General features: G+C 60.2%; 46 protein-coding genes and 2 tRNA genes (1 of these 48 running past the window's edge). 41 read left to right on the top strand and 7 right to left on the bottom strand.

The genetic code is table 11. From position 1 onward, the window contains the following. Both ABF757_RS05290 and ABF757_RS05295 read right to left on the bottom strand, forming a co-directional pair. Positions 1-1,180: SMP-30/gluconolactonase/LRE family protein (locus ABF757_RS05290; protein ID WP_415481240.1), on the bottom strand; the 1,180-nt coding region annotated here is incomplete at its 3' end. Next, a complete protein-coding gene (locus ABF757_RS05295) occupies positions 1,173-2,702 on the bottom strand; it encodes a carboxypeptidase M32 (RefSeq protein WP_415481241.1) in 1,530 nt (509 codons plus the stop codon). The genes ABF757_RS05295 and ABF757_RS05290, both read right to left, overlap by 8 nt. Positions 2,703-2,904: 202 nt before the next feature. Here ABF757_RS05295 and mutS point away from each other — a divergent pair, with 202 nt between their 5' ends. Both mutS and ABF757_RS05305 read left to right on the top strand, forming a co-directional pair. Further along, a complete protein-coding gene (gene mutS / locus ABF757_RS05300) occupies positions 2,905-5,511 on the top strand; it encodes a DNA mismatch repair protein MutS (RefSeq protein WP_415481242.1) in 2,607 nt (868 codons plus the stop codon). An 84-nt stretch (positions 5,512-5,595) separates the two neighbouring features. Further along, positions 5,596-8,562: a [protein-PII] uridylyltransferase gene (locus tag ABF757_RS05305; RefSeq protein WP_415481243.1), complete on the top strand. Its 2,967-nt coding sequence runs from the start codon at positions 5,596-5,598 to the stop codon at positions 8,560-8,562. Positions 8,563-8,565: 3 nt separating this feature from the next. On the opposite strand, the gene ABF757_RS05310 is transcribed toward ABF757_RS05305, so the two are convergent. Further along, the gene (locus ABF757_RS05310) at positions 8,566-9,441 is read right to left on the bottom strand and encodes an NUDIX hydrolase (protein ID WP_415481244.1); all 876 of its coding nucleotides are present in this window, start codon (positions 9,439-9,441) and stop codon (positions 8,566-8,568) included. A gap of 164 nt (positions 9,442-9,605) precedes the next feature. On the opposite strand from ABF757_RS05310, the gene ABF757_RS05315 reads away from it, so the two are divergent. The 4 genes from ABF757_RS05315 (at position 9,606) to fusA (ending at position 14,510) form a co-directional block, all read left to right on the top strand. Next, positions 9,606-11,423 (top strand): ABCB family ABC transporter ATP-binding protein/permease, encoded by a 1,818-nt coding sequence (locus ABF757_RS05315; protein ID WP_415481245.1) that lies wholly within the window; start codon positions 9,606-9,608, stop codon positions 11,421-11,423. A 49-nt stretch (positions 11,424-11,472) separates the two neighbouring features. Next, positions 11,473-11,769, top strand: a complete 297-nt coding sequence (locus ABF757_RS05320) for a hypothetical protein (RefSeq protein WP_415481246.1) — start codon at positions 11,473-11,475, stop codon at positions 11,767-11,769. Between the two features lie 119 nt (positions 11,770-11,888). Next, a complete protein-coding gene (rpmB, locus tag ABF757_RS05325) occupies positions 11,889-12,194 on the top strand; it encodes a 50S ribosomal protein L28 (RefSeq protein WP_025860040.1) in 306 nt (101 codons plus the stop codon). Between the two features lie 228 nt (positions 12,195-12,422). Further along, complete coding sequence (gene fusA, locus ABF757_RS05330) at positions 12,423-14,510, top strand: elongation factor G (protein WP_025860041.1); 2,088 nt, start codon at positions 12,423-12,425, stop codon at positions 14,508-14,510. 192 nt (positions 14,511-14,702) lie between these two features. On the opposite strand, the gene ABF757_RS05335 is transcribed toward fusA, so the two are convergent. Further along, positions 14,703-17,510 carry a phosphoenolpyruvate carboxylase gene (locus ABF757_RS05335; RefSeq protein WP_025860042.1) on the bottom strand — a complete coding sequence of 936 codons (2,808 nt, stop codon included), beginning with the start codon at positions 17,508-17,510 and terminating at the stop codon, positions 14,703-14,705. 236 nt (positions 17,511-17,746) lie between these two features. Between ABF757_RS05335 and ABF757_RS05340 the strand changes: the two genes are divergently transcribed. The 9 genes from ABF757_RS05340 to ABF757_RS05380 all read left to right on the top strand — a co-directional run bounded on the left by ABF757_RS05340 (position 17,747) and on the right by ABF757_RS05380 (position 25,910). Further along, the gene (locus ABF757_RS05340; protein WP_415481247.1) at positions 17,747-19,045 is read left to right on the top strand and encodes a DUF445 domain-containing protein; all 1,299 of its coding nucleotides are present in this window, start codon (positions 17,747-17,749) and stop codon (positions 19,043-19,045) included. Between the two features lie 231 nt (positions 19,046-19,276). Next, complete coding sequence (locus ABF757_RS05345; RefSeq protein ID WP_415481248.1) at positions 19,277-19,768, top strand: SUF system Fe-S cluster assembly regulator; 492 nt, start codon at positions 19,277-19,279, stop codon at positions 19,766-19,768. Positions 19,769-19,771: 3 nt separating this feature from the next. Then, the gene (gene sufB / locus ABF757_RS05350) at positions 19,772-21,256 is read left to right on the top strand and encodes a Fe-S cluster assembly protein SufB (RefSeq protein WP_415481249.1); all 1,485 of its coding nucleotides are present in this window, start codon (positions 19,772-19,774) and stop codon (positions 21,254-21,256) included. Positions 21,257-21,269: 13 nt separating this feature from the next. Further along, positions 21,270-22,040: a Fe-S cluster assembly ATPase SufC gene (gene sufC, locus ABF757_RS05355; protein WP_415481250.1), complete on the top strand. Its 771-nt coding sequence runs from the start codon at positions 21,270-21,272 to the stop codon at positions 22,038-22,040. A gap of 2 nt (positions 22,041-22,042) precedes the next feature. Next, positions 22,043-23,317 (top strand): Fe-S cluster assembly protein SufD, encoded by a 1,275-nt coding sequence (sufD, locus tag ABF757_RS05360; protein ID WP_415481288.1) that lies wholly within the window; start codon positions 22,043-22,045, stop codon positions 23,315-23,317. Further along, a complete protein-coding gene (locus tag ABF757_RS05365) occupies positions 23,314-24,570 on the top strand; it encodes an aminotransferase class V-fold PLP-dependent enzyme (RefSeq protein ID WP_415481251.1) in 1,257 nt (418 codons plus the stop codon). Before sufD ends, ABF757_RS05365 begins: the two co-directional genes overlap by 4 nt. Beyond that, positions 24,567-25,052, top strand: a complete 486-nt coding sequence (locus ABF757_RS05370; RefSeq protein WP_051542837.1) for an iron-sulfur cluster assembly scaffold protein — start codon at positions 24,567-24,569, stop codon at positions 25,050-25,052. The genes ABF757_RS05365 and ABF757_RS05370 overlap by 4 nt, the downstream gene beginning before the upstream one ends. Beyond that, positions 25,039-25,515 carry an SUF system Fe-S cluster assembly protein gene (locus tag ABF757_RS05375; RefSeq protein WP_415481252.1) on the top strand — a complete coding sequence of 159 codons (477 nt, stop codon included), beginning with the start codon at positions 25,039-25,041 and terminating at the stop codon, positions 25,513-25,515. Before ABF757_RS05370 ends, ABF757_RS05375 begins: the two co-directional genes overlap by 14 nt. A gap of 26 nt (positions 25,516-25,541) precedes the next feature. Beyond that, positions 25,542-25,910: a HesB/IscA family protein gene (locus ABF757_RS05380; protein ID WP_025860047.1), complete on the top strand. Its 369-nt coding sequence runs from the start codon at positions 25,542-25,544 to the stop codon at positions 25,908-25,910. On the opposite strand, the gene ABF757_RS05385 is transcribed toward ABF757_RS05380, so the two are convergent. From ABF757_RS05385 to ABF757_RS05395, 3 genes are all read right to left on the bottom strand, one after another. Next, the gene (locus ABF757_RS05385; protein WP_415481253.1) at positions 25,864-27,192 is read right to left on the bottom strand and encodes a class I SAM-dependent RNA methyltransferase; all 1,329 of its coding nucleotides are present in this window, start codon (positions 27,190-27,192) and stop codon (positions 25,864-25,866) included. The genes ABF757_RS05380 and ABF757_RS05385 overlap by 47 nt on opposite strands. A gap of 41 nt (positions 27,193-27,233) precedes the next feature. Then, on the bottom strand, positions 27,234-29,285 hold the full coding sequence (locus tag ABF757_RS05390) for a DEAD/DEAH box helicase (protein ID WP_415481254.1): 2,052 nt from the start codon (positions 29,283-29,285) through the stop codon (positions 27,234-27,236). A 259-nt stretch (positions 29,286-29,544) separates the two neighbouring features. Beyond that, positions 29,545-30,000 carry a hypothetical protein gene (locus ABF757_RS05395; RefSeq protein ID WP_415481255.1) on the bottom strand — a complete coding sequence of 152 codons (456 nt, stop codon included), beginning with the start codon at positions 29,998-30,000 and terminating at the stop codon, positions 29,545-29,547. Positions 30,001-30,183: 183 nt separating this feature from the next. Between ABF757_RS05395 and ABF757_RS05400 the strand changes: the two genes are divergently transcribed. The 26 genes from ABF757_RS05400 to ABF757_RS05525 all read left to right on the top strand — a co-directional run. After that, positions 30,184-31,641, top strand: coding sequence for an NAD(P)H-hydrate dehydratase (locus tag ABF757_RS05400; protein ID WP_415481256.1), 1,458 nt, complete (start codon positions 30,184-30,186; stop codon positions 31,639-31,641). A 90-nt stretch (positions 31,642-31,731) separates the two neighbouring features. Then, positions 31,732-31,816, top strand: a tRNA-Leu gene (locus tag ABF757_RS05405). A gap of 94 nt (positions 31,817-31,910) precedes the next feature. After that, positions 31,911-33,245 carry a trigger factor gene (gene tig, locus ABF757_RS05410; protein WP_415481257.1) on the top strand — a complete coding sequence of 445 codons (1,335 nt, stop codon included), beginning with the start codon at positions 31,911-31,913 and terminating at the stop codon, positions 33,243-33,245. A gap of 172 nt (positions 33,246-33,417) precedes the next feature. Continuing rightward, positions 33,418-34,080 (top strand): ATP-dependent Clp protease proteolytic subunit, encoded by a 663-nt coding sequence (locus tag ABF757_RS05415; RefSeq protein ID WP_025860054.1) that lies wholly within the window; start codon positions 33,418-33,420, stop codon positions 34,078-34,080. Positions 34,081-34,200: 120 nt separating this feature from the next. Continuing rightward, positions 34,201-35,466, top strand: a complete 1,266-nt coding sequence (gene clpX, locus ABF757_RS05420; protein WP_025860055.1) for an ATP-dependent Clp protease ATP-binding subunit ClpX — start codon at positions 34,201-34,203, stop codon at positions 35,464-35,466. A 199-nt stretch (positions 35,467-35,665) separates the two neighbouring features. Next, entirely contained in the window at positions 35,666-38,167 is a 2,502-nt protein-coding gene (lon, locus tag ABF757_RS05425; protein ID WP_415481258.1) for an endopeptidase La, read from the top strand. 138 nt (positions 38,168-38,305) lie between these two features. After that, the gene (locus ABF757_RS05430) at positions 38,306-38,593 is read left to right on the top strand and encodes an HU family DNA-binding protein (protein ID WP_025860057.1); all 288 of its coding nucleotides are present in this window, start codon (positions 38,306-38,308) and stop codon (positions 38,591-38,593) included. Positions 38,594-38,677: 84 nt separating this feature from the next. Further along, a tRNA-Val gene (locus ABF757_RS05435) sits at positions 38,678-38,752 on the top strand. Positions 38,753-38,976: 224 nt separating this feature from the next. Then, on the top strand, positions 38,977-39,342 hold the full coding sequence (locus ABF757_RS05440) for an NADH-quinone oxidoreductase subunit A (protein WP_025860058.1): 366 nt from the start codon (positions 38,977-38,979) through the stop codon (positions 39,340-39,342). 8 nt (positions 39,343-39,350) lie between these two features. Next, entirely contained in the window at positions 39,351-39,920 is a 570-nt protein-coding gene (locus tag ABF757_RS05445) for a NuoB/complex I 20 kDa subunit family protein (protein WP_035370429.1), read from the top strand. Beyond that, positions 39,913-40,572 carry an NADH-quinone oxidoreductase subunit C gene (locus ABF757_RS05450; protein WP_415481259.1) on the top strand — a complete coding sequence of 220 codons (660 nt, stop codon included), beginning with the start codon at positions 39,913-39,915 and terminating at the stop codon, positions 40,570-40,572. The genes ABF757_RS05445 and ABF757_RS05450 overlap by 8 nt, the downstream gene beginning before the upstream one ends. Then, on the top strand, positions 40,572-41,855 hold the full coding sequence (locus ABF757_RS05455) for an NADH-quinone oxidoreductase subunit D (protein ID WP_415481260.1): 1,284 nt from the start codon (positions 40,572-40,574) through the stop codon (positions 41,853-41,855). The genes ABF757_RS05450 and ABF757_RS05455 overlap by 1 nt, the downstream gene beginning before the upstream one ends. Continuing rightward, positions 41,852-42,490, top strand: coding sequence for a complex I 24 kDa subunit family protein (locus tag ABF757_RS05460; RefSeq protein WP_415481261.1), 639 nt, complete (start codon positions 41,852-41,854; stop codon positions 42,488-42,490). Before ABF757_RS05455 ends, ABF757_RS05460 begins: the two co-directional genes overlap by 4 nt. Before the next feature lie 12 nt (positions 42,491-42,502). Continuing rightward, entirely contained in the window at positions 42,503-43,828 is a 1,326-nt protein-coding gene (nuoF, locus tag ABF757_RS05465; RefSeq protein WP_415481262.1) for an NADH-quinone oxidoreductase subunit NuoF, read from the top strand. 6 nt (positions 43,829-43,834) lie between these two features. After that, on the top strand, positions 43,835-45,898 hold the full coding sequence (gene nuoG, locus ABF757_RS05470; protein ID WP_415481263.1) for an NADH-quinone oxidoreductase subunit NuoG: 2,064 nt from the start codon (positions 43,835-43,837) through the stop codon (positions 45,896-45,898). A gap of 5 nt (positions 45,899-45,903) precedes the next feature. After that, entirely contained in the window at positions 45,904-46,932 is a 1,029-nt protein-coding gene (gene nuoH, locus ABF757_RS05475; RefSeq protein ID WP_025860063.1) for an NADH-quinone oxidoreductase subunit NuoH, read from the top strand. After that, positions 46,932-47,420, top strand: a complete 489-nt coding sequence (gene nuoI, locus ABF757_RS05480) for an NADH-quinone oxidoreductase subunit NuoI (protein ID WP_025860064.1) — start codon at positions 46,932-46,934, stop codon at positions 47,418-47,420. The genes nuoH and nuoI overlap by 1 nt, the downstream gene beginning before the upstream one ends. A gap of 36 nt (positions 47,421-47,456) precedes the next feature. Continuing rightward, on the top strand, positions 47,457-48,176 hold the full coding sequence (locus ABF757_RS05485; protein WP_415481264.1) for an NADH-quinone oxidoreductase subunit J: 720 nt from the start codon (positions 47,457-47,459) through the stop codon (positions 48,174-48,176). After that, positions 48,173-48,496 (top strand): NADH-quinone oxidoreductase subunit NuoK, encoded by a 324-nt coding sequence (gene nuoK, locus ABF757_RS05490; protein ID WP_415481265.1) that lies wholly within the window; start codon positions 48,173-48,175, stop codon positions 48,494-48,496. Before ABF757_RS05485 ends, nuoK begins: the two co-directional genes overlap by 4 nt. A gap of 6 nt (positions 48,497-48,502) precedes the next feature. Continuing rightward, entirely contained in the window at positions 48,503-50,443 is a 1,941-nt protein-coding gene (gene nuoL / locus ABF757_RS05495; RefSeq protein ID WP_415481266.1) for an NADH-quinone oxidoreductase subunit L, read from the top strand. 61 nt (positions 50,444-50,504) lie between these two features. After that, entirely contained in the window at positions 50,505-51,947 is a 1,443-nt protein-coding gene (gene nuoN / locus ABF757_RS05500) for an NADH-quinone oxidoreductase subunit NuoN (RefSeq protein WP_415481267.1), read from the top strand. Next, entirely contained in the window at positions 51,944-52,690 is a 747-nt protein-coding gene (locus ABF757_RS05505) for a biotin--[acetyl-CoA-carboxylase] ligase (protein WP_415481268.1), read from the top strand. The genes nuoN and ABF757_RS05505 overlap by 4 nt, the downstream gene beginning before the upstream one ends. Positions 52,691-52,692: 2 nt before the next feature. After that, the gene (locus ABF757_RS05510) at positions 52,693-53,502 is read left to right on the top strand and encodes a type III pantothenate kinase (RefSeq protein WP_415481269.1); all 810 of its coding nucleotides are present in this window, start codon (positions 52,693-52,695) and stop codon (positions 53,500-53,502) included. Between the two features lie 9 nt (positions 53,503-53,511). Further along, complete coding sequence (locus tag ABF757_RS05515) at positions 53,512-55,155, top strand: ribonuclease J (RefSeq protein ID WP_415481271.1); 1,644 nt, start codon at positions 53,512-53,514, stop codon at positions 55,153-55,155. Between the two features lie 145 nt (positions 55,156-55,300). Further along, positions 55,301-56,617, top strand: a complete 1,317-nt coding sequence (gene proS, locus ABF757_RS05520) for a proline--tRNA ligase (protein ID WP_415481272.1) — start codon at positions 55,301-55,303, stop codon at positions 56,615-56,617. A 5-nt stretch (positions 56,618-56,622) separates the two neighbouring features. Then, positions 56,623-57,671 carry the 5' portion of a lipoprotein-releasing ABC transporter permease subunit gene (locus ABF757_RS05525; RefSeq protein WP_415481273.1) on the top strand. It continues 199 nt past the right edge of the window, so only the first 1,049 of its 1,248 coding nucleotides appear in the window; the start codon lies at positions 56,623-56,625; its stop codon lies off the right edge, out of view.

Genomic DNA, 57,671 nt, shown 5'->3' on the forward strand with positions numbered 1-57,671 from the left:
GGGTGGGGGGCGTTGTGGGCAGGGTGAGCTGGTAGAGCGTAACGGGCCAGTTCATGGAAGGGGCTCCGCCAAACGCGCCGCTATGGTCAACCTGACTGGCCGTGACATACAGATGTCCCTTGCCGTCCAGCCCCGGTGTTGTGGGCCAGCGCAGGCGGTCATCGGTTATCAGCCTGCGCGGAATACGCCCGGTGGTGTAGCTCTGTATGCTGCCGGTTGTGATGTCGGACCAGTAGAGCGTGCCATCCGAATCAATAACCAGCCCGCCGAGGCTGGGTGTTTTGAACCACTGGGTCACACTTTCCTCAAACGCGGCGGGGGTAATGTGCGGGTCGTTGAAAATGCCGGTATCAATGCGCGAGAGGTAGCCACCCGGCGGCTGCACCACAATCCAGCTTCCATCCGGGCTGACCGCGATCATGCTGGCATCCATAGCCACAAGTCCGCCATTCGGATGGTGCAGCGGGCCTTGCGGGGTCATGATGGGGCGGGTGGCTGTCAGCGCTGGGTGACGGTCGAGAAAGCGGCGGCTTATGCCTGTGTCCAGATCAACAACCAGAATGGCGCCTACGCCGGAATCCGGCACATAGGCGGTGTGATCATGCACCGCTACGCCCGAGAGAATGCTACCGGGTTGCAGGGCGTCGGCCTGAATGGGCACGCTACGCACCACTGCGTTGCTGGTGGGGTCTATTTCCAGCAGTCTGGGCGCGGCTTTGGGGGGCTGTTCACGCTGGGGCACGCCACTATCGAGCACCCATAGTGTGCCCTGTGCGGTGCGTGTCAGACCGGCTGCGGCAATAATGGGCTTAGCGGCTGTGTCCTGTGTGGGGGCATCCGGTGCGCTGCTGCTTTGTGCCGTATTCCACATCGCGGCGGGCCAGGGAGCTGTTGCGCCATCGGGCGTGCGAATGAAAAGCTGCGGCCCGCTATTGCCCAGCCATGCCGGAGCTTCCAGCACCATGCGGCCATCGGGCAGGGGCAGCACGGCATCCCAGATATGGTCGGAAGATTGCATGAAGGGCGTTAAGGCCTGAGGCCCCAGTTCGGATTCCTTGGGCATGTGCAGCGCCCATGCCTGCGGGCCGGTGGCAAGGCAGGCGAGTGCCGCAGCAAGAACACCCAGCCGCCGTGTTGCAGGGCGGCGGGAAAAGCGACGGCGGGAGGCTGTATCAGGCATTGGGCGCGCGATCCACGTAACGATTGCGAAGATGGGCAAGATAGGCATCAGCACCCAGAGGCGCGCCGGTGGCATCCTGCACGATCTGCCTGAGGGCAACACTGCTGCCGCGCCCATGCACATGAGTGCGGAGCCAGCCCAGCAGGGGGGCGAAATCGCCCTGCTCAATGGCAGGCAGGATAGCAGGCACCTGTGCACAGGCTGCCTGACGGAGCTGGGCCGCCGTCATGGCCCCCAGTGCATAGCAGGGGAAGTAGCCGAACAGTCCGGCAGGCCAGTGAATATCCTGCAGGCAGCCCTGCCGGTCATCCGGCACGCGCAGGCCGAGCAGGCTGTGTATGCGCTCATTGAACGCCTGAGGAAGCTCGGCCAGCGGCAGATCGCCGGAGACCAGCGCTTTTTCCAGCTCGTATCGTGCGAGAATATGGGCCGGGTAGGTCACTTCATCAGCATCCACACGGATAAAGCCCGGCTCTACATGGATAAGCTGGCGGTGCAGGGACTGTGCATCCCATCCCGCTGCGTTTTCCGCTACGTCGAATGCCTGACGCAGGCGCGGTGCCAGCCAGCGTGTGAACGGGGCAGAGCGGCAGAACTGCATTTCCATGATAAGCGACTGGCTTTCATGCAGCGTCATGCCGCCGGACTGGCCCACGGGCTGGGAAATCCACGCATCGGGCAGCCCCATTTCATACAGGGCGTGGCCGGTTTCATGCATGACACCCATCATGGCGGGAATGAAATCATCCTCGCGGTAGCGGGTGGTCAGGCGCACGTCATGCGTTGCGCCGCCGCAGAAGGGGTGCAGGCTCACATCAAGTCGCCCGCGTGTGGTGTCAAATCCCATGCGCTGCATCAGCTCGCGGCCCAGTGCTTCCTGCCGGGGTAGGGAAAACGGGCGTTGCGGGGCAGGGGATGGAGGTAGGGCTGCCTGTGCTTCCAGTGCGGCGGCGGTCAGGGCGGGCAGCTCGGCGCGCAGGCGGGCGAAGAGCGGGTCAATATCGGTCTGCCGCGTGCCGGGGTCGAAGGAATCGAGCAGCGCATCATAGGGGCTCAGGCCGCAGGCCTCGCCCGTGGCGCTGGCTATGGCGCGGGTCAGGTTCAGCACTTCAGTCAGTGCGGGAAGCAGAGCCTTGAAGTCGCTGTTCTGGCGGGCATCACGCCAGGCGATTTCGCATAGTGTGGTGGCCTGTGCGTGGGCTTCCACCAGATCCTGCGGCAGGGCCGTGGCGCGGGTGTGCTGGCGGCGCATGGCGGCAAGGTTGGCGCGCTGCCAGTCCGTCTCGCCTGCTGGTGCGCTGGCGGGTTGATCAGCCTCGGCCTGATCCAGAAGGTCCGCCATGATGGGGGCCGTCAGGATTTCGTGACGCAGCCCTTCGAGCATGGCCAGATTTTCCGACCGGCGCTCAGCCGCGCCCGAAGGCATCATGACTTCCTTGTCCCACCCCAGCAGTCCAATGGCGTCCTGCAGGGAGGCAATACGGGCGAAATGGCGCTCAAGCGCGAGATAGGCCGTGTTCATGCGATACAATGTACAGCATCCGCCGCCCGGACGGAATGGACCGTAGGGCGGAATTTTCCCCTTCCGATCGCGTTACGGCAATGACCGGGCGGTATGGGTCGCCTACCGCTCGGGCAAAAAAGCGGTGGGGTATGGCTGAATAATGCGGGGCAGGGAGCGCAAAGCCGGTTGCCCCGTGCGGCGGCTCTTCTATGATACGGGTATGACACGACTTTCCCCCGAAGGAGCCACGCCCGCTATGGCGCAGTGGTTCATGCTCAAGGCTGAAAACCCAGAGGCCCTGCTGTTTTTTCGCATGGGCGATTTTTACGAACTGTTTTTTGATGACGCCGTTACGGCGGCTTCAGCCCTTGATATCGCGCTGACAGCCCGTGGCACCCATGGGGGGGAGCCTATCTCCATGTGCGGCGTGCCTGTGGCCGCTGCTCCGGCCTATCTCGCACGGCTGATCCGGCGCGGTTTTCGTGTGGCCGTGGCCGAGCAGACCGAAACGCCCGTCAAGGGGCGTCCCTCCAAAGGTCCGCTGGCGCGTGCTGTGGTGCGGCTGGTAACGCCCGGCACCCTGACAGAGGACGAACTGCTTGAACCCGGCCGCTCGAATCTGCTGCTGGTGCTGGCCGGAGGGGCCGGGCGCGGGCGCAAGGCCAAGGAGGGCGAAAATCTGGGGGCGGCGTGGATCGATGTCTCCACCGGTGTGTTTGAAACCGCCAGCCTGAGCGCCAATGCGCTGCCTGCCCTGCTGGGGCGGCTGGATGCGGCGGAAATTCTCGCACCCGCAACGCTTGATCTGGCGGATTTTACCAGCCGCCGTGCACCGGATATGGCACCGCCCTCAGTGGAGACAGCGCGCGAGCGTCTGGCAGCGGCGTTTGGTGTTGCCAGCATGGATGCATTCGGCACGTTTTCGGATGAGGAAAGCATCGCCGCCGCTATGGCGGTTGAGTATGTGCGCCGCACGCAGGCGGGGCGTCTGCCGCGTCTGGCACGGCCAGTCACGCAGAATGAGAGCGGTATTCTGGGCATAGACCCGGCAACCCGTGCGAGTCTCGACCTGCTGCGCGCGCGTGATGGCGGTACGGATCATACGCTGTTTGCGGCTATTAACCGCACCGCCAGTGCGGCGGGCGCGCGCCTGCTGGCGGAGTGGCTGGCCGCACCCTTAACCCAGCCTGCCCGTATTGCCGCGCGGCAGGAGGCATGGGGCTGGCTGCGCGAGCAGACTGTCAGCCGGGAAGGGTTGCGTGCAGCCCTGCGCAAAGCCCCCGATATTGCCCGCGCACTGGGCCGCCTGTCTGTCGGGCGGGGGCAGCCGCGTGATCTGGCGGCAATGCGTGATGGCATTCAGGCCGCGCGCGAGGCGGGGAATGCCCTGCGTGATGCGGGAGTGTTGCCGCACGAGCTTACGCGTGTCGGCGCTTTTCTGGGTGTGGCCACCGGGCTGGAACAGCAGTTGGGCCACGCGCTGGTGGAAAATCTGCCCGCCAGACTGGATGATGGCGGGGTGATTGCGCCGGGCTACGATGCTGAACTGGATGAGCATCGTGCCCTGCGTGATGATTCGCGCCGCCTGATTGCCGCCATGCAGGCCGAATACGCCGCCCGGTATGGTGTTACGACTCTCAAGATACGCCATCACGCGCAGCTTGGTTACGTCATGGAAGTGCCGGTGGCCGCCAGCGCACGCCTAAAGGACCGGGCCGAACTGGTGCTGCGGCAGGGCACGGCCAGCAATGCGCGTTTTGTGACGGAGGAACTGGCTAGCCTCAATACACGGATAACCGAGGCGGCGGAGCAGGCTGCCCGCCGGGAGCGCGCCGTGTTTGGCGCTCTGGTAGAAGCTGTTCTGGCGGAGGCGGACCTGCCGCCTCTGGCTCAGGCGCTGGCGGAGCTGGATGTGTTCCAGTCCTGCGCAACTCTGGCGGCGGGCGGCGCCTGGTGCACCCCGCATGTAACGGAAGATACGGCTTTTGTTCTCGAAGGTTGCCGCCACCCGGTGGTGGAGGCAGCCCTGTCTGCGGGCACGCGGTTTACACCTAATGACTGTCGCCTACCGCCCGAACAGCGCGTGATGCTGCTGACAGGCCCCAATATGGCGGGTAAATCCACCTTTCTGCGGCAGACGGCTCTGGCGGTCATTCTGGCGCAGGCGGGTTTTCCGGTTGCAGCGGAGCGGGCCAACCTCGGGGTGGTAGATCAGCTTTTCTCGCGCGTCGGGGCATCGGATGATCTGGCGCGGGGCCGTTCGACCTTTATGGTGGAAATGACCGAAACAGCCGCCATTCTCAATCAGGCTGGGCCGCGCTCCCTGGTGGTGGTGGATGAAATCGGCCGGGGCACAGCAACGCTGGACGGGCTGGCCATTGCATGGGGCGTGCTGGAGGCGCTGCATTCGAGCGTGCGGTGCCGGACCATTTTTGCAACGCATTTCCATGAACTGGCGCGACTGGTCGACACCCTGCCACGCCTGAGCTTGCACACCATGGGCGTGCGCGAATGGCGTGGGCAGATCGTGTTCCTGCATGAAGTGCTGGCAGGCACCGCCAAAAAAAGCTGGGGTGTGCATGTAGCGCGGCTGGCCGGGGTGCCTGTGCCGGTTGTGGAGCGGGCTGCGCGGTTGCTCAAGGAGTTGGAGCGTGCTGAAAATACAATACCTGAGCCGCTTCCCCTTTTCGACACGCAGAAGACATTACCCCCTCCGCCGGAAAATACGTTAAGAAAACGATTAATGGAAACCGACCCTGATAGCCTGACCCCGCGCGATGCTCTGGAGCTTGTGTATGCCCTGCGCAAGGAAGCCGAGCGGACGTAAGTTTCAGGCCATGGTCGGCCATGGACAGCCCAGCCCCGAAACAGACAGTTTCTAGCCCCCTACAGGATCCGAACCCGAAGCCCGATGTCCACTTCTTCCGCACACGCTGCCTCTGGGCAGCAGCCTGACATGGCCGTACTGGCGGCCTTGACGCCAGAAGCCCTTGCCGCGTGCCTGACCCGTGAGCTCAGAGACGCCGCACGTGAAGAAGCGGTCATTCCCGAGCGGGAAGAGGCCGTGGCGATCTTTCGCCGTTATCTGGGCCGCTATCAGGCCGACATCCGCAACCGTTTCGAGCGCTATGAGCTCAAAGGTGCGGCAGCCGCCAAAATGATCGCGTCCTTCACGGATGTGATGCTGCGCGCCATCGTGGACCTTGCCATGCGCGCGACCGAGATGGTGGGGCCGGATAATATGGCCATGCCCGTGGGCGGGCTTACGGGCTTTTCCATGGCGGCCACCGGTGGCTACGGGCGTGGCCTGCTGGCGCCGTTCAGCGATATTGATCTGCTGTTCCTGATTGCGGACGATGCCGGTGAGCGGGTGCACCCGCTGATCGAATACGTCCTGTATTTCCTGTGGGATCTCGGGGTGAAAGTCGGGCACGCTACCCGCACGGTCAATGAGTGTATTACCGAGGCCGCCGCCGATACCACCGTGCGCACAGCCCTGTTGGATGCCCGCCTGCTGGCGGGTGATACAGCGCTGTTTGCCATGTTCGAGGCCCGCTACATCCTTGCCTGTGTGGAAGCCGGCGTGGGTGGTTTCATTCAGGACAAGCGGCGCGAGCGGCTGGAGCGGCACCGCCGTTTTGGCGACAGCCCGTATCTGGTCGAGCCCAATATCAAGGAAGGGCGCGGTGGCCTGAGGGATCTGCAGACCCTGTACTGGATGTGCCGCAACACGTTTGGCACGCGCCACGTCAAGGACCTGCTAGCCCCCGAATTTATCTGGATGGGCCTGTTGACGGAGCAGGAAGCAGCGCGCGCACGCCGTTCATGGGATTTCCTGTGGACCGTGCGGCTGCATCTGCACTACGTGGCGGGCCGGGCGGAAGAGCGCCTGACCTTTGATACCCAGCCCGTTATTGGCGCGCGCATGGGTTATACACGCCACGGCCGCCAGAATGGTGTCGAGCGCTTCATGCGCCACTACTTCCTGACCGCGCGTGAAGTCATGCGCCTGACGCATGTGCTGGAGCCTGCCGTGCTGCGGCAGGCACAGGGGCCGGTGGCGCATGCCGCCAAGCCTGACGAGGCCATGCGTGAGGCCGGGTTTACGCTGCTGGATGGGCAGATTCTGCCTGATCGGGGCGTGTCGTTCGACCGCGAACCCATCAAGATGATGCAGATTCTGGACTGGGCGCGCCTGCGCCGCCGGGCCCTGCACCCTCTGGCCCGGCATGAACTGATCCGCTGGGAGCGCCGGGCCACAACCCTGCGTGACGACCCCGAGGCCGCGCGGATCTTTCTCGACCTCCTGTGTGGTGACATTCCGACAGAAGAGCCGCCGCGGCCCCGCCGCCGCCTGCTGGGTTCTATCCTGCCTGCGTCAGCCCCAGCAGAAGAGCCGGGTTATGCCGTCTCCTATGGCAATCATCCGCCTTCGGGTCATTCGCACTGGCTGCATATTCTCAATGAAACCGGCATTTTCGGGCGTCTGATCCCTGACTGGGCGCGTATTGTCGGGCAGATGCAGTTTGATACCTACCATGTCTTTACGGTGGATGAGCACACGATCGAAGCTGTGCGCATCATGGATGAAGTCGTGGCCGGGCGCATGGCGGATGAAATTCCCATCGCCTATGAACTGGTCAAGGGTCTGCATTCACGCCGGGCGCTTTACATGTCGGTGCTGCTGCATGACGTAGCCAAGGGGCGCGGTGGCGACCATTCGGAAATCGGGGCGGAAATCGCGGCTGATCTCTGCCCGCGTCTGGGTATGTCGGGCGAGGAAACCGAGACGGTTTCATGGCTGGTTCTGCACCACCTGCTGCTCAGCCATACAGCGTTCCAGCGCGATATAGATGACCCCAAGACCATTCTGGACGTAGCCGATATCGTGCAGTCACCCGAGCGCCTGCGCCTGCTGCTGCTGCTGACAATCGTGGATATGCGCGCGGTCAGCAGCAAGGTGTGGAACGCATGGAAAGCCACCCTGCTGCGTGAGCTTTATGTGCGTGTGGCCGAAGTGCTGGCGGGCGGTCTGTCCACCACCGAGCGCGATGTGCGCGTGCGCCACGCCAAGGATATTGCGTCGGAAGTGCTGACCGAAGACGGTCTTTCCCGTCAGGAGATCGACCGCTTTCTGGGGCTGGGTTACGCGGGGTACTGGCTGTCGTTCGATTATGAGACGCACCGCCGTCATGCCCGTCTTGTGCGTGAGGCCGATGCCGCCGATGCCCCGCTGACGGTGGACGTGCTGCCCTTGCCCGCACGCGGCGTGACGGAAGTGACTGTCTATACCGTGGACGTGCCGGGCCTGTTTTCCAAAATTGCCGGAGCACTGGCGCTTGCCGGGGCATCGATTGTCGATGCGCGTATCCATACCATGACGCATGGCATGGCGCTTGATACGTTCTGGATTCAGGATACCTCCGGGCAGGCCTATGAGGAGGCGCATCGTCTGGCGCGCCTGTCCGCACTGATCCATCAGGGCCTGAGCGGGGAGTTGGATATCGAGGCGGAAATTTCCCGTGCGGGCTTTGGTCACATGCCATTACGCATGCGCGCTATTCATGTGCCACCGCGTGTGGTGGTGGATAATGGTGCGTCCAACACCTACACGGTTATCGAGGTGAACGGACGCGACCGGCCCGGCCTGCTGCATGATGTGACAGAGGCCATGAACAAGGAAAACCTGCAGATTGCCTCAGCTCATATTACCACCTACGGTGTGCGGGCTGTGGACGTGTTTTACGTCAAGGATCTGTTTGGCCTCAAGATCACGGACAAGAAGCGGCTTGAGGAAATCCGCGAGCGTCTGCTCGCCGGGTTGAAAGAAGCCGAGGCCGAAGCCTCGGCGCAGGCGGCGGCGCGCTACTCCGCCTGATTGTCACGCCTCAGTTCGGGCCTTGTGGCCCGGGCTGGCGCTGGATAGGCCATGGTTCAGCCCCGCACGTAGCTGTTTGCCCTCGCTGCTGGCGGGGTCAATCAGCCCGTGGCGCAGGAACAGGTCGATCAGCACCAGATTGACGTTGAACTTGAATTCATCCGTATCCCGCACGATGCGCAGGGCTTCCTCGATCGGCATCAGGGTGAAGGATTCCACCTCGCCATCAGCAGCGACAGGGGTGAAATCGGTCGGCAGATACAGGTCGTAGCAATAGAGCACGTCACGCCGCAGGCCTTCGGGCCTGTCCAGTGCGTAAACGATCCGTCCTGTCCCTTGCGCGCTTGCAATTAGCGCGGGGGTTATGCTGGCCTCCTCGGCGGCTTCCTTGATCAGGGCTTCATCCGGTGTGTGTCCGGCGGGAATGCCCCCAGCAACCAGATGATCCAGCTTGGCCGGGTCCAGCCGCTTGTTGGCGGCGCGCCGCCCTGTCCACAGATGCAGGCCTGAGTCCGTGCGCACCAGACCGTTCATATGCACACCAGCGGCCACCAGGCCGAAAAGCGGCAGGGCACCACGGTCTATGCGGGCAATGGCGGGGCAGTCCACATCGGTTGCGACATCGAACAGCTCATGATGCGAGGTATAAAAACCCTCGGCGGCAAGCTGCTCGCCCAATTGTTCGAGATCTGCCGGGTCGGGCAGGTTGAACCCATCGGCCGCGGAGCCAAGGCCCGCCTGTGTCAGGCGGCTGAACAGGGCAGGGGTGATCCACCCGGCAGCAACCCCCGCAAGGCGGAATGGGGCGCGTGTGGCCGCAGGGTTGGCCGTGTTGCACTGCTGCAGATGTCTTAAAAAGGGAGAGGGATTGGAAAGCATGAAAAATCCTGTTGTCCCGCATGGTAGCCGGGTGTGGCGGATAGGCAGGGTGGTGCGCCGGAGCAGCGTACAGGGTGCTGAAAAAATCTGTTATCCGGTGTGATTGCCGATGTGGCAAGGCTTTGGGGGCTTGCAAAAAAGCGCTGGCGTGTCACATCCACAGAATGTCTCGTTCGCGTCGCGCGGTGTCCGGGCCGCTTCAGAAACCCGTTTCCCTTACATATGCCCGTCTTCTGCCCTATCTGTGGCCCAGAGGTGATCTGGCGCTGCGCGGGCGGGTGGTGCTTGTGCTGCTGGTCATGCTGACGGGTGAGCTTGTCACGTTATGCGTGCCGCTGGTTTACAGTCGGGTGGTTGACCGCTTCGTGCATCCATCCAGTCTGGCCATGGCGCCGGCTGCGCTGATAATTGGCTACGGCCTTGTCAGGCTCATATCTGCGGCCCTGACCAATCTGCGCGATGCCTTGTTCGCACCTGTGCGCTTTCGGGTGGCGCGGCAGGCGGCGTATCGCAGCTTCCAGCACATGCACGACCTGTCACTGCGGTTCCATCTGGACCGGCGGACAGGTGTCGTTACCCGCGCCATAGAGCGGGGCACGGAGGCGGTGGAGACATTGCTGCGCATGCTCATGTCCATCTCCCCCACCATCTTGCAGTCCGTTCTGGTGCTGGCGGTTATCGGGCATCTGTTTAGCGGGTGGTACGTGGTGCTGGTGGCGGGCATGATTGTTGCCTACATCCTGTTTACGGTGCGCTTTACAACGTGGCGTCTGGGTGTGCGGCGCAAGATGAACGAAACCAATAGCGAAGCCACCGGCAAGGCGATGGACAGCCTGCTCAATTACGAGACTGTCAAATATTTCGGCAATGAGCTGCATGAAGCCAAGCGCTATGACAGCGCACAGGCGCGCTATGAGAAAGCCGCGCTGACAACGCAGTATTCGCTCGGCCTGCTCAACTTCGGGCAGGCGGCTATCGTGGCTATTTCTCTGGCCGCCATCATGCTGCTGGGCGGGCGGGATGTGCAGAGCGGGCACATTACGGTGGGCGAGTTTGTCATGCTCAACACCTACCTGCTCCAGCTTTATGGACCGCTGAATTTTCTTGGGTCGGTCTATTCAGGTATCCGCACGGCGCTGGTCGATCTGGAGCACATGATGGGGCTGGTGGACGAAAGCATAGAGGTGGCGGACCCCGCGCAGCCATGCTCCATGGCCACGCGCCTGTCAGAGGCAGGCCCGGCGGAGGTCGAGTTCCGAGATGTGCGCTTTGGCTACCGGCCTGAGCGTGAAATCCTGCACGGGGTCAGTTTTGTAGCGGCGCCCGGTAGCAAGGTGGCGATTGTAGGCACAACGGGGGCGGGTAAATCCACCATCAGTCGTCTGCTGTTCCGCTTTTACGATGTGGCTGCAGGCAGTGTGCGGGTTGATGGGCACGATGTGCGCGATTACCGTCAGGCCGACCTGAGAGCCGCCATAGGTGTGGTGCCGCAGGATACGGTGCTGTTCAACGACACCATAGGCTACAACATTGCCTATGGCCGTCTGGGCGCCACACAGGATGAGGTTGAGCAGGCGGCGCGGCTCGCGCAGATTCATGATTTCATTCTCTCCCTGCCAGAAGGCTATGCCACGCAGGTGGGAGAGCGCGGGCTCAAGCTGTCCGGTGGGGAAAAGCAGCGCGTCGCTATTGCCCGGACGATTTTGAAAGACCCACGCGTTCTTGTGCTTGACGAGGCCACAAGCGCGTTGGACACACATACCGAGCAGGAAATTCAGGCTGCCCTGAAAACCGTTTCGGCCCGCCGCACCACGCTTGTTATTGCCCACCGACTATCCACAATTGTGGATGCGGATGAAATTCTGGTTATGGAGCATGGGCTTGTGGTTGAGCGGGGCACGCATGAGGCGCTGCTGGCCGCTCAGGGGCGCTACGCAGGCATGTGGGTTGCCCAGGCAGGCGAAGCCGCCGCGGAAGGCTGAAAGAAGAACCCCGCCCCGAATCCGGGTGGGGGTAGAGGAGTGAAAGAACATGGCGGATACTTCATCTCAGGATACGGCAGCGCCTGCGCATCAGGCGGATGTTCCTGAAGATCTGGCGCGTTGCGCCATGGTGATCGAGCATGCCATCGACCATCTGCGGCAGGAAAAATACCCGCCGCTGGCCGTGGCCTCGGCTCTGCTGGGTGGCGCGCTGGGGGTTCTGGCCCGCAGCGCGGACAAGGACACTATCCTGCGTATCCTCGACTCTGCGGCCAGCAGCGTGCGCTCGGGTGATGTCCATGCTTCCGTAAAGGCGGAAGATGGCCATGAAAGCGAGAAAGCCTGAGGTAAACCCTTGACTGGAAGCGTTGGCTAAGTCATAAGCCGCGCCAATCCCGAATGTGGTTGCCGGGTTCTGTCTCGGCCCTCTGTTCCTACTATTTTTGTTAAGACAAGGATGAGACAATGTCCCGTCGTTGCCAGATCACCGGCAAGGGCGTGCTGACCGGAAACAACGTCAGTCATGCCAACAACAAGACCCGCCGCCGCTTTCTGCCCAACCTGCAGGAAGCCTCCCTCATGTCCGAAACGCTCGGTTCTTCCGTGCGTATGCGCGTGACGGCACGTGGCCTGCGTACCATTGAGCACAATGGCGGGCTTGATGCCTTCCTGCTAGGTACGGCCAACCGCAAGCTCCCGACCGAAGCGCTCGTGATCAAGCGCCGTCTGCAGCGTGCTCAGGCCAAGAAGCAGGCTGCTGTTAGCGCCTGATTTCAGAGGTTCTGCCGTGTTCGGGCCGGGCTGTGTCTCCATGTGGGGCGCGTCCGGCCCGTGCGGTTAAGTATCTGGTTTCATGCCAGGTGTTTTCATGTTTCTCGGCCGGTGTCCGTCAGCCGGAATGCCTGAAGGCTTGACCTGAGGGCGATATCCGCGGTGTTCGGCGGCCACAGGCGCGAAGGGGCTCTCCCGTCGCGCCTCGCCTGTTTTCTGGAGGTTTTCGTGTCCGCCACAACAGATCTGTCCAAGATCCGCAATATCGGCATTACCGCGCATATCGACGCCGGTAAGACCACCACGACCGAGCGCATTCTGTATTACACCGGCGTGTCTCACAAAATCGGTGAAGTGCACGAAGGCAACACCACCACGGACTACATGGCCCAGGAACGTGAGCGTGGTATCACCATCACCTCCGCCGCCGTGACCTGTGACTGGAACGATCACCGCATCAACATCATCGATACGCCCGGACACATCGACTTCAACATCGAAGTGAACCGCTCCCTGCGCGTGCTCGATGGTGCCGTGTTCATCATCGAAGGCGTTGCGGGCGTGCAGCCCCAGTCCGAAACCAACTGGCGTCTGGCTGACCGTTACAACGTGCCGCGCATCATCTTCATCAACAAGCTCGACCGTACCGGTGCCGATTTCTATCGCGCATTCGATACGCTGAAGGAAAAGCTCGATATCGTAGCGATTCCGCTGCAGCTTCCCATCGGTGCTGAAGATCAGTTCCTGGGCGTTGTCGATCTGGTTGAAATGAAGGCCATCGTCTGGGAAGGCGGTGAACTGGGCGCGAAGTTCCACGATGAGGAAATTCCGGCCGACTTGAAGGAAAAGGCAGCCGAAGCCCGCCAGAACCTGCTCGACACCGCTCTGGCGGTCGACGAAAAGGCGATGGAAGAATACTTCGAGAACGGCGATGTCTCCATCGAGACACTCAAGCGCTGCATCAAGAAGGGCGCCATCTCCGGTGAGTTCCGTCCGGTTCTGTGCGGCACGGCCTTCAAGAACAAGGGCGTGCAGCCCCTGCTCGACGCCATCATCGACTACCTGCCCGCTCCTAACGACGTGGCCGGTATCCGTTGCGCTCCGCCCGAAGGCGAAGAGGCCGACGAAAACAACCAGCCGATCATTCCTGTCGATCCCGATGGCAAGTTCGCCGGTCTGGCGTTCAAGATCATCAACGACAAATACGGCACGCTGACCTTCGTGCGCGTCTATCGTGGCGTGCTCAAGACCGGCGACACGGTGCTGAACACCACCAAGGGTCACAAGGAGCGTATCGGCCGTATCTACCAGATGCACGCCGACAAGCGCGAAGAACTGAGCGAAGTGCATGCGGGTGATATCGCGGCATTCGTGGGCCTGAAGGACAGCCAGACGGGTGACACGCTGGCCGATGCCGCCGATCCGGTTGTGCTGGAACGTATGTCCTTCCCCGTGCCGGTGATCGACATCTCCGTTGAGCCGAAGACCAAGGACGCGGTCGAAAAGATGACCCTCGCCCTGCAGAAGCTCGCGGGTGAAGATCCCTCTCTGCAGCTCAAAACCGATCAGGAAACCGGCCAGATCATCCTGTCCGGCATGGGCGAGCTGCATCTGGACATCATCATTGACCGTCTGCGCCGTGAATACGGTGTGGAAGCCAATGTGGGTGCGCCGCAGGTGGCATACCGCGAAACCATTTCGCAGGCTCATACCGAAACCTACACCCACAAGAAGCAGTCCGGTGGGTCGGGTCAGTTCGCTGAAGTGAAGATTGAGTTCCAGCCGCTTGAACGGAACGACGGTATCCTGTTCGAAAACAAGGTTGTTGGCGGCACGGTGCCGAAGGAATACATCCCGGCGGTGGAAAAGGGCATTCGCGTCCAGTCTTCCACGGGTGTTCTGGCTGGCTTCCCGACTGTGGACTTCAAGTTCACGCTGCTCGACGGTAAGTACCATGACGTTGACTCGTCCGCTCTGGCGTTCGAAATCGCCGCCAAGGCCTGCTTCCGCGAAGGCATGAAGAAGGCCGGCCCGGTCATTCTCGAACCGATCATGGATGTGGAAATCACCACCCCGAACGATCACGTGGGTGACGTGGTGGGTGACCTCAACCGTCGTCGTGGCATGATCCAGAATCAGGAAACCGCTGGTTCCACGGTTATGGTGCGTGCGTTCGTGCCGCTGAAGGAAATGTTCGGCTACATTTCCCAGCTGCGTTCCATGACCAAGGGTCGTGCATCCTTCACGATGCAGTTCCATCACTACGACCCCGTGCCGCGCAACGTGGCTGATGAAATCATGGCTCAGTCCCGCTGATTTCACGCTGCGCCGTAAGGCAGTAGAACAGGGCCGTCTCCCCACAAGGGAGGCGGCCTTTTCTTTTTGTGGGGTGCTCGGGCGGGGCTGTGGAAGCTCATGGCAAGCTCCGCTGCCGAAGGGCAGAAAAGCAAAAGGCCACGCTGCGAAACAGCGTGGCCTTTTTTGTGAGCGGAAATTGGAGGGGAAGGGTTAGCCAAACGCCCCGATATCGTGCATCAGCGCGACGCTGATTTCGCGGATGAGCTGGAAAATCTGCTCCATGGGCGCGAAGATATCACGGTGTTCACGGACATAGATTCCTTCCTCACGCGGGCCGCGCGGTTCATGGAAATCAAGGTCGGAAGGGCCGGAGCCCGTAGGGAAAATGTGGTGCATGTTCTGCAGCACGCTGGGGATATCCAGGCATAGGATCTGCTGCATCATCGCATCATGGCTGAAGCCGCCACGTGGCATAAAGAAAGGAATGCGGCAGGCCAGAAGCCAGATGCGTTCGATCAGCATGATGCGGATGGCATGCAGCAGGCGAATGCGCGGTTCGGTGCGGGGTGCGTGCTGCCAGGCTTCACGCAGGGCCAGATGGTCAGCCTGAATACGGCGGAACAGGGTCTGGAGTTCGGCAGACAGGTTGAGCTTTTCCAGATCCCTCATGATGGTCAGGAAAAAGCCCCGCCGCTTGCCATCCTGCTCCTCGGTGGCACGGTCGAGCCAGAAACCGGGGTCGAGCAGGCACACGACGCTTTTCAGCACCTTGTCATCCGAACAGGCCAGCGCATGCCGGGCAAAATCGAGCGCACGATGAAAGCGCGGGCTGGAGGTGTTCAGCGTTTCAAAGGTTTCGGGATGGCGGCGGGCAGCGGCTCCAAGGCCCTGCAACGTGTTGGCGCACCAGCCGAGCTGCTGGAGAATGGCATTGTTGAGAATGGCCCGGAGCTGGCTGGGGTGGGTAATGCGCGTGCGCGTGGCGGACTCGCTGCTCTGCCGTGCCGGGGGGCGTGAGCCCGAGCGGTCGATCAGGGAAGGACCAAATGCTCCGAGTAGTGCCGCGTAGCCCGGATCTTCCACCAGCCCGGTCATGTCCTCGATAACGCTCGAGAAGAAATCTGCCGAAAAGTCAGGGTGGTCGTAAATGGGGTCTTCATCCTGCCCGAACGGCATGTAGATGTTTTCGGCAATGGTCGCGAGTGTTGCACAGGCCAGTTCCGGCGTGCCGAACAGGGCATAGCCATCCCCGCCCTGAAAGGCGGCTTCCTCGCGGTAAGCAAGGCCGCTGGACTGGAAGCGCGCGCGGACATGGGCCGGAGACAGATAGGCCAGACGGTCGGACATGCGGAAAGGATGCGCACCGCGGCCGATGCTTTCGCCATGCGTGTCGAAAAACACCACCGTAACGTCGGTCAGTTTCCAGCGGGCCAGCAGATCGTAAATGCGCAGGCGCAGGCGCTCAATCTGGTAGGAGGCCGCAAGCTGGCCGATATAGCGGCCTGAATCGGAATAACCGAACTGGAAGCAGATACGCCCCATACGCCGCACGTAATCGCGCCATGCGGGAGAGCGCAGGGCTTCTTCCACAATATGGTCGCCATTGACGAGGGCTTCTTCCGTTTCGAACAGCGGAGAAATTTCGATCTTGTCGGCTACGCCAAAATAGGTGGCGGCCCAGAGGGCGGATAGCAGGGTGTAGCCGGTTTCGGTTTCCGCGATCAGGAAGCGTACCGGGGTTTGCGTATCCACATATTTGGTGATCTGGGCGATAGTCATCATCAACCGCCCGGCTGTCGAGGGGTCGTTGAGGAGTGCGCCGAAATCGACCGGCACGGGTTCGACCGTATCGAGTGCTTCGTTTACCCGGTTGAGCAGCGCACGGCGGTGGGCCGGGTTGCTCGGGTCATCGAGCATGTTCAGCTTCTGGCGGACGAAATTGTGCACCTGCACCGAGTTGAGGCGGACATGCGTATGGGCCAGCCCCAGCCCGTGCGACAGGAAGCCCGCGCGCGCCACCGCCAGCGGCAGCCGGGCGGAAGGCGGTGCGGAATCAATGGCATGCTGGAGCAGTTTCGCCAGTTCGGAGGCGTTGCACAGCGCGCGCTCACGGCCCTGCACCATCAGGCGGGCAAAATGCGCTACGGCCTGTGTGTCGCTCGGGCTGGTGGGGGCGGCGCTGATCTGCTCCTTCACACAGGCAATGGCGTTTTGCAGCCGTTCGCTCAGTTCGGGTGCGAGAACGCCTTCATGGGCGATCTGCTGCTCAAGGCGCATAAGCTGGAACAGTTTCATGCGCAGGCGCAGGCGCAGAGTGTCCCACCAGCCGATATCCGTGCGCCCATCCGTGTCGTAACCGACCCAGCTTGTGGCGATAACCGGACAGGGCACAAGGCTGCGCCATTGTTCAGGCCAGTTGGCCTCAGCGGTTTCCAATAGAGCGGCGCAGAGCAGGTCTATGGCGTCACGCGCGCGGGTAATGGCCTGTGCTGCGAGGGTGAATTCCTCTTCCAGCGTTGGCGGTGCGGTGCGCCGGTGGGTTTCAAAGAACGGCGCTTTTTCAGGGGGCATCTCGGTTGAGGCACACTGGGCCAGTGCGGCATAAACCGGATTGCTCAGTGCAAAGGTCGGGTGTGCGGTAAAGACAGCGGCAAAACGGATGGTGTCCGTGGCGCTGCTATAGGCCGAAAAGCTGTGTTCAGGCAGGTTTTCCAGCACCTGTGCCGCAACGGCCTTGAGCTTCTTGCGCGAAGCATCCAGGGTCGCTCCCCCAACATAGCGGTGCAGGCGGCGGGCGCGGCTGACAAAGGCATCGTCACGCAGGGTGCGGATCAGGGTTTTGATGTCATCGTAGGTCAGTTCGCCGCGGTCGAGGGATTCGCCCAGCCTGAGCGCGGTCGCCATTACGGGGTTTGTGCCTTCGGCCACGGTACCCATGCCCGAGGGCTCCGAGGGTTCGGTCATGCTGCCCAGAATGGCGCCCAGACGAGGAGGAAGGGAGGAAAGGTCAGGGAGCATGGCGACGTCTTGTCCTTGATGGGGCCGTGCCGAAGAGACTGATACTCTTGCACAAAAGTGAGTGTGATTTTTTTCACGTCTGTCCCGTTGGCGCAACAGCCTGACTGAGACGTGAGGCCAGAGGCCCAACAAAATAAAAGCTCTGTTGCCGTGGAGCACCGCATATGCCGCCCGATTACAGGGCGTTTTTGTCGTGTGACTTGGGATAAGACGGCCATGGTGCTATCCACCATGCCATGACAGTGCATGGGAATAGCGATGCTGATCTGGCCGCCCGCCAGACATTGCGACGTTACAAGCTGGCCGCGACTGGGCTGCTCGCAGGTATGGGCGGGCTGACCATCGCGGGTTACGCGGCTCCGGCCCTTGGGTGGGTGCGTGATGGCTTCTGGCTGGAAATGTTCCGCGCAGGCGCGCGGGCCGGGGTTGTAGGCGGGATTGCGGACTGGTTTGCCGTGGTGGCGCTATTCCGCCGCCCGATGGGCTTGCCCATTCCCCATACCGCTATCCTGCCAGCCCAGAAGGACCGGCTCGGCCGGGCGCTGGGGCGGTTTGTGGCCGGGCAGGTTTTTACTGAAAAAGAAGTGGAGCGGGTACTGGCGCAGGTGGATGTGCCCGCGTTTCTGGCTGACGCGCTGGAAGACCCCGCAACGCAGGATGCCGTTGTGCGGGGGGTCGTGCGCTCTGCGCCGCAAATTCTCGACAGGCTGGAGGACGGGCGGGCCAGCAATGCGCTTTCGCGCGTGATGCCGCGCCTGCTCGGGGGGAGCGATCTGGCCCCCGTAATCGCAAAGGCCTTGCGGAGTCTTGTGGATGACGACCGGCATCAGGAGGTGCTCTCCTACCTGCTGGGGCAGATCAAGGATGGTTTACAGGCCAAGGAAAGCGCTTTGCGCGCCATGATCGAGGATCGGGTGCGTGAGCAGGGCGGGCGTTTTCTCGGCTGGGCTATCGGCGGGTCCATTGCCACCAAAGTTCTGCTCGCAGCGGGCAAGGAGTTGGATCGAATCGATCCTGAAAACTCCAGCCTGCGGGAAGGGTTCACCGCCTGGGTGCGCGCCCAGATCGACCGGATAGAAACAGACCCCGAACATGGAAGCGAATTTACGCAGGCTGTGACCGGCGTTCTTTCCCATGAGAGTGTTGTGGGGTGGTGGGGCGATATTTGGCAGAAGTTCCGCCGCATGGTGGAAGCCGATGTGGAAGACCCGGAAGGCCGCGTGGCGACACTGGTGCGCGAAGGGCTGGAGCGTCTGGCCTGTCAGGCGCGGGATGATGACGTGCTGCGCCGCCGGATCATGGATAACGTGAACCGCACCACATTGCGGATGCTGCCGTTCATTCGTGAGCGGATGGTAGAATTCATCGCGCGGGTGGTGTCTGGTTGGAATGCGGTTGAAATGGCCGACAAGCTGGAACTGCGCGTGGGCAAGGACCTTCAGTTTATCCGCTTTAATGGTACGCTAGTCGGGTTTGGTGTGGGGGCGCTGCTGTTTGCGGTTCTGCGGCTGACATTCGGCCTTAACGCCCAGTAGCAGGCTGGTTTCCTGCGTGGAACACATGGCAGCACAGCCCAATATGCACTGTTTGCTTATCTGTTGACGCATGAAGCAGTGCGGCAGTCCTGCCACAGGGCCGGTATTGGGCGCGTGTCACGAATGCGTGGGACGGCCCGGGTGTGTAGATTCGGGTTGACGGGGGGGCGGCAAGCCTCCATGTATCCGAAACAGGACCGCGCAGGTCTTTAATTGGGTGAAGGCCAGACAATGCTGAAACTTTCCCGGCTGGCAGACTATGCAATCGTGATCCTGGTCAGACTGGGAGAGCAGGAAGGGGTCGTGACCTCGCCTTCTCTTGCAGCCGATACCGGGGTGCCGGAACCAACTGTGGCCAAGGTGCTTAAACTGCTGTCCACGCATGGTTTCGTGCTGTCCCAGCGGGGGGCAAAAGGGGGCTACCGCCTTGCGCGCCCTCTGGCCGAGATATCCGTAGCCAGCGTGATAACAACCGTGGATGGGCGCATTGCCCTGACCGCCTGTGTTGATGGTGGCGGCTGCGATAACGGCGTAACCTGCGGGCTGTGCGGAAGCTGGGATACGATCAATCAGGCCATCCGTGCGACACTGGAAAGCATATCGCTTGAAGATATGCGCATGAACCGCACGGCGCGGGCCTCAGCCCAGTTTCTGACAAAAAAGCCCGAGGAAATGCACGCTGGTGGCACGCTCGCCAGCCGAGAGATACGTGAAGGGGCCTGATCCATGCCGGCAGTGACAGAGACAAGAGAAGCCGTCGAGAAACTCGGACAGTCCACGTACAAGTGGGGCTTTGAAACCGATATCGAGATGGATCTGGCTCCCAAGGGGCTGAATGAAGACATTATCCGTCTGATTTCCAGCCGCAAGGAAGAACCCGAGTGGATGCTGGAATGGCGTCTGACCGCCTTCCGTACATGGCAGGCGATGGAAGACCCCCGATGGGCGAAGGTCTCTTACCCGCCTATCGACTATCAGGACCTCCATTACTATGCGGCTCCCCGCCGCAAGCCGGGTCCGAAGTCGCTTGAAGAGGTCGATCCGGCCCTGCTCAAAACTTACGAGAAGCTGGGCATCCCCCTGCATGAGCAAGCTCTGCTGGCCGGGGTGGAACCGGCTGAGGGTGAGCGCCTGCCGGTTGCGGTGGATGCGGTGTTCGACAGCGTTTCCGTTGCTACCACCTTCCGTAAGACGCTGGCGGAAGCGGGGGTGATTTTCTGCCCTATTTCAGAAGCGGTGCGTGAACACCCCGATCTGGTGCGGCGTTACCTTGGTAGCGTAGTGCCAACGGGCGATAATTTCTTTGCCGCCCTTAATTCGGCTGTGTTTACCGACGGTTCCTTTGTTTACGTGCCCAAAGGGGTGCGTTGCCCTATGGAACTGTCCACCTATTTCCGTATCAATGCCCGCAACACAGGGCAGTTCGAACGCACGCTGATCGTGGTGGAAGAGGGGGCTTCGGTTTCCTATCTGGAAGGCTGCACGGCCCCCATGCGCGATGAAAACCAGCTCCATGCCGCGGTGGTCGAACTGGTGGCGATGGATGATGCGTCCATCAAGTATTCCACCGTTCAGAACTGGTATCCGGGGGATGAAGAAGGCCGGGGCGGAATTTACAATTTCGTCACCAAGCGTGGTGCGTGCCGTGGTGCCCGCTCCAAGATTTCCTGGACGCAGGTTGAGACGGGCTCGGCCATTACGTGGAAATATCCTTCATGTATCCTTCAGGGTGAAGGCTCGGTGGGGGAATTCTACTCTGTGGCGGTTACCAATAACTGCCAGCAGGCCGATACCGGCACCAAGATGATCCATCTGGGCCGCAACACGCGCTCGACCATTATTGCCAAGACCATCAGTGCCGGGCGTTCGGACAGCACGTATCGTGGTCTGGTACGCGTGCAGCCCAAGGCCTCTGGTGCTCGCAACTTCACCCAGTGCGACAGCCTGCTGATAGGGGACCGGTGTGGCGCCCATACCGTGCCGTATATCGAATGCCGTAACATGGCGGCCCGTGTTGAACATGAGGCCACCACATCCAAAATATCAGAAGACCAGCTTTTTTACTGCCGCCAGCGCGGCCTGTCGGAGGAAGATGCCGTGGGGCTGATCGTGAACGGTTTCTGCCGGGACGTGCTCAAGGAGCTTCCCATGGAGTTTGCGGTCGAGGCCCAGAAACTCCTGCAGATCAGTCTTGAAGGTAGCGTCGGTTAAGGGAGCCCTGCATATGAGCCAGTTTTTGGAAATTTCCGGCCTGAACGCCAGAATCGACGCTGACGGACAGGAAAAGCAGATTCTGCGTGGTGTGGATCTGAGCATCCCCCCCGGCGAGGTGCATGTCATCATGGGGCCGAACGGCTCGGGCAAGTCCACCCTGTCCTATGTTCTGGCCGGGCGTGATGATTACGAAGTCACCTCTGGTAGCGTGCAGTTTCAGGGGCAGGACCTGCTGGCCATGGAACCGGAAGAACGTGCGGCGGCAGGTCTGTTCCTTGCTTTCCAGTCGCCGGTGGAACTGCCGGGTGTCAATAACGCCAACTTCCTGCGCACGGCTGTTAACGCCGTACGCCGCGCACGAGGTCAGGAAGAGCTGGACGCGGTGGCGTTTCTCAAGCTGGCGCGCGAGGCCGCAAAGACCCTCTCCATGGCGCCGGACATGCTCAAGCGGAACGTCAATGTCGGTTTTTCCGGCGGGGAAAAAAAGCGCAACGAAGTGTTGCAGATGACCCTGCTCCAGCCCAGCTTTGCCATTCTGGACGAAACCGATAGCGGTCTGGATGTCGATGCGCTGCGGGTTGTGGCTGAAGGCGTCAATCGCCTGCGTGCGCCTACGTTCTCGGCGCTGGTGATCACCCACCATCAGAAACTGCTCGACTATCTGGTGCCTGATCGTATCCACGTCATGGCCAAGGGCCGCATCATTCTGTCTGGTGGCCCAGAACTGGCCCGCCAGATCGATCAGGAAGGTTACGCCAAGTTCCTGTCGGAGGCGGCGTGAATATGATCAGCCCGGACAGGAGCGGCCCTCTGAACCTGTTCACTTCGCGGCTTGAGGGCATTACCGGTGCCGAGCGTCAGCAGGCCGTAGCGGCCTTGCAGCGCGCGGGCCTGCCGACCCGCCGGGTGGAAGCGTGGAAATACACGGCTCTGCGTGCTTTGGGGCAGACCAGCCTTTCCGCGCCTGCGGCTCTTTATGACGCAAAAGCGGCCCGCGCCGTGCTGGATGATGTGCTGTCGGCGCAGGATAGCTTGGCCAGCCTGCCTCGGCTGGTGTTTGTCAATGGTCGTCACGCGCCGGAACTGAGCGTGCTGCCCAAAGCCGTTACGGTTACTTTTTTTGCCGATACGCCCCGGTTCGGCACGACTGCCGCCCCTGATCGTGATCCGCTGGTGGCGCTGAATACGGCTCTGGCTGAAGACGGCGCACAGATACAGGTCGAGGCCGGCGTAGACGGTGGAGCGCTTGTGCTCCTGTCCATCGGCCTTGGGGTGCAGGGCAGTGCGTTTTCCTTCCACCCCCGTCACGCTGTCACCCTGGCATCTGACGCCCGTCTGGAACTGATTTGCGTGCAGGCGGGGCAGGGCGCGTATTTCCATAACCCGGTTACGGATATCAGCGTTGGCAGCGGTGCGGCTCTTGAGCATGTAACCCTTCAGCTTGAAGGGGCAGAGGCGGCAGGCCTTGGCACCGTTTATGCCGATGTCGCCAGCGAAGGTGTTTATGACAGCTTCGCCCTTGGTGTGGATGGGCTTTTGCTGCGGCATGAAGTGCATGCTCGGCTTGGGGCCTCGCGCGCGGCGGTGCATGTTAACGGTGTGCAGCGGCTTGGCGGCTCACAGGTGGGGGACATGACCAGTGTCATTACCCATGCCGCGCCCGACTGTATTTCCCGCCAGACCGTGCGCAATGTGCTGGACGGCCATGCCCGGGGTGTTTTTCAGGGCAAGGTGCTGGTTGAGCAGATCGCCCAGAAAACCGATGGCTACCAGATGAATCAGGCGTTGCTGCTTTCGCCCGATGCGGAAATAGATGCCAAGCCTGAGCTTGAAATCTATGCCGACGACGTGCGGTGCAGCCATGGGGCTACGGTTGGTGCGCTGGATGATGAGCAGCTATTCTACCTGCGCAGCCGGGGTGTGCCTGAGGCTCAGGCGCGGCAGATTCTGATCGAGGCCTTTCTGGACGAAACGCTGGGCCTGATTTCTCACGCCGGGGCACAAGCACTGTGCCGGGCCATGCTGACCCGCAAGGGTGCTGCAGGAGAGAGCGCATGAATACCGACAAGACCCTGAAAACAGCTCCCACAGGTGGGCTGGACGTACAGGCGGTGCGTGCGCAGTTTCCCATCCTGTCCGAAACGGTACATGGCCGTCCGTTCGTCTTTCTGGATAGCGGCGCGTCGGCACAGAAGCCCACTGTGGTGATCGACGCCATGGCGGACACCATGCGCCACCAGTATGCCAACATCCATCGTGGCGTATACTGGATGAGCGAACGCACTAGCGATGCCTATGAGGCGGTGCGTGGGCAGGTTGCGGCTTTCCTGAATGCGTCTTCGCATGAAGAAATCATTTTCACCCGCAACAGCACAGAAGCCATCAATCTTGTCGCGCATTCGCTCGGCACTCTGATGAAGCCGGGTCAGGCCGTGCTGATTTCGGAAATGGAGCACCACGCCAACCTGATCCCCTGGCAGATGCTGCGCGATCGCTCGGGTGTGGAACTCAGGGTTGCCCCCATTACGGATGCAGGTGATCTGGACATGGAAGCCTATGGCCGCCTGCTGGATGACGGCAAGGTGGCGCTGGTGGCTATTACCCACATGTCCAATGTGCTGGGTACCATTACTCCCGCACGCCAGATTGCCGATATGGCGCATGCCGCAGGGGCTCTTGTGCTGTTTGATGGCAGTCAGGCCGCCGTGCACCATAAAACCGATGTGCAGGCTCTGGGGGCTGATTTTTACACATTCACCGGCCACAAGCTGTATGGCCCGACCGGAATTGGCGTTTTGTGGGGGCGTCGGGCGCTGCTTGATGACATGCCGCCTTTCATGGGCGGGGGGGATATGATCTCCTCTGTCACGTTTGAAAAATCGACATGGGCTAATACGCCTCACAAGTTCGAAGCGGGAACGCCTGCCATTGTGGAAACCCTCGGTCTTGGGGCGGCTATCCGCTGGGTTGAATCCATTGGGTTCGACGCGATTGAAGCGCATGAACAGGCACTCACAGCCTATGCGCTCGAAAAACTGGCCACGGTGCCGGGGCTGCGTGTCGTGGGGGCACCCAAACAGCGTGGTGGGGTGATTTCCTTTACCATGGCCGATGTGCACCCGCATGACATCGCCACCCTGTTGGACCGCAACGGGATTGCGGTACGTGCGGGCCAGCACTGTGCGGAACCACTTATGCGCAGGCTTGGCCTGCATGCCACGACCCGCGCCAGCTTTGGTGTTTATACCGATACCAACGATATCGATGCTCTGGCCGAAACACTGGTGCGGATCAGGGATTTCTTTGTGTGAACAGTTTGGCGCAGGATCTGTATGACCGGCAGATTGTGGAGCGGGCGCGCAACCCGCTTCACGCCGGGGACCTGCCCGAGCCGGACTTGCAGGGAGAAGGGCGTAACCCCCTGTGTGGTGACAGGACACGGCTGGATATTGCCCTGCAGGGGCACCATATCAGTCAGATCAGGCATCGCACGCGTGGATGCGCCTTATGCACGGCGGCAGCGGATATGCTGGCCGAGCGGCTGAGCGGTTGCAGTGTGGAAGAGGCCCGCGCAGTGGGTGCCCGTTTTTCCGCCATGCTGGTTGCCCAGGATGCTCCGGCACAAACCATTGTGCAGGGTGCAGAAGAACAGAGAAACGACCCGCTGGAAGGCATGCCATCGCTGGGGGTTATGGAACCCCTGACGGCAGTACGTTTTCACAAGGCGCGGATACGTTGTGTAGAATTGCCATGGGTCGCGCTTAAGGAGGCATTAGCTCATGTCCGTGTCTGACGACATACAGGTTTCGGGTCAGACCGAACCACAGCATGAGGAGCAGATCCGCAAGGATGTGCTTGAGGATAACGATGCCGCGGGTGAACCGAAGGCACGGGTGGAAAGCTGGCACCCGGAAGGTGAGGCGACCGAGAGTGCTGTCGCCCAGCATTCGGGCGCGGTTTCAGAAGATGCCGTGATCGAGGCCATAGCCAAGGTACATGATCCGGAAATTCCGGTGAACATCTATGAGCTTGGTCTGATTTACGCGATCGATCTGTATGATGATGGCCGCGTGCACGTGGATATGACCCTGACGGCTCCCAATTGCCCCAGCGCGCAGGAACTGCCCGCTCAGGTAAAGGAAGAAGTCGAGCGGGTGCCGGGTGTTACCTCGGCCGATGTGGATGTCGTTTGGGACCCGCCATGGGATATGTCGCGCATGAGCGACGAGGCTCGGCTGGCCCTGAACATGTTCTGAACACCAAAGAAGTGAGGGAGGGAAAAATGGCCCAAGTTTCCAGCACAAAGCCTGCGGTACGGAGCCTGCCGCCCCTGATCAGCCTGACAGATGCCGCGGCAACCCGGTTGCAGCATCTGTATGCTACGGCGCATGAGGGGCAGTTGCTGCGCGTTTCGGTCTCTACACGCGGCTGCTCTGGTCAGGCTTATGACATGAGCTTTGTCAGCCAGCCCGGTGATGGTGATGAAGTGGTGAACAGCCATGACGTGACCGTTCTGGTGGACCGGAAGGCAACACTGTTCCTGATCGGCTCACAGATGGATTATCGCGAGGGCGATCTCGAATCCGGGTTTGTTTTCAGTAACCCTAACGAGAAGGGCCGCTGCGGCTGCGGCGAGAGCTTTCACGTCTGAAATCGCACACGGTTTCCGTCTCGGCTGACCACAGGAACTGGTCAACCACTGAGACGGAATGCAGCCGGTAGCCTGCTTGAGCCAGAAGTGCAGTGTCCTTGGACAGAGCTGCCGGGTTGCAACTGACATAAACAACCTGCGCAGGCAGACCCCGGACAATCTGATCCATCTGGTTTTTGGCCCCGGCATGGGGTGGGTCCAGCACAACAGCCGTAGCTTGCGCCAGTTCCTTGGCCATGACCGGCTGACGGTTCAGATCTCTATGGTGCGCGGTAATGCGCGCTTTGCCTATGGCGGCTTTCAGCGCGCTCCAAGCCGGGCCGAAGCCTTCATAGGCGCTTACCTGACAGCGTTGCGCCAGCGCGAAGGTGAGGGTGCCGCACCCGGCATACAGTTCCACCACGTTTGCACGGCGAATCATTTTTTCTGGCAGAGTCGCCATAACCGCGTTTTGAATGGCCTGCTCGCTGGCAGCGCTTGCCTGCAGGAACCCGCCCGGAGGGGGCGAGACACTGTGGCCTGCAATGGTCTGGGTTACGGGCGCGCGTTGTGTCGCGGTTTCCGTAGCTTCCGGGTTTGAGGCTGAAGCCCAGCTTATGCGTGGAATGGCACATTCTTCGGCCATTTGCGCCAGACGGATACGGTCAGCCGCAGTGAGCGGGGCATCGGTTATCAGCAGGATATCTGGCCCGCTATCCAGCAGATTGATGTGCAGGCTGGCTTCGCGCCGGATCGCCTGTATGCTGTGCAGGACGTTTCTGAATGCTGGCAGCAGTGCCAGAATATGCGGGTCGAGCACCAGGCAGGTGGTCATATCCACAATGTTTTTTGTGCCCCGCCCATGCAACCCGATAAGCATGGAAGCCGCGCCGCGTTTGACAGCCAGATCAGCCCTGCGGCGGCTATGGGGAGTAACCTGAAAGGTTGAAGCCTCCGGCACCGTCTCAAAACCTGCACTCTGCAACGCACGGGTAACGCGCTGAACCTTCCAGTCCAGCAGAGTATCCAGCCTCACATGCTGCAGGGCGCAGCCACCACAGGATTCGGCCAGAGAGCAGGGGGGCGTCACCCGTTCGGGGGCCGCTTCAATGACAGCATCAAGCTGCCATGTGCCTTTACGGGTTTCTTCAATACGGACGGTCTCGCCCGGCAGGGTGCCGGCTACATGGGCCACCTGCCCATCAGGCAGGGAGATAGCGCCATCTCCCAAGCCTGCCAGATACAGAACCTTTGCCACTTCCTGCCGTGCAGGCGCGGTTTTATCTGCCCGAGTCTCCCCCATCGCTCCGATCTCTTCCGGTATTTGTGTCCGTGCCAGTTTAATCAGGCGTCGGAGCGGGAGGGTGTCTGTGCCGTATCCGCCTCTGGTGCCGCAATACCCGGTGTGTTGGGGCGCACGGACGAGCGGCGGGGAAGCTGCATGAATGCGGGCTGAAGGTCACCAAACCCGATTGTCTCGCCGCCGGGAACGGGAGCAATTTCATCGCGCTGGTGGCGTGCCTGCTTGCCATGCGGCTTGCTGTCATGCCGGGGGCGTTCCTGCGGTTCAGGGCGTGTATCCGGGGCGGATTCGGGCCGGGCATTGCGCGGGCGGTCACGCTCTTTTTCCCGGTTCTTTTCCTTGTCCCGCGGCTTGTCCTTTTCGCGGTGCCTGTCCTTGTCTTTATCCTTGCGGCCGCGGTCACGCTCGCCTGCGGGGCGCTTGCCTTCGGCCCATTCAAGCTGCGTCACGCCGTCTACGGTCATACGCGGAATGGGTTTTTTGGTCAGTTCCTCAATCGCTTCGGCCAGTGTCCGGTCATAAGGGCAGGCCAGACTATAGGCATGGCCTTCACGCCCGGCACGCCCGGTACGGCCAATGCGGTGAACATAGTCTTCAGCATGGAACGGCAGGTCGAAATTGAACACATGCGACAGGCCGCCGATGTCGATCCCGCGTGCGGCCACATCGGAGCAGACGAGCACTTTCAGATCACCGCTCTTGAAGCGTTCCAGTGTGGAAAACCGGACGGATTGCGGCAGGTCCCCATGCAATGCGCCTGCGGAAAACCCGTGCTTGATGAGCGACTTGGTCAGAACATCCACATCGCGCTTGCGGTTGCAGAAAACGATGGCGTTCTGGAGCTTGGGGTCACGCAGCAGCAGGCGCAGTGTCCGGCGCTTGTCATGTTCATCCACCACCAGCAGGCCGGTGGTGATGGTGGTTGCCACAGAGGAAGGCCGTGCAACCGTGATTTCCTTGGGGGAGTGCAGGAACGCATCCGCCAGCTTGCGGATGGCGGGTGCCATGGTCGCGGAAAAGAACAGGGTCTGACGCATGGGCGGCAGCAGGCCGACAATTTTTTCAATGTCGGGAATGAAGCCCATGTCCAACATGCGGTCGGCTTCGTCAATCACCAGAATTTTGGTGTGGCTCAGCAGCAGCCCGCCGCGTGCAAACAGGTCCAGCAGGCGGCCGGGCGTTGCGATAAGCACATCAACCCCACGGTTGAGCACTTCCTTTTGCTCGGCCATGCTTTCGCCGCCGATCAGCAGGGCATGGTTGAGCTTGAGGTGCTTGCCGTAATTGACGAAATTTTCTGCAACCTGAAGAGCAAGCTCGCGGGTGGGTTCCAGAATCAGCGAGCGGGGCATACGGGCCCGCGCACGGGAATCGCTCAGGATTTCGAGCATAGGCAGCGTGAAGGAGGCTGTCTTGCCGGTGCCTGTCTGGGCCACGCCGAGGACATCGCGCGCCATCAGCACGGCAGGAATGGCCTGCGCCTGAATGGGCGTGGGGTGCACGTATCCCATCTCGGTTACGGCACGCAGGAGTGGTTCTGAAAGCCCCAGATCAGCAAAGGTAATTTTTTCCTCACCTGCGGCGGGAGCAGGAGAGGGCGCTACCGGGTTTTCAGGTTCCGGCGCGCTGGCCTCGGTTGCAGCCGGAGCCTGAGTGGACTCGGGCAGAAGCTCAACTGCGACAGGAGCGCTTTCTTCGGTCTTTTTGGCCCGTGTGGTTTTTTTGCGCGGGGTGCTGGTGGTGGTTTTGCCTGCGGTGGCAGCGCTACGGGTAGCGCGCTTCGCTTTGGGTGCAGGCGGTGCAGCCAGTTCTTCCTGAACCGTTTCCGTCAGCTCTGCGGGGTTTTCAGCCTTGGCCGTCTGGGCAGCACTGACCTTGCGGCGGCGCGGCGCGGCTTTGGGTGTCGTTTTGCCAGCGGTTTTCGGGCTGGCGTCATCGGCAACAGGGGCTGACAGTTCAGGCACGGCTGTATCCGCTTTGGCGGGCGCTACAGCTTTCGCACGGGTTTTTGTCCTGCTCGAAGGCGCTGCTTTTGCGGGCTTCGCTTCCTTGGCGGCTGCCGCTGGGGGCGGTGCGTCAACTGTTTCCACCACGGCAGGCGCGTCCGTGGAGGCAGCCTTCCGGCTCCGGGAAGGGGATGTCTTGCGGGTGCGTGCGGGCGTTTTAGCTGTCAATATGCTCTCGGAACAAAGGTCGGTCGGTTTTACCCCTGACTGAGCGGGCCTGCCGTATGGTTTGCCGTCGCCAGATCAATTAGGGCAGCCGAGCCGGTTTCGCAGCCTGTCAGGTGCTAGCCCGGATAAAGGTCTTTCCGCCCGAAATCAAGTTTTTGGGCGGAAAGACAGATTTTTTTCACATAAAGGGATGGCCGAGGCAGGCAGACAGGATCGCCAGAAAACCCAGCGCCATGATTGCAAGCATTTGCGTGCGGATCGAGTCGAAGGCACTGGCCTGCGGGCGGATGGCGCGGCGCACTTTCTGATAGGGGCCGAAATAAAGGCGGGCGAACAGCCCAGCCATGATCAGACCAAAGGCCTGCATGGCGTTGACCGTCCATGGCACGTTGGCAAAGCCGCCTTCATGCAGGATCAGCAGCCAGCCCGAAACCAGCGTTGTCGGAATGGCGTGCGTCAGCCCTTTGAAAAAACGCGCGAGCGTTTGCAGCATGATGGAATTGCGCTGTGTGGCATCCAGCAGGCCGAGGCTCGGGCGCAGAATCGTGGTGGCATAAAAGGTGCCGCCGACCCACAGCGCAATGCTGATGATATGAAGCGTGAGCACCAGGCTCCAGAGGGGGGGATGAGGCATGAGGACTCCGCGAGAACGTGGCTGGCAGAAAGGCCGGGGGCGAGGGTGATGCCGCAGGGTGAACAAGCCACTATTAGGGGCATCACGCCGCTGTATCGGGCCTGATTTGCCAAGCCAGGCGCCCGGGTGCAAGGGGTATGTTCCATTGCGGGTCCGTGGCCCGGTTTGTGAGGGAGGTCTGCCATGCTGTCTTTTCCCCTGCGTGAACTGGGTGTTTACACACCGGCTGAAATGGGTGCGGTGGACAGGCTGGCGCAGCAGCATGTGCCTGTTGTGACCCTTATGGAGAATGCAGGGCGTGCCGTGGCCCGCGCCATGCGTGCGGCCATGCGACCCGCGCGCGTGCTGGTGCTCTGTGGGCCGGGCAATAATGGGGGGGATGGATATGCCGCCGCCCGTTATCTGCTTGAAGCGGGCTGGCCTGTGGCCGTGGCAGCCCTGACAGAGCCCAAGGCAGGGAGCGCTGCCGCCGATGTGGCGGGGCGCTTTACAGGGCCGCGGGTGCCATTTGTGGCGGAGGAATCCGCCCGGGTGGATGTGGTGGTCGATGCGGTGTTCGGCGCGGGGCTTGCGCGTGACGTTGCCCCAGCGGTGGCCGATGTGCTGCGGGCCGCAGGGCGCGTTGTGGCCGTGGACGTGCCTTCGGGAGTGGATGGCGGCACCGGGCAGGTGCGCGGCTATGCACCATCGGCTGAACTTACAGTTACCTTCTGTCGTTATAAGCCTGCGCATCTGCTCTACCCGGTGCGGGAGAAAATGGGGCGCATTGTGCTTGCGGATATCGGCATGCCGTCGGAGGCGCTGGAAGCCCAGCCCCCGCAGGCATGGCTGAATGCGCCGGGGTTGTGGCGTGTGCCCGAACTCACGCCTGAGAGCCATAAATATACACGTGGCGTTGTCAGTCTCTGCGCGGGTGAAGCCATGCCGGGGGCGGCTCGACTCTGCGCTTCGGGTGCGCGGGCCGCGGGTGCGGGGCTGGTGCGTCTGGCAGCGGGGGAGAATGCTGCGGCTTTCCGGCTGGGGGAGCCGGGCCTGATTGTGGATGACGCGCCGTTGGCGGTGCTGTTGGACGATGCGCGGCGGCATGTTTGGGTTTGTGGGCCGGGGCTGACGGAGGCGGAAGTGGGTCTTACGCTGCCGCAACTTGTCGAGGCCGGACGGTGTGTGCTGGCGGATGCCGGTGCCCTGAGTGCCGCCTCCGGGCGACCGGATGCGCTCAGGGGTGTTGCGGTCATAACGCCCCATGCTGGAGAGTTCGCGCGTGTTTTTGGTGCGATAGGGGATGATCCGCCCGCACGGGTGCGGCAGGCCGCACGGCAGACCGGGGCGGTTGTGGTGCTCAAGGGCGCCTCCACTCTAATTGCCGCACCCGATGGGCGGCTGGCTATTAATGTGCATGCAACGCCTGCTCTGGGCACGGCGGGTTCGGGCGATACCCTTTCCGGGGTAATTGCCGCCATGCTGGCGGCGGGTATGCCTGCATGGGAGGCGGCCTGCGCCGGAGTCTGGCTGCATGGAGAGGCCGGGCTGCGTGCCGGGCCGTGGCCTGTGGCGGAGGCGCTGGATCGGCATCTTGGGGCTGCCCGGGCGGAAGCGGAGCGGCGTCAGGGATTGTCTGCGCGTGAACAGGGTGTGATATAAGGGATTATTGGTCGCGTTGGGTGGCGGCGCTCTCTTGCCGTCTGGTCCGCTTTGGGCTAAACGCACGCATCTTGCGACGGCGAGTAATGCGCGGGCGTGGTGGAATTGGTAGACACGCCAGATTTAGGTTCTGGTGGCGCAAGTCGTGGGGGTTCAAGTCCCTCCGCCCGTACCACATGGTTTCTTACTCCCGTCCCGTTCCGTGGTAGCCCATGGCTGATGCTGCGGGATGTCCGAAGTCTATATGTACCAAGAGGAAGGCCTGGCCGATGCAGGTAACCGAGACCCTTTCCGAAGGGCTGAAGCGTGGTTTCACCGTGACAGTTCCGGCTGTAGAACTTGAAGGCAAGCGCGATGCGCGCCTCAAGGAAGTGGCCGCTAACCTGAACCTGCCGGGTTTCCGTCCGGGCAAGGTGCCTGTGTCTCTGGCGCGCCAGCGTTATGGTGCCGCCGTGTGGGGCGAAGTGATCGAACAGGCCGTGTCCGATTCCATCCGTGCTGTTTTTGACGAGCGTGGCCTGCGCCCTGCTGGTCAGCCGCAGGTTGATCTGGTCTCCGGTCAGGAAGACGACGGCAAGGATCTGGAATTCAAGGTCGAGAGCGAAATCCTGCCCGAAATCGCAGTGCCTGATCTCTCCGGTCTGGCCCTGACGCGCCTCAAGGCGACTGTCAGCGATGAAGCAGTGGACAAGGCTCTGGCCGATATTGCCCAGCGCGGCCGCAACTTCGAAGTGATCGAAGAAGTCCGCCCTGCCGCCAAGGGTGACGTTGTCGCCATTGACTTCGTTGGCAAGCGCGACGGCGTGCCGTTTGACGGTGGCACGGCTGAAGACGTGAACGTCGAAATCGGTGGTGAAGGCTTTATCCCCGGTTTTGCCGAGCAGATCGAAGGCATGAAGCCCGGTGAAGAAAAGATCATCACCGTGACGTTCCCCGCCGATTACGGCGCGGCTGAACTGGCCGGTCAGGAAGCGACCTTCGACATCAAGGCGAAGCAGCTCAAAAAAGCTGTTGATGCCGAAATCAACGATGATCTGGCCAAGTCGATCGGTTTTGAAACCCTCGATCAGCTCAAAGACCTGATCCGCAAGCAGATCAGCGGCGAGTATGACCAGCTTACGCGCCTGCGCATCAAGCGCGACCTGCTGGACGCACTGGCTGGCAAGGCCGACTTCGAAGCGCCCGCCGGTATGGTGGAAAGCGAGTTCCAGCAGATCTGGGCGCGCGTTGAATCTGACCGCAATGCCGGTCAGCTCGACGACGAAGACAAGGAAAAAGACGAAGACACCCTGCGTGCGGACTATCGCAAGATTGCCGAACGCCGCGTGAAGCTTGGTCTGCTGCTGGCTGAAATCGGCCGCAAGAACGGTATCACCGTTAGCTCGGAAGAGCTGGGTCGTGCCGTGCGGGCTGAGGCTATGCGCTATCAGGGTCAGGAACAGCAGGTTTTCGAGTTCTTCCAGAAGAACCCGCAGGCCGCTGAAGGCCTGCGGGGGCCGATCTTCGAAAACAAGGTGGTCGACTACCTGATCGAACTCGCCACGGTGACGGATAAAGAAGTCACCCCGGACGAGCTTTCTGATATTCCGGCAGCGGATATCTGAGAAAACGGCTCTGTCCCGCCAGTGTGAACTGGCGGGACATTCTTTTTGAGCCTGTTTTTCTTTTCCGGGGTGGCATCTTGCCACTTTATCTCTATCTTGAAGGAATGAGCCTGTAACCGGTCGTCTCCAAAGGAGGCGGTGGGTAAGGGACGTTTCAGTTTTTTATACGGGAATGAGTGGCATGAGGGATCGTGATCCCGTTGAGATTTTCAGCAACGCACTGGTTCCGATGGTGGTCGAGCAGACCTCCAGGGGCGAGCGGGCTTTCGATATCTATTCCCGTCTGCTGCAGGAACGCATCATCTTTTTGACCGGTCCGGTTTACGATCAGGTGTCATCGCTGATTTCAGCGCAGCTCCTGTATCTGGAAAGCGTTAACCCGACCAAGGAAATCTCTTTCTATATCAACAGCCCCGGTGGGGTGGTGTCAGCCGGTCTGGCTATTTACGACACCATGCAGTACATCCGCAGCCCCGTTAGCACCGTGTGTATCGGTCAGGCGGCTTCCATGGGCTCGCTCCTGCTGGCTGGTGGTGAGAAAGGGCGGCGTTTTGCCCTGCCCAATGCGCGTGTCATGGTGCATCAGCCTTCGGGTGGGGCGCAGGGACAGGCCAGCGATATTGAAATTCAGGCCCGCGAGATCCTTATCATCCGCCAGCGCCTGAACGAGATCTATCGTGAGCATACTGGCCGGACGCTTGAGGAAATCGAGCAGAAGCTCGAGCGCGACACCTATATGTCAGCAGAAGAAGCGCAGTCTTTCGGGATTGTTGATGAAGTCATCACCCGCCATAGTGCAACACAGGCGGACAAGAAGGATAAAGATCATCCCTGATCTGGTATACTTTGAACTTCCTGTTACATTAAGGGAGTGTTCCGCTGACTTTTGGGCGGAAAAAGACCGGAACGCGGTTCCCGGTAATGTGGAACCCTGGATGATCGAGGGAGGAGACCGATGAACGCGAAGTCCGGTGATTCCAAAAACACGCTGTATTGCTCGTTCTGCGGCAAATCGCAGCACGAGGTGCGGAAGCTGATTGCCGGCCCGACCGTGTTCATCTGTGATGAATGCGTGGAACTCTGCATGGATATCATCCGTGAAGAGAACAAGACATCCTTGGTCAAATCGCGCGAGGGCGTGCCCACACCGCGCGAAATCTGCAAGGTGCTGGATGATTATGTCATCGGGCAGATGCAGGCCAAGAAGGTTCTGTCCGTTGCAGTGCATAACCACTACAAGCGTCTGACACAGGTGGCCAAGGCTGGCGAAGTTGAAATCGCCAAGTCCAACATCCTTCTGGTCGGCCCGACGGGTTCGGGCAAGACGCTACTGGCCCAGACACTGGCCCGTATCCTTGATGTGCCCTTTACCATGGCCGACGCCACCACCCTGACCGAAGCCGGTTATGTGGGTGAGGATGTTGAAAACATCATCCTCAAACTGCTGCAGGCTTCTGACTACAATGTGGAGCGGGCGCAGCGCGGTATTGTCTATATCGATGAAATCGACAAGATTTCGAAGAAATCGGACAATCCCTCCATTACCCGCGATGTCAGTGGTGAAGGTGTGCAGCAGGCGCTGCTCAAACTGATGGAAGGCACGGTTGCATCTGTGCCGCCGCAGGGTGGGCGCAAGCATCCGCAGCAGGAATTCCTGCAGGTGGATACCACCAACATGCTGTTTATCTGCGGTGGGGCGTTCGCCGGGCTGGACAAGATTATTTCCGCGCGTGGTAAGGGCACCAGCATCGGCTTCGGGGCGGATGTCCGCTCACCCGATGAGCGTCGTACAGGTGAAATCCTGCATGATGTGGAACCTGAAGATCTGATGAAATTCGGGCTTATCCCTGAATTTATCGGGCGTCTGCCGGTTCTCGCAACGCTGGGCGATCTGGACGAAGCAGCTCTGATCAAGATCCTGACCGAGCCCAAAAATGCTTTGGTCAAGCAGTATCAGCGTCTGTTCCAGATGGAAGACGTACAGCTTACCTTTACGGATGATGCACTCAAGGCCATTGCCGACCGTGCAATCGTGCGTAAGACCGGTGCGCGTGGGCTGCGTTCCATTATGGAAAGCATTCTCATGTCCACCATGTTCGACCTGCCGGGTCTGGATAATGTGGAAGAGGTGGTCGTCAACCGCGAGGTGGCGGACGCCAAAACCAGCCCTGTCTATGTTTATGGACAGAAAAAAGAACTGCCAACGGAGCAGTCGGCCTGAAAAGGTCACGGTCCGGTAACCGTGCCAGACATCTGAGCTGGCACGGTTTTCTTCTGGCCCCCTATTGCGCCGGGGTTATGGCGTTGCAACATACAAGAGAACAGAGCCCTTTTCCGTAGGCGGAAGGGGCGGACAGGCTTCTGGCGTGCCGCCTGGCGGGCGTAAGGAGTTCGATCGTCCTTGTCAGGAGGTCTTGAGAATGTCTGAAAACGAAAAACCCGTCACACGTCGTCGTCGTAAGGCCGTTGCCTCTGAGACACCCGCTACCGAGGTGGTGCGGTCTCAGTCAGGGAAAAAAGCCGGTGCGCGCAAGGTGGAAACCACGCATGTAGCCGTGTTGCCGCTGCGGGATATTGTCGTGTTTCCTCACATGATCGTGCCGCTATTCGTTGGGCGGGAAAAATCGGTCAAGGCGCTCGAATCCGTCACGCGGGACGATCATCACATTCTGCTGGTAGCCCAGCGGGACGCAGCTCAGGATGATCCGGGTGTAGACGATATCTATACGGTCGGGACGCTCTCCACCATTCTGCAACTGCTCAAGCTGCCTGATGGTACTGTGAAGGTGCTGATGGAAGGCGTTAAGCGCGTGCGGGTGAAAGCCATGCATGACAAGCAGGGGTATTTTGAGGCCGACGTGGAAGACATGCCCGAGCAGCCGGCCGAAGGGGCCGAGGCTGAGGCGCTTGGCCGCTCGATCGTGTCGCAGTTTGAGCAGTATATGAAGCTCAACAAAAAGATCGCGCCCGAGGTGCTGGTTTCGCTCAACCAGATCAGCGATCTGTCCAAGCTGGCGGATACTGTTACCAGCCACCTGAATCTCAAGATCGCGGAAAAGCAGGAAATTCTTGAACTGCCGACGGTTACGGCCCAGCTCGAGAAAATTTTCGGTCATATCGAAGCCGAGATTGACGTGTTGCAGGTGGAGAAAAAAATCCGCAACCGCGTCAAACGGCAGATGGAAAAGACCCAGCGCGAGTACTATCTGAACGAGCAGCTCAAGGCCATTCAGAAGGAACTGGGCGAGGGTGAAGACGGGCGCGACGAAACCGCCGAAATCGAAGAAAAAATCGCCAAGGCGCGTCTGCCGCGTGAAGCGCGTGAGAAAGCCGTTAGCGAGCTGAAAAAGCTGCGTGGCATGAGCGCCATGTCAGCCGAATCCACGGTGGTGCGCAATTATCTCGACTGGATTGTCAGTATTCCGTGGAAGAAGCGTACCAAGGTTCGTCACGATCTGCATGAAGCCGAGACGATTCTCGATACCGACCACTACGGTCTGGAGAAGGTCAAGGAGCGTATTCTTGAGTATCTGGCGGTGCAGAGCCGTTCGCAGAAACTTAAGGGGCCGATTCTGTGCCTTGTGGGGCCGCCCGGCGTGGGTAAGACTTCTCTGGCGCGGTCCATCGCCAAGGCAACGGGGCGTCACTATGTCCGCATGTCTCTGGGGGGTGTGCGTGACGAGGCTGAAATCCGTGGTCACAGGCGCACTTACATCGGCTCCATGCCGGGCAAGATCATTCAGGGTATGAAAAAGGCGAAGGTTTCCAACCCGCTGTTCCTGCTTGATGAGATCGACAAGCTCGGAGCCGACTGGCGTGGTGACCCGGCTTCTGCCCTGCTGGAAGTGCTGGACCCGGAACAGAACGCGACATTCGCGGATCATTATCTGGAAGTGGATTATGATCTGTCTGATGTGATGTTCGTTACCACGGCGAATAGTCTCGATATGCCCCAGCCGCTGCTGGACCGCATGGAGATCATCCGTCTGTCCGGTTACACCGAGGATGAAAAGCTTCAGATTGCGCGTAAGCACCTGATTTCAAAGCAGATTGAAGCGCATAACCTGAAGGCGGGTGAGTGGTCCATTACCGATGACGCGCTGCGTGACGTGATTCGCTATTACACGCGGGAGGCAGGTGTCCGTAGCCTTGAGCGTGAGCTGGCACGGCTGGCGCGTAAGGCGGTCAAGGAGATTGTGACCGGCAAGGCCGAGAGCGTTACGGTTACGCCGGAGAATCTCGAAACCTACGCGGGCGTGCGCCGCTTCCGTTACGGCGAGACCGAAGCCGAAGACATGGTGGGCGTGGTGACAGGGCTGGCCTGGACAGAAGTGGGCGGGGAAATCCTGACCATTGAAAGCGTCATGGTGCCCGGCAAGGGTGGCGTGGTGGAAACGGGCAAGCTGGGCGACGTGATGAAGGAGAGCATTTCGGCGGCTTACTCCTTTGTGCGGAGTCGGGCGACGAGCTTCGGAATCGTCCCTACCATGTTTGAAAAGCGCAGTTTCCATGTGCATGTGCCCGAAGGCGCGACTCCTAAAGATGGTCCTTCGGCCGGGGTGGCTATGGTCACTTCGCTGGTGAGCGTGCTTACAGGTATTCCGGTGCGGCGCGACGTGGCCATGACAGGCGAAATCACGCTCAGGGGCCGGGTGCTGGCTATTGGTGGGCTCAAGGAAAAGCTTCTGGCGGCTCTGCGCTCAGGCATTCGCACGGTTTTCATTCCCAAGGAGAACGAGAAAGATCTCGTTGAAATTCCTGATAATGTGAAAGACGGGCTGGAGATCGTGCCTGTTTCGCATGTGGATGAGGTTCTGGCCCGTGCGCTGACACGCCAGCCCCAGCCTATTGTGTGGGATGAAGTGGCCGATCTTGTGCCCGCAGGGGGTGATGCGGCGGCGGCAAGGGTGCTGCCGCACTAAGCAAAATGCGCAACAGAGAGCAAAGTTACGATTGCTCGGTTGACGTAGGAAAAAACGGCTGCATAGTGCGGCAGGTAGCGGGCAGGCCGGGTAACATGGCCTGCCGCGCCAGAAAATAAAGAAAGCGAAAGGCGTAACATGGAGAAGCCGCTCAACAAGCAGGAACTGGTCTCAGCCGTGGCTGAGGCAGTTGATCTGCCCAAGGCAAAGGCCGGAGAAGTGGTCGACGCCGTATTCGGTGCCATCGAGAAGGCCCTTGCCAAAAAGCAGGAAGTGCGTCTGGTCGGCTTTGGTACGTTCGTAACTGCCACGCGTAAGGCGGCTAAGGGCCGTAACCCGCGCACGGGTGAGGAAATCGATATTCCGGCTTCCACCTCTGTGCGCTTCAAGCCCGGCAAGGCTCTGAAGGACGCCGTCAGCAACTAAAGTCTGACAGTGTTTTTTAACGGCCGGCATCTCCTTGTAAAAAAAGGGGTTGTCGGCCGTTTTCATTTGTGACACATAGGGCGCGGGCGATTAGCTTAGCGGTAGAGCATCTCGTTTACACCGAGAGGGTCGGCGGTTCGATCCCGTCATCGCCCACCATATACTTTCCGTAAAATTTAATTCCTTCCTGTGTGGCTGGCCTGAGTATTCAGGTAATTTATCAGCCATTCATGCTGGGTGCTGTGCATTCATGCACGCGGCGTTATTCACAGGAAAGTGGCTGGAGTTTGGTAAGAACGGGCATGGTCGTATGCCCCTGTCGGGTCTAGGGTGAACTCACTTGAGGGAAGCGGTTTTAGCTTCCAACGCTGTGGGAGCCCCTGATGCAGTCTGTTCTTAGCGACTATGCTCCGGTCCTTGTTTTTGGCGGCATTTCTGTCGTCATTGCGGCCGCCATGCTCGGTATGGCGCTTTTGTGCGGCCACCAGAAACCTAATCCTGAAAAACTGACAGCGTATGAATGCGGGTTTGGCGCGTTTGACGATGCGCGGCGTCGTTTCGATGTCCGCTTTTATCTCGTGGCTATTCTCTTCATCATTTTTGATCTGGAAGTGGCCTTCCTGTTCCCGTGGGCCATCAGCCTCGGGCGTATCGGGCTGTTCGGGTTTTTGTCCATGCTGGGTTTCCTGAGCGTTCTGGGTATCGGGTTCCTGTATGAATGGCGCAAAGGCGCCCTGGATTGGGATTGAGGGAGGGCATGGCCGTGAGCGCTGGACAGAATCAGGACGCCATTATGTGGAACCGTGAGGCCCTGCCTCCAGGGCCGGAGCAGGATGCGGTGGTGCGGGGCATTACCGGTGTGCTGGCGGAAAAAGGCTTTGTTGTCGCCAGTCTGGACAAGCTGGTGAACTGGGGCCGCACTGGCAGTCTGTGGCCCATGTCCTTCGGGCTGGCCTGCTGCGCGGTGGAAATGATTCACGCATATATGCCGCGTTACGATCTTGACCGGATGGGCATTATCCCGCGCGGCTCGCCGCGCCAGTCGGATGTGATGATTGTGGCAGGGACCCTCACCAACAAAATGGCCCCGGTTCTACGCCGCCTTTACGAGCAGATGGCGGAGCCGCGTTGGGTTATTTCCATGGGCTCCTGCGCCAATGGTGGGGGGTATTACCACTATTCCTATTCCGTAGTGCGTGGTTGTGACCGGATTGTGCCGGTTGATGTTTACGTGCCGGGCTGCCCGCCCACGGCCGAAGCGCTGATTTACGGCATTATGCTGCTCCAGAAGAAAATCCGCCGGACAGGAACCATTATCCGTGGCTGATCTAAGCATCAATCCGCATCAGGGCCGCCTGGAAGGGCAGCTTGGTGCGCTGGCTTTCACCTTCATGACATCATGGCCGCATGTAAGCAGTGCTGCCGTGGAAAAGGGTGAACTGGTTGTCAGGATAGGGAGGGAGCACCTTCTGGGGTTCCTGACCGCCCTGCGCGATGACCCGCGCTATCGTTTTGAACAGCTTATGGACCTGTGCGGGGTGGACTGGCCTCAGCGGGTCGAGCGGTTCGACGTGGTCTATAACCTGCTCTCCGTCACCTATAACCGGCGTATACGGGTTATTGTTACGACCAGCGAGAGCGCGCCGGTACCATCGGTACATCACCTGTGGCCCTGTGCCACATGGTGGGAGCGTGAGTGTTACGACCTGTTTGGAGTCATGTTCTCCGGGCAGCCGGATATGCGGCGTATCCTGACCGATAACGGTTTTGAAGGGCACCCGCTACGTAAGGACTTCCCGCTCAGCGGGTATGAAGAAGTCCGCTACGATGTCGAGCGCAGGCAGGTGGTCAAGGAACCAGTGTCGCTCACACAGGATTTCCGCGATTTCGACTTTGTCTCCCCGTGGGAAGGGATGCTGACCCTGCCGGGTGATGAAAAAGCGCATGAAGTCCGTCAGGGCATGAAGAGGGGAATCTGATGGTGCACTCTCATGACAAAGCCTTTCTTGAAGATGCACAGGCACTGGTGCGCGACGATATTCCCCAGAGTCTGCTGCCCGAGAGCGTGGCGGAAGCGCAGGAACACAGGGTGGTGGAGATTGACTCGCACGCCCTGAACTTCGGCCCCCAGCATCCTTCGGCTCATGGGGTGCTGCGGCTTGTGCTGGAAATGGAAGGCGAGGTTGTGGCGCGCGCCGTGCCGCATATCGGTCTGCTGCATCGCGGCACGGAAAAGCTGATTGAATACAAGACCTACCAGAAAGCCCTGCCGTATTTTGACCGGCTGGATTACGTTTCCCCCATGTGCGAGGAGCAGGCTTTCGCACTGGCCACGGAAAAGCTGCTGGGGATCGATATTCCCGAGCGGGCCAAGTGGCTCAGGGTTCTGTTTGCCGAAATTACCCGTATTCTCAACCATATCCTCAACCTTACAGCCATGGGGCTGGACTGCGGTGCGGTTACGCCAGCGCTGTGGGGGTATGAGGAGCGCGAGAAGCTGCTCGAGTTTTATGAGGCAGCCTCAGGCGCACGTTTTCACGCCAATTACTTTCGCCCCGGCGGTGTGGCGCGTGATGTGCCCGCCGGACTGGAAGACCGCATAGGCCTGTGGGCGCGTGAATTTCCGAAATGGATCGATGACCTTGAAGGCCTGTTGACCGAAAACCGGATATGGAAACAGCGCACGGTCGGTATTGGTGTGTTTTCCAGTGAGCAGGCGCTTGCCTGGGGGTTCAGCGGCCCGTGCCTGCGGGCTTCAGGCGTGCCGTGGGACCTGCGCCGTAACCAGCCTTACGACAACTACCACAAGGTGGAGTTTAATGTGCCGGTGGCGCGGCAGGGTGACTGTTACGACCGCTACCTCGTGCGGGTGGCGGAAATGCGCGAAAGCCTGCGTATTATCGAGCAGTGTCTGGATCAGATCCGTCCCGGTCCGGTCAAGGTGCAGGACCCCAAGTTCAGCCCGCCACCCAGAGCGGAAATGAAGCGCTCCATGGAAGCGCTGATCCATCATTTCAAATTGTTCAGCGAAGGCTACCACGTGCCGCCGGGCGCAACCTATACGGCCGTTGAAAGCCCGAAAGGTGAATTTGGCGTTTATCTGGTGGCGGATGGCAGCAACCGGCCATATCGCTGCAAAATCCGCCCGACGGGTTTCTCCCATTTGCAGGCGGTCGATGAACTGTCCCGCCGCGGTATGCTGGCGGACATGGTGGCCATTATCGGATCGCTTGATCTTGTGTTTGGGGAAGTAGATCGATGAACCCTGTCTGGACCCCACCCCAGCAGCCCGAGAGCTTTGTGTTCGATACGGACTCAGAGGCGGAAATCAGCATCGTGCTGGGTAAATATCCGGCGGAGCGCAAAGCCAGTGCGGTTATGCCGCTGCTGTATATTGCACAGCGGCAGATGGGGCGGCAGACCGGAAGTGCCTGGGTGCCGCTGCCTGCCATGGACGAAATTGCCCGTAGGCTGGAAATGGCGGCTATCCGTGTTTACGAAGTCGCGTCTTTTTACACCATGTACAACACGCGGCCGGTAGGGCGTTATCACCTGCAGGTCTGCACCACCACGCCATGCTGGCTGCGTGGGTCGGATGATGTGGTGAGTGCCTGCCAGAAAGCTACAGGCATAAGTCAGTTTGGCCAGACCAGTGAGGATGGGCTGTTTACCCTCACGGAAGTGGAATGTCTGGGTGCCTGCGCAAATGCTCCCATCCTTCAGGTGGATGATGATTTCTACGAAGATATGGATGGCCCCAGCACCGAAAAGCTGATTGCCGCATTGCGTGCCGGAGAGCGGCCGCCGCCGGGGCCTGTGGTGGACCGTAAGGTTTCCGCACCGCAGGGCGGGCGTAAGACATTGCTCGCGGCGGATTCTGCCGCTGGGCCGCAATAGGGGAGACGGGGCATGCTTGAAGACAAGAACCGGATCTTCACCAATCTTTACGGGCAGGATGACTGGCGCCTTGCCGGTGCGCGCAGGCGTGGTGACTGGAATGATACCGCAGCCATCATTGCCCGTGGGCGTGACGCAATCATTGCGGAAATGAAAGCGTCTGGCCTGCGCGGGCGCGGTGGGGCGGGTTTTCCCACCGGGCTTAAATGGTCCTTCATGCCCAAGGGGTCTGATGGTCGGCCCCATTACCTTGTGATCAATGGTGATGAATCCGAGCCCGGCACCTGCAAGGACCGTGAGGTTCTGCGCCACGAACCGCACAAGCTGATTGAAAGTGCGCTGATTGCGTCTTTCGCCATGGGGGCGCATGCCTCTTACATCTATATCCGTGGCGAGTTCTACCGTGAGGCCGAGCATCTGCAGGCCGCTATTGATGAGGCATACGAAGCCGGACTGCTTGGCCCCAATGCAGCCGGGTCAGGCTGGGACTTCGATTTTCGTATTCACCGTGGTGCCGGGGCTTATATCTGCGGTGAGGAAACGGCCCTGTTGGAAAGCCTTGAAGGCAAAAAGGGCCAACCCCGCATGAAGCCGCCTTTTCCTGCAGGGGTAGGGCTGTACGGGTGCCCCACCACGGTCAATAACGTCGAAAGCATTGCAGTGGCCTCTACCATCATGCGCCGTGGGGCCGCGTGGTTTGCCGGGTTGGGGCGGCAGAATAATGCAGGCACCAAGCTCATGGCGATTTCAGGCCATGTGAACACCCCCTGTGTGTTTGAAGAGGAACTGGGTGTTCCGCTGAAAGACATTATTGAAAAACATGGTGGTGGCGTGCGAGGCGGGTGGGACAACCTGCTGGCGGTTATTCCCGGTGGATGTTCCGTGCCGCTGCTGCCCAAGTCGATCTGCGAAACGGTTCTGATGGATTATGACAGCCTGCGGGCCGAGCGTTCCGGCCTTGGTACGGCGTGCATGATCGTTATGGACAAATCGACCGATATTATCAAAGCCATTGCCCGGTTCTCAAAGTTTTTCAAACATGAGAGCTGTGGCCAGTGCACGCCCTGCCGTGAAGGCACAGGCTGGATGATGCGGATCATGGATCGCATGGTCGAGGGGCGCGCGGATATCGAGGAAATCGACCTGCTCGAGCAGGTAACGCGACAGGTTGAAGGCCACACGATCTGCGCGCTGGGTGATGCGGCGGCCTGGCCTATACAGGGGCTTATCCGGCATTTTCGGCCGGAAATGGAAGCGCGTATTCAGCAGTACAAGGCGGCTCATGGCGGTACGGGGCTGATCGCGGTGCCCGCTGGCGTGCCGGTAGCGGCGGAGTAACGGATAATGGTGAGGGTAATTGTAGACGGTATTCCGGTGGATGTGCCTGCCGGGTCCAGCGCCCTGCAGGCCTGCGAGGCGGCGGGCAAGGAAATTCCGCGTTTCTGCTACCATGAGCGCCTGTCCGTTGCGGGTAACTGCCGCATGTGTCTGGTGGAAGTCGCGCGCGCGCCCAAGCCGGTGGCATCCTGCGGGTTCCCGGTTGGTGAGGGTATGGAAATCTTCACCGACACGCAGGTGGTGCGGCGTGCCCGCCGGGCTGTTATGGAATTTCTGCTGATCAACCATCCGCTAGATTGCCCTATCTGCGATCAGGGTGGTGAGTGCGATCTGCAGGATCAGGCCTATGGCTATGGCTCGGGTATTTCGCGTTATCAGGAAGACAAGCGGGCGGTAACGGACAAGGACCTTGGACCTCTGGTTAAAACGGTCATGACGCGGTGCATTCAGTGCACGCGTTGTGTACGTTTCAGCACGGAAGTAGCAGGCACGCCTGAGCTTGGTCTGGTCTCGCGTGGTGAAAACGCTGAAATCACGACCTATGTTGAGAAAGCGCTGACTTCGGAACTTTCTGGTAATCTTATCGATGTTTGCCCGGTTGGTGCATTGACGGCCAAGCCGTCGGCCTTTCATGCCCGCTCGTGGGAATACAAAAAGACAGACAGTATTGATGTCATGGATGCGCTGGGCACCAATATTCAGGTGCAGGCGCGTGGTGGCGAGGTTATGCGCATCGTTCCGCGTGTGAATGATGAAGTGAATGAAGAATGGCTGTCAGATAAAGGACGTTTCTCGGTTGATGGCCTGAAGCGGAAGAGGCTTGACCGCCCTTGGGTGCGTGTTAATGGCAAACTCATTGCTGTGCCTTGGAAAGATGCGCTGGTTGCACTGGCGCGCAGGCTCGATGGTGTTTCGGGTGACCGGATTGGGGCTATCGCCGGTGATCTGTGCGATGCGGAAAGCCTGTGTGCACTCAAGGATCTTATGACGGCACTCGGTTCGGCCAATCTGGACTGCCGACAGGATGGGGCTTGGTATGATACGACCCGTCGGGACGGCTATCTGTTCAATAGTGACTTGACCGGTATCGATCAGGCGGATGCTCTGCTGATTGTCGGTTCGACACCACGGCATGAAGCGCCAGTGCTGAATGCACGGATACGCAAACGGTTTGTCGATGCCGGGCGGGGTGGTTTTCCGGTTGGGATTATCGGCGCGCCGCGCTGCGACCTGACTTACGATGCCACAGTGCTGGGGGAAGGGCCGGAAACGCTTGCAGCCCTGCTGGCAGGTGAACATCCGTTTGCGGATGTTCTGAAAAAAGCCAAGCATCCCATGATTATTCTGGGGCATGCGGCCCTGACCCGGCGGGACGCTCCAGCGGTTTACGCCGCCAGCCGCGCCTTGGCCGAGGCAACAGGCGTGATTGCAGAAGGTTGGAACGGCTTTAACATCCTGCATACGGCGGCCTCTCGCGTAGGGGCGCTCGATCTCGGCTTCCTGCCGGGCGCGCATGGCCGGGCGGCAAGCTCCATGGTGCGGGGCGGGGTGGATATACTGTGGCTGCTCGGTGCGGATGACGTGCCGGTGGAGCGGATTCCGGCTGATACTTTCGTCGTGTATCAGGGCCATCATGGCGACGCGGCTGCGGCACGGGCTGATATCATTCTGCCCGGTGCGGCCTATACCGAAAAACCGGGCACATATGTCAATACGGCCGGGCGTGTGCAGCGGGCGTTCCGTGCTGTGTTCGCTCCGGGTGAGGCGCGTGAAGACTGGCGGATTATCCGGGCTTTTTCCGAAGTTGTTGCCCATACCCTGCCATATGACACGCTGGAGCAGTTGCGTGAGCGGATGGCCGAGGTCAATCCTGTCTTCGCCATGACGGGTGAGGGCGCGGCCTTGTTGCTGGGGGTTGGTGTGGCTGATGACCCTGCCGAGGCAGTGGCTTTTGATGAAGCCCCGTTCCGGCCGGTTATCCGTGATTATTACCAGACCAACGTCATCAGCCGGGCAAGCCAGACCATGGCGGAATGTTCCGCCGTGTATGGCGTGGCGGCGGCGGAGTAACGGGCATGGCGCAGTTTTTCTACCATACGCTTGTCGGCCAGATCTGCCTGATGCTGCTGGAAACGCTGGCCGTTCTGGTGCCGCTGCTGATTGGCGTGGCGTATCTGACGCTGATGGAACGCAAGGTTATGGCGGCCATGCAGCGTCGCCGTGGGCCGAACGTGAACGGGCCTTTCGGTCTGTTGCAGGCCTTTGCCGATGCGATCAAGATGATCGTAAAGGAAACGGTTATTCCGGCAGGTGCAAATCGCGGGCTGTTTCTGTTTGCACCGTTTCTGACCTTTTCTCTGGCCATGGTGGCATGGGCGGTTATTCCCACCGGTAACGGGCTGGCGGTTGCCAACATCAATGTTGGTATTCTCTACCTGCTGGCGATTTCCTCGCTGGGGGTTTACGGCATTCTGATTGCAGGCTGGGCGTCTAATTCGAAATACGCCTTTTTGGGTGGCCTGCGCTCTGCCGCACAGATGGTGTCTTACGAAGTATCTATCGGGCTTGTTATTGTGTCCGTCCTGCTTGCGGTGGGTAGTCTGAACCTGAATGACATTGTGCTGGCCCAGCGGCATGTGTGGTTCTGCGTGCCGATGTTTCCGATGTTTATCGTGTTTTTCATATCGGCTCTGGCGGAAACCAACCGTGCTCCGTTCGATCTACCGGAAGGGGAAAGCGAACTGGTGGCAGGGTTTTTTGTCGAATATTCGTCCCTTGCTTTCGGGCTGTTCTTTCTGGGCGAATACGCGAACATGATCCTGATGTCGTCCATGGTGAGCATTCTTTTCCTTGGTGGGTGGCTGCCGCCTCTGGGTATTGCGCCTCTGACATGGATACCCGGTCCGCTATGGCTGATTTTCAAAATCCTGTTCTGCCTGTTCGTCTTTATCTGGGTGCGCGCGACGTTCCCCCGCTACCGGTACGATCAGCTCATGCGTCTGGGCTGGAAGGTGTTTCTGCCGTTCTCGCTGTTGTGGATGATTGGAACGGCCGGTTTTCTGATGGCGACGGGCCTGCTCCCGCATAGTGGAGGTGTGAACTAATGAGCACCCTGTCCAATACGCTGCGTTCCTTCCTGCTCAAGGAAATTGTCTCGGGCATGGCATCGACGTTTCGTATGATGTTTCAGCCCAAGGTGACGCTGAATTACCCGTACGAAAAAGGGCCGCTTTCGCATCGTTTCCGGGGCGAGCATGCCCTGCGGCGCTATGCCAACGGGGAGGAGCGCTGCATTGCCTGCAAATTATGCGAGGCAACCTGCCCGGCGGAGGCCATTACCATTGAAGCGCAGGAGCGTGATGATGGTTCGCGCCGCACAACGCGCTACGATATCGACATGACCAAATGCATCTATTGCGGCCTGTGCGAGGAAGCCTGCCCGGTGGATGCGATCGTTGAAGGCCCGAACTATGAATTTGCCACGGAAACCCGTGAAGAACTCATGTACGACAAGAACCGCCTTCTTGCGAATGGTGACCGCTGGGAAAGCCTGCTGGCCCGTCGGCTCGAACTTGATGCGCCATACCGGTGAACAGATGCAACGCGTGACGCGGCAGGAGGTCAGCCCATGATGGCGCAGCTTGTTTTTTATATCTTTACCGCCGTGCTGCTGTTTTCGGCTGTCATGGTCATTACGGCACGCAACCCGGTTCATTCGGTGCTGTTTCTCATCCTTGCGTTTTTTAACGCATCAGGCCTGTTTCTGGTGGCGGGGGCCGAGTTTCTGGCCATGCTGCTGGTGATTGTCTATGTGGGCGCGGTGGCGGTGCTGTTCCTGTTCGTGGTGATGATGCTCGATGTCGATTTCGGGCAGCTCCGCGAAGGGTTTCAGAAATACGCCCCTCTGGGTGGGTGTGTTGGGGGCGTGCTGTTTGCCGAACTGGTGCTTGCCTTCAGCCATTGGGAAATGGCCCCCGGCCGGGCGGCACCTCTGGCCGCACCGGGGCTGACCAACACGGCGGCTTTGGGCGGGCTCATCTATACCCATTACGTGCTGCTGTTTCAGGCCTGCGGTCTGGTGCTGCTGGTAGCCATGATTGGCGCCATTACGCTGACCCTGCGTGAAAAAACCACGGGGCGGCGGCAGAACATTACCCGCCAGCATGCCCGCACACGCGCGGATACACTTGAAATGCTGGACCTCGAACTGGGTGAGAGCGTTGCCGACCGGGGTGGTTTCCTACGGCCCAAGGGGTCTTACAACGAAATTGCCGTGCCGGGCTCCTACGGTCTTGTGCCTGAAAACCCACAGGACGATGCCTCCAGCAACAGGGAGAAGGGCGCATGAACGCCGCGATCAATGCCGTAGGGCTGGGGCCTTACCTCTTTGTCAGCGCTGCTTTGTTGGTGCTCGGGGTGTTCGGTATTTTCCTTAACCGTAAAAATATCATCGTGATGCTGATGGCGATGGAGCTGATCCTGCTTTCGGCCAATCTCAATCTGGTCGCGTTTTCATCCGCACTGGGAGATTTGTCCGGACAGGTCATGGTTCTGTTCGTGTTGACGATTGCAGCCGCTGAAGCGGCAATCGGCCTGGCCATTGTAACGGTCTATTTCCGTAACCGTGGGTCCATCCAGGTTGAAGATGTCACGATGATGAAGGGCTGAGCGGCCATGCACACTGATCTCAACCTGTTTTCCGTGGCTGTTCTGGCCCCCTTGGCCGGAGCAGTGGTGGCGGGGCTTGGCGGACGGCTGATGGGTGATGCCTTGGCCAAGGCCGTAACCATTGTGTGTATGGGGGTGGCAACGCTGTGCGGCGTTGGTGCCCTGTGTGGCGCATGGGGGCAGGGCTTTCCGCATTTGAGCCTGCCGCTGGCGGAGTGGGTGAACGCGGGTGGTTTCGAAGCGACATGGACCCTGCGGTTCGATACGCTGTCCGTAACCATGGTGGCCATGGTGCTTTCGGTTTCCCTGCTCGTGCATGTGTACAGCGTGGGATACATGAGCCACGAAACCATGCCTGCGTATCGTTTCTTTTCCTATCTGTCGCTTTTCACCTTCGCCATGCTCATGCTGGTTTCGTCCAATGATCTGGTGCAGTTGTTCTTCGGGTGGGAAGGCGTTGGTCTGGCGAGTTACCTGCTGATTGGCTACTGGTATGACCGCCCGGCAGCAACCGCCGCTGCCATCAAGGCTTTTGTGGTCAACCGCGTGGCGGATCTGTTCTTCATCGTCGGGATCGGGCTGATTTATGTCGTGTTCCACACGGTGCAGTACGATGCAGTGTTCGCGACCGTGCCGCAGGCATTGCCGGCTACCTATACGGTGTGTGGCGTGCAGGTGCGGGTGCTGGAGGTTATCTGCTTTCTGCTGTTTGTAGGGGCCATGGGCAAATCGGCCCAGCTGTTCCTGCACACATGGCTGCCGGATGCGATGGAAGGCCCTACGCCGGTCTCAGCCCTGATCCATGCAGCAACGATGGTGACAGCGGGTGTGTTCCTGATGGCCCGTATGTCTCCACTGTTGGAGTTTGCACCCGGCACACGCGGTTTTGTGGTGCTGATTGGCGCGAGCACCTGCTTTTTCGCGGCAACGGTGGGCATGGTGCAGCCTGATATCAAACGCACCATTGCCTATTCCACCTGCTCGCAGCTTGGTTACATGTTTGCCGCCATTGGGGTGGGGGCGTATCAGGCGGCTGTTTTCCACCTGACAACCCATGCTTTTTTCAAGGCGCTGCTGTTCCTTGCCGCAGGTTCGGTTATCCATGCCATGCATGATGAGCAGGATATGTTCCGCATGGGCGGGTTGTGGAAAAAACTGCCACTGACCTATGCCGTAGTGTGGATTGGCAGTCTGGCTCTGGCTGGCGTGTTTCCGTTCGCGGGATACTGGTCGAAGGATGCCATTCTCAACGCGCTATGGGTTTCGGGTGACTCATGGAGCCATTATGGTTGGGTGCTGGGCACGGTAACGGCCTTCCTGACGGCCTTCTATAGCTGGCGTCTGATCCTGCTGGTATTCCATGGCCATGCGGCGGATGCCCACGCGCTGGAAGCTGCGCATGAAAGCCCTGCCATTATGACCGTGCCGCTTGTCTGCCTGTCTGTTGGTGCTGTGTTTGCCGGGCTGCTGCTGGCCCCGTTCTATATCGGGTCGCATCAGGCCGCGTTCTGGAATGGTGCCATCTTTAACGCACCGGGCAATTTCATTATGGAGCGGCTTGAGCAGGCTCCGGGGCTGATCGCCCTGCTGCCCTCGCTGGCGGGCATTGCGGGCATTGCGCTGGCGTTTGTTTTCTACAAACTCGTGCCAACCCTGCCTGCACGGCTGGCACAGGCTCTGTGGCCGGTTTACCGCTTCCTGCTCAACAAATGGTATTTTGACGAGTTGTACGATTTCATTTTCGTGCGCCCCTACGCAGTTCTGGCGCGTGCGCTCTGGAAAGGTGGCGAGGAAGGCGTGGTTGAAGGCATGCCGCTCGATGCGGTGCGTGCCACGCGCGAAAGCGCCGTGCAGGCTGTCCGGTTGCAGACAGGCTCACTCGCTCTATACGCCTTCAGCATGCTTGGGGGGCTTGTGGTGCTGCTCACCGTGGCCCTGTGTGGATGAGTGCCATGTCTGGTTGTGACCTGATTTCTGTTCCCTGCTTTCCTCTGCGGAGTGCTGCGTGATGGGTGTGTCTTCCTTCAACTGGGCGATTGCCCTCCCGGAAATCGCGCTGGCGCTGGCGGGTGTTGTCATTCTGGCCGGGGTTGTTCTGCAACCCAAGGGGGAGGGGTTTCTGCCCGCCACGGTACTGAGTGGTGCCGCGCTGCTGGGCTGCATGGTGCTGGTGCTGGTATGCCCGCAGGGTCATGGCTACGCGGGCACGTTTGTTAATGACGGTTTTGCCCGTTTCATGAAAATTCTGGTTCTGGCGGGGGCTTTGGTCGCTGTAGTGCTGGGTGCCGGCTACCGCACGCGCGAACAGCGAACCCTGCCGTTTGAGGCCCCGGTGCTGATCCTGTTTTCCACGCTGGGGGCGATGATTATGGCGTCCTCCGCCAATCTCATGACGCTGTTTGTGGGGCTGGAGTTGTCATCGTTGTCCATTTACATTTTGTGCGCGCTGGAGCGGGACAATGTCCTGTCGTCAGAAGCCGGGCTGAAATATTTCATTCTGGGGTCTCTGGCTTCCGGTCTGCTGCTTTACGGTATTTCGCTGGTTTATGGTTTTGCTGGCACCATGGAATATACCGGGCTGATCGAAGCCGTGCGTTCCGCTGCCATACCGCCCATGGGGCTTGTTGTGGGCATTGTCTTTGTACTGGTTGGGCTGTGCTTCAAGCTGTCGGTGGTGCCGTTCCATATGTGGACGCCCGATGTCTATCAGGGTGCGCCCACGCCCGTGACGGCTTATATGGCGGGGGCTCCCAAATTTGCCGCTTTCGCGCTGTTCCTGCGCGTTATGGCCGGGCCGTTTGGGGCCGTGGCGCCGCGCTGGCAGATCCTGATTGAAACAGTCTCGATCCTGTCCATGGTGTATGGTGCGTTTGCAGCTATTCCACAGACCAACATCAAGCGGCTGATGGCTTATTCCTCCATCGGGCATATGGGGTATGCCCTTATGGGGCTGGCGGCGGCTTCCATGGCCGGGTTGCAGGCTACTCTGGTCTATCTGAGCGCGTATCTGATCATGAATGCCGGGACATTTGGCTGTATCGCGGCCATGCGCCGTAACGGGCGTGAGGTGAACGGCATTGCCGACCTCGCCGGGCTGGGCAAGACAGACCCCGGCATGGCGCTGGCGCTGGCCATTTTCATGTTCAGCATGGTGGGGGCTCCCCCTCTGGCCGGGTTCTTTGGCAAATTTCTGGTGTTTGCTGCCGCCTGGCAGGCTGGCCTGTATCCGCTGGTGGCAGTGGGAGCTGCGGCAAGCATTGTCGGTGCCTATTATTACCTGCGCATTGTCAAGGTGATGTATTTTGATGCACCGGATCAGGCGCTGGATCGGCCCGCGCCGGGTCTGTTGCTGGTGTCGGGCGGTATGGGGCTGGCCACGGTTCTGTTCATTGCCGTGCTGGGGCCGATTCTGTCCTTCGCACATCAGGCTGCGATTGCGCTGGTCGGATGAGTAACCCGGCATGGCCGTGGCGGCTTGAGTGCCACGAGGAACTGACATCGACCTCTGATTACTGCATGGAGCGGCTCAGGGCAGGCGAACCCAGTGGTCTGGCGGTTCTGGCCAGACGGCAGAGCAAGGGGCGTGGCAGCCGGGGGCGGCAATGGCTGGATTCCGGGCAAAGTCTTGCCCTGTCTGTTCTGCTTGATGCAGGCGTTACGCAGCAGGATGCGCTGGGGGGATGGCCTTTTGCCGCCTCCCTTGCGTTTTATGATGGCCTTGTTGACAGCGTGCCTGCGGCCCGTGTGCGGCTGAGCATAAAATGGCCGAACGATATTCTGCTCGACGGGCGCAAGCTCGGCGGCATTCTGATCGAGCGGGAAGGTGAGAGGCTGGTGATCGGTATGGGGGCAAACCTTCAGGCGGCTCCGGATCAGGCCCTGACCGGTCAGGGAACCGCCTGTCTTGCCCAGTGCGGCCCGGTGGGCGATGTCGAGGATGTCGCGCGCGCGGTGCTGGCGCGACTGGGCCAGTGGTGCGATATATGGCGTAGGGAAGGCTTTGAATCTCTGGGTCTTGCATGGCTTGAAAGGGCGCACCCGCCCGGAACGCCTCTTGTCGTCAGGGGCGCGAGTACTTATGAGGAAGGGCGCTTCGCCGGGCTGACGGCGGATGGACGCCTGTTGCTGGACACGGTTGCGGGCACAAAAGTGATCGCAACAGGTGATATCCTGCTTGCGGAAGGGAGAGGCTAGGGTTGCTGCTCGTCATTGATGCCGGGAACACCAATGTCGTGTTTGCTGTGCATGACGCGGAAAAATGGCGGGGCGTGTGGCGCATTACCATGCAGGCGCAGCGCACGTCTGACGAGTATGCCGTGTGGCTGCTGGCTTTGCTGCGCACACAGGGGTTGAGCCCTGCCGACGTCAAAGGGGCCGTGATCGGAACCGTCGTACCCGCCGCCCTTTATCATCTCAGAACATTGTGCCGCCAGTGGTTTGCGGTCGAGCCACTTCTGGCTTCCGCCCGTCTGGACTGGGGGTTCTCCATTCTGGTGGATAACCCGGACGAGGTCGGTGTTGACCGTCTCTTGAACGGTCTGGCCGCGCACCACAACTATGGTGGGCCATTGACCGTTATCGATTTTGGCACAGCTACGACATTTGACGTAGTAGACCGTGAAGGCAGCTATTGCGGTGGGGTGATCGCGCCGGGTATCAATCTATCGGTTGAGGCGCTGCATCAGGCGGCGGCCCGTTTGCCCCGCATTGGCATTGGGCGTCCGGTGGGAGATTCGGCCATCGGGCGCAATACGGTTTCGGCCATGCGGTCGGGTGTGTTCTGGGGGTATGTTGGTTTGATCGAGGGGATCGTCGAGAGGATCAGGCGGGAAGTGGGGCCCATGAAGGTGCTCGCGACCGGCGGTCTGGCTCCGCTCTTCTCGGAGGGAACGGCTATTTTCGACCATGTGGATTCAATGTTGACCCTGAACGGGCTGCGCTTGCTGGCGGGGCGCAATCCCCTGCCAAAACTGACTGTAGAACGAGATTTTCTGACTGAAGGATAAAACGACATTATGACAGGACAAAACGGCGATCTGGCCTTTCTGCCCCTGGGTGGAACGGGCGAGATCGGCATGAACCTGAACCTGTATCGTCTGGGCGATACATGGCTTGCCATTGACTGCGGCATTGGTTTCAGCGGGAACGACACCCCGGAAGCTGAAATTCTGGTGCCGGACCCGGCCTTTATCGTGGAACGGAAAAACAGCCTCGCGGGTCTGGTTATCACTCACGCGCATGAAGACCATATTGGCGCTGTGGCCCATATGTGGCCCATGCTTGAATGCCCGGTTTACGTCACGCCGTTCGCGGCGGCGGTGCTGCGCCGCAAGCTGGCGGAAGCACGGCTGAACGATGTGCCGATCAAGGTTGTCATGCCCGGCAGCCGTTTCAATGTCGGCCCGTTCGATATCGAATTCGTGCCTGTGACGCATTCGGTGCCCGAGGCACAGTCCATGGTGCTGCGCACACCTGCGGGTATCGTGGTGCATACGGGTGACTGGAAGTTCGATCCCGAGCCGCTGGTTGGCCCAGCGACAGACCTGAACCGGCTTGAGGAAATCGGCCGTGAAGGCGTGCTAGCACTTGTGTGCGACAGCACCAACGTCATGAAGCCCGGCCCCTCGCAGTCTGAATCCGAAGTGCGCCGTAGCATGACGGAACTGGTGGGAGAGCTTAAGGGCCGTATTGCGGTTACCTGCTTTGCCTCCAACGTGGCGCGTGTTGAAACCATTGCCATGGCAGCACAGGCAGCGGGCCGTACGGTGGTGCTGGTCGGGCGCTCCCTGCGCAACCTCGATACCGCCGCGCGTGAATGTGGCTATCTGTCGGGTGTTCTGCCGTTCCTGAGCGAGCAGGACGTGAACGACGTGCCCGATGACAAGCTGCTGATGATCATCACCGGCAGTCAGGGCGAGCCCCGCTCGGCGCTTTCCCGTATTTCGATCGACGAACACCCGAATATCTCGCTGGGTGAGGGCGATACGGTCATTTATTCCAGCCGTATGATTCCGGGCAACGAGCGCGCCATCATGGCCGTGCAGGATAATCTGGCGCGCCGGGGTGTTACGGTTATTACCGACCGTGAACGTTTTGTGCATGTGTCCGGCCATGCCACGGGTGGCGATGTGCGCAAGATGTATGACCTGCTGCGCCCGCAGCATGTTGTGCCGGTGCACGGCGAATGGCGTCACCTGACGGCGCAGGCTGCTCTGGCGCAGGAAGCCGGCATTACGCCGGTGCTGCTGGAGGATGGTGATATTCTGCAGCTTGCTCCGGGCCGGGTCGAGGTGGTGGATACAGCCCCCACGGGCCGTCTGGCGCTTGATGCGGGGCGTCTGCTGTCCATGAATGGTGGCGTGCTGGCGGCGCGGCGCAAGATGCTGTTCAACGGTATCGTTATCGGCAGCTTCGCGGTGGATGAGGAAGGCTTTGTTATTGGCGACCCCAAGGTGAGTGCACCGGGGCTGCTGGAGCCGGATGATCTGGAAAGCGTGCGCGTGCGCGAGGAATTCGCCAATGCGCTGGATATCATCCCCGATGAACTGCGTAATGAGGACAGCACGTTCCGCGATGCTGCCAAAACTGCGCTGCGTCGTGCTCTGGGCCGCAAGCTGCAAAAACGCCCGCTGGTGGATGTGCATCTGCTGCGCGTCTGAGGTGGTATGAAAAACATCATTCGCCCGAAGGAGGCCCATCGCGGGTTTCCTTCGGGCGTTTGCTGTTCTAGAGCAGAAAACAGGATCAATCATTCCGGGATGTTCCCACTCAGGGGAGCGTTCATCGTACAGGGCATAACCGACCATGCGTCTTTCGCGCAGCTTCATTCCCACGCTTAAGGAAAACCCTGCAGAGGCGCAGATCGTCTCGCACAGGCTCATGCTGCGCGCAGGGCTGATCCGCCAGACGGCGTCTGGTATCTATGCCTGGCTGCCTGCTGGCCTGCGTGTGCTGCGCAATATCAGCCAGATCGTGCGTGAGGAACAGAACCGCATTGATGCGCAGGAAGTGCTTATGCCCACCCTGCAATCTGCCGATCTGTGGCGGCGCTCGGGCCGTTACGATGCCTACGGCCCGGAAATGCTGCGTATTCAGGACCGTCACAAGCGCGAACTGCTGTACGGTCCGACCAATGAGGAAATGATTACGGACCTGTTTGGTCAGTCCGTTAAATCCTACAAGGAACTGCCGCAGGCACTGTATCACATCCAGTGGAAATTCCGCGACGAAGTGCGGCCCCGCTTTGGGGTCATGCGCGGGCGTGAGTTCCTGATGAAAGACGCCTATAGCTTCGATGTAGACTATGCTGGCGCTGTTGCGACCTATCGGCGCATGCTGCTGTCTTATCTGCGGACATTCCAGCGTCTGGGCGTGCAGGCCGTGCCCATGCGGGCCGATACCGGCCCCATTGGCGGTGAACTCAGCCATGAATTCCTGATTCTGGCCCCCACGGGTGAAAGCGGCGTGTTTTATGACGCCGCGCTGGAAGAGCAGGACTGGCTGGATGAACCGGTTGACGTAAACAGCCCGGCGGAGCTGGAAGCCTTTTTCAACCGTGTGACCACGCCGTATGCGGCAACGGATGAAATGCACGACACCGCCGCATGGGAGAATGTGCCGGTAGAGCGCCGCCGCGAAGGCCGTGGCGTGGAAGTCGGGCATATTTTCTACTTCGGCACGAAATATACCGAGGCGATGGATGTCAGCATTGCCGGGCCGGATGGCAACAAACTCCACCCGGAAATGGGGTCTTACGGCATTGGCGTTTCCCGTCTGGCGGGGGCCATTATCGAGGCCAGCCATGACGAGAACGGTATTATCTGGCCGGATTCCATTGCGCCATTCAAGGCGGCTATCCTGAATCTGAAATCGGGCGATGAACTGTGCGATGCGCTGTGCGAGCGGATTTACGCGGCTGCCCCCGATGCCTTCCTGTATGATGACAGGCCGGAGCGTGCAGGCGTGAAGTTTGCGGATGCCGACCTTATGGGCCACCCGTGGCAGATTGTCGTGGGGCCGCGTGGTGCCAAGGCCGGGCAGGTGGAACTCAAGCGCCGCGCCACGGGCGAGCGGCAGGAGCTGGCGATAGACGACGCGCTGGCTCTGGTTCTGGCTGGTTAAGCGGTATGTTTGGCCCCTTTGAGCGCGCGGTGGCGGGCCGTTACCTCCGTGCTCGGCGGGGCGAACGTTTTGTTTCGATCATCGCCATTTTCTCACTCATCGGCATTGCTCTTGGCGTTGCCACGCTGATTATCGTCATGGCGGTGATGAACGGCTTTCAGGCTGACCTGATGGGTCGCATACTGGGGCTCAATGGCGACCTGACCGTCTATGGTTCGGGTCGTACCATCAGCGCTTACGAAACCGCTGCGGAAAAAGTGCGCAAGGTGCCCGGTGTTGTGGGGGCTACCCCCATGATCGAAGGCCAGGTGCTGCTGAGCGTGGGTGGGTATAATACCGGTGCTGTCGTGCATGGTATGACCCCACAGGGCTTGCAGGGGCTTACGGCTGTCAGTTCCTCGCTGGTGGCGGGATCACTGAACGATTTCGGTGGTGACGATTCCATCGTGGTCGGGGTGACACTGGCCGAGCGCGCCGGGCTTATGGTGGGCTCGGGTGTAACCCTTGTTTCACCCGATGGCGCTGCAACGGCCTTTGGCACGGTGCCGCGTGTCAAAACCTACCATGTCGTGGCGATTTTTGATGCCGGGGTGAATGACTACAATTCCAGCGTGGTGTTTCTGCCCATGCAGGCGGCGCAGGTATATTTCCAGATGCCCGGGCAGGTCACGCAGATCATGGTCATGACGGATGACCCCGAGCATGTGCGGCCAGTCACGCTGGCAATCAGCCGGGCTCTGGCTGATCCGGGCCTGCGGGTCATGGACTGGACTAATGCCAATAACGCCCTCTTTGGCGCGGTTCAGGTGGAACAGAATGTCATGTTCCTGATCCTGACGCTGATCATTCTGGTGGCGGCCTTCAATGTCATTTCCTCGCTGATCATGATGGTCAAGGACAAGACTGCGGATATTGCCGTGCTTCGCACGCTAGGGGCGAGCCGCGGTGCCATCATGCGGATTTTTCTGATGTGCGGAGCCTTTGTCGGGGTGAGCGGCACCGTGGCGGGAACGCTGCTTGGTGTGGTGTTCTGCGTGAATATCGAGCGGATCAG

Origin of the sequence: Acetobacter papayae (assembly GCF_047721125.1) — a bacterium.
GTDB classification, from domain to species: domain Bacteria; phylum Pseudomonadota; class Alphaproteobacteria; order Acetobacterales; family Acetobacteraceae; genus Acetobacter; species Acetobacter papayae.

What these genes read in the sequence shown, in the direction of transcription:
- ABF757_RS05295 (WP_415481241.1), bottom strand. Translation starts at nt 2,702, where the DNA reads ATGAACACGGCCTATCTCGCGCTTGAGCGCCATTTCGCCCGTATTGCC.
- mutS (WP_415481242.1), top strand. Translation starts at nt 2,905, where the DNA reads ATGACACGACTTTCCCCCGAAGGAGCCACGCCCGCTATGGCGCAGTGG.
- ABF757_RS05305 (WP_415481243.1), top strand. Translation starts at nt 5,596, where the DNA reads ATGTCCACTTCTTCCGCACACGCTGCCTCTGGGCAGCAGCCTGACATG.
- ABF757_RS05310 (WP_415481244.1), bottom strand. Translation starts at nt 9,441, where the DNA reads ATGCTTTCCAATCCCTCTCCCTTTTTAAGACATCTGCAGCAGTGCAAC.
- ABF757_RS05315 (WP_415481245.1), top strand. Translation starts at nt 9,606, where the DNA reads ATGTCTCGTTCGCGTCGCGCGGTGTCCGGGCCGCTTCAGAAACCCGTT.
- ABF757_RS05320 (WP_415481246.1), top strand. Translation starts at nt 11,473, where the DNA reads ATGGCGGATACTTCATCTCAGGATACGGCAGCGCCTGCGCATCAGGCG.
- rpmB (WP_025860040.1), top strand. Translation starts at nt 11,889, where the DNA reads ATGTCCCGTCGTTGCCAGATCACCGGCAAGGGCGTGCTGACCGGAAAC.
- ABF757_RS05335 (WP_025860042.1), bottom strand. Translation starts at nt 17,510, where the DNA reads ATGCTCCCTGACCTTTCCTCCCTTCCTCCTCGTCTGGGCGCCATTCTG.
- ABF757_RS05340 (WP_415481247.1), top strand. Translation starts at nt 17,747, where the DNA reads ATGACAGTGCATGGGAATAGCGATGCTGATCTGGCCGCCCGCCAGACA.
- ABF757_RS05345 (WP_415481248.1), top strand. Translation starts at nt 19,277, where the DNA reads ATGCTGAAACTTTCCCGGCTGGCAGACTATGCAATCGTGATCCTGGTC.
- sufB (WP_415481249.1), top strand. Translation starts at nt 19,772, where the DNA reads ATGCCGGCAGTGACAGAGACAAGAGAAGCCGTCGAGAAACTCGGACAG.
- sufC (WP_415481250.1), top strand. Translation starts at nt 21,270, where the DNA reads ATGAGCCAGTTTTTGGAAATTTCCGGCCTGAACGCCAGAATCGACGCT.
- sufD (WP_415481288.1), top strand. Translation starts at nt 22,043, where the DNA reads ATGATCAGCCCGGACAGGAGCGGCCCTCTGAACCTGTTCACTTCGCGG.
- ABF757_RS05365 (WP_415481251.1), top strand. Translation starts at nt 23,314, where the DNA reads ATGAATACCGACAAGACCCTGAAAACAGCTCCCACAGGTGGGCTGGAC.
- ABF757_RS05375 (WP_415481252.1), top strand. Translation starts at nt 25,039, where the DNA reads ATGTCCGTGTCTGACGACATACAGGTTTCGGGTCAGACCGAACCACAG.
- ABF757_RS05380 (WP_025860047.1), top strand. Translation starts at nt 25,542, where the DNA reads ATGGCCCAAGTTTCCAGCACAAAGCCTGCGGTACGGAGCCTGCCGCCC.
- ABF757_RS05385 (WP_415481253.1), bottom strand. Translation starts at nt 27,192, where the DNA reads ATGGGGGAGACTCGGGCAGATAAAACCGCGCCTGCACGGCAGGAAGTG.
- ABF757_RS05395 (WP_415481255.1), bottom strand. Translation starts at nt 30,000, where the DNA reads ATGCCTCATCCCCCCCTCTGGAGCCTGGTGCTCACGCTTCATATCATC.
- ABF757_RS05400 (WP_415481256.1), top strand. Translation starts at nt 30,184, where the DNA reads ATGCTGTCTTTTCCCCTGCGTGAACTGGGTGTTTACACACCGGCTGAA.
- tig (WP_415481257.1), top strand. Translation starts at nt 31,911, where the DNA reads ATGCAGGTAACCGAGACCCTTTCCGAAGGGCTGAAGCGTGGTTTCACC.
- ABF757_RS05415 (WP_025860054.1), top strand. Translation starts at nt 33,418, where the DNA reads ATGAGTGGCATGAGGGATCGTGATCCCGTTGAGATTTTCAGCAACGCA.
- clpX (WP_025860055.1), top strand. Translation starts at nt 34,201, where the DNA reads ATGAACGCGAAGTCCGGTGATTCCAAAAACACGCTGTATTGCTCGTTC.
- lon (WP_415481258.1), top strand. Translation starts at nt 35,666, where the DNA reads ATGTCTGAAAACGAAAAACCCGTCACACGTCGTCGTCGTAAGGCCGTT.
- ABF757_RS05430 (WP_025860057.1), top strand. Translation starts at nt 38,306, where the DNA reads ATGGAGAAGCCGCTCAACAAGCAGGAACTGGTCTCAGCCGTGGCTGAG.
- ABF757_RS05440 (WP_025860058.1), top strand. Translation starts at nt 38,977, where the DNA reads ATGCAGTCTGTTCTTAGCGACTATGCTCCGGTCCTTGTTTTTGGCGGC.
- ABF757_RS05445 (WP_035370429.1), top strand. Translation starts at nt 39,351, where the DNA reads ATGGCCGTGAGCGCTGGACAGAATCAGGACGCCATTATGTGGAACCGT.
- ABF757_RS05455 (WP_415481260.1), top strand. Translation starts at nt 40,572, where the DNA reads ATGGTGCACTCTCATGACAAAGCCTTTCTTGAAGATGCACAGGCACTG.
- ABF757_RS05460 (WP_415481261.1), top strand. Translation starts at nt 41,852, where the DNA reads ATGAACCCTGTCTGGACCCCACCCCAGCAGCCCGAGAGCTTTGTGTTC.
- nuoF (WP_415481262.1), top strand. Translation starts at nt 42,503, where the DNA reads ATGCTTGAAGACAAGAACCGGATCTTCACCAATCTTTACGGGCAGGAT.
- nuoG (WP_415481263.1), top strand. Translation starts at nt 43,835, where the DNA reads ATGGTGAGGGTAATTGTAGACGGTATTCCGGTGGATGTGCCTGCCGGG.
- nuoH (WP_025860063.1), top strand. Translation starts at nt 45,904, where the DNA reads ATGGCGCAGTTTTTCTACCATACGCTTGTCGGCCAGATCTGCCTGATG.
- nuoI (WP_025860064.1), top strand. Translation starts at nt 46,932, where the DNA reads ATGAGCACCCTGTCCAATACGCTGCGTTCCTTCCTGCTCAAGGAAATT.
- ABF757_RS05485 (WP_415481264.1), top strand. Translation starts at nt 47,457, where the DNA reads ATGATGGCGCAGCTTGTTTTTTATATCTTTACCGCCGTGCTGCTGTTT.
- nuoK (WP_415481265.1), top strand. Translation starts at nt 48,173, where the DNA reads ATGAACGCCGCGATCAATGCCGTAGGGCTGGGGCCTTACCTCTTTGTC.
- nuoL (WP_415481266.1), top strand. Translation starts at nt 48,503, where the DNA reads ATGCACACTGATCTCAACCTGTTTTCCGTGGCTGTTCTGGCCCCCTTG.
- nuoN (WP_415481267.1), top strand. Translation starts at nt 50,505, where the DNA reads ATGGGTGTGTCTTCCTTCAACTGGGCGATTGCCCTCCCGGAAATCGCG.
- ABF757_RS05505 (WP_415481268.1), top strand. Translation starts at nt 51,944, where the DNA reads ATGAGTAACCCGGCATGGCCGTGGCGGCTTGAGTGCCACGAGGAACTG.
- ABF757_RS05515 (WP_415481271.1), top strand. Translation starts at nt 53,512, where the DNA reads ATGACAGGACAAAACGGCGATCTGGCCTTTCTGCCCCTGGGTGGAACG.
- proS (WP_415481272.1), top strand. Translation starts at nt 55,301, where the DNA reads ATGCGTCTTTCGCGCAGCTTCATTCCCACGCTTAAGGAAAACCCTGCA.